56 protein-coding genes (2 of these 56 only partly in view) are annotated in these 56661 nt (G+C 67.6%); 24 read left to right on the plus strand and 32 right to left on the minus strand.

Going from position 1 to position 56661, the window contains the following annotated elements; translation table 11 throughout:
• Positions 1-78, plus strand: partial view of a M18 family aminopeptidase gene (locus KO481_RS06505; RefSeq protein ID WP_215916096.1) — the 3' end only. Its footprint begins 1212 nt before the window's first position; the window shows 78 of its 1290 coding nt (coding positions 1213-1290); its start codon lies beyond the left edge, outside the window; the stop codon is at positions 76-78.
• Here KO481_RS06505 and KO481_RS06510 read toward each other — a convergent pair.
• Complete coding sequence (locus tag KO481_RS06510) at positions 24-1373, minus strand: glycosyltransferase 87 family protein (protein WP_308166369.1); 1350 nt, start codon at positions 1371-1373, stop codon at positions 24-26. The genes KO481_RS06505 and KO481_RS06510 overlap by 55 nt on opposite strands.
• A 287-nt stretch (positions 1374-1660) precedes the next feature.
• Between KO481_RS06510 and purL the strand changes: the two genes are divergently transcribed.
• Positions 1661-3955 (plus strand): phosphoribosylformylglycinamidine synthase subunit PurL, encoded by a 2295-nt coding sequence (purL, locus tag KO481_RS06515; RefSeq protein ID WP_215916638.1) that lies wholly within the window; start codon positions 1661-1663, stop codon positions 3953-3955.
• 114 nt (positions 3956-4069) lie between these two features.
• Here purL and KO481_RS06520 read toward each other — a convergent pair whose 3' ends face one another.
• On the minus strand, positions 4070-4456 hold the full coding sequence (locus KO481_RS06520; protein ID WP_215916098.1) for a sterol carrier family protein: 387 nt from the start codon (positions 4454-4456) through the stop codon (positions 4070-4072).
• A 122-nt stretch (positions 4457-4578) separates the two neighbouring features.
• Here KO481_RS06520 and KO481_RS06525 point away from each other — a divergent pair, with 122 nt between their 5' ends.
• Positions 4579-6024 carry an MFS transporter gene (locus tag KO481_RS06525; RefSeq protein ID WP_215916099.1) on the plus strand — a complete coding sequence of 482 codons (1446 nt, stop codon included), beginning with the start codon at positions 4579-4581 and terminating at the stop codon, positions 6022-6024.
• 17 nt (positions 6025-6041) lie between these two features.
• Here the strand turns inward: KO481_RS06525 and KO481_RS06530 are convergent, their stop codons facing one another.
• From KO481_RS06530 to KO481_RS06545, 4 genes are all read right to left on the minus strand, one after another.
• Positions 6042-6584, minus strand: a complete 543-nt coding sequence (locus KO481_RS06530; RefSeq protein ID WP_215916100.1) for a carbonic anhydrase — start codon at positions 6582-6584, stop codon at positions 6042-6044.
• Between the two features lie 56 nt (positions 6585-6640).
• Positions 6641-7609 (minus strand): GlxA family transcriptional regulator, encoded by a 969-nt coding sequence (locus KO481_RS06535; protein WP_215916101.1) that lies wholly within the window; start codon positions 7607-7609, stop codon positions 6641-6643.
• Between the two features lie 146 nt (positions 7610-7755).
• Positions 7756-8430, minus strand: coding sequence for a CPBP family intramembrane glutamic endopeptidase (locus KO481_RS06540; protein ID WP_308166370.1), 675 nt, complete (start codon positions 8428-8430; stop codon positions 7756-7758).
• A gap of 14 nt (positions 8431-8444) precedes the next feature.
• Entirely contained in the window at positions 8445-10202 is a 1758-nt protein-coding gene (locus KO481_RS06545) for an alpha/beta hydrolase (protein ID WP_215916103.1), read from the minus strand.
• A gap of 215 nt (positions 10203-10417) precedes the next feature.
• On the opposite strand from KO481_RS06545, the gene KO481_RS06550 reads away from it, so the two are divergent.
• A complete protein-coding gene (locus KO481_RS06550; RefSeq protein WP_215916104.1) occupies positions 10418-10702 on the plus strand; it encodes a YiaA/YiaB family inner membrane protein in 285 nt (94 codons plus the stop codon).
• Positions 10703-10748: 46 nt separating this feature from the next.
• Here the strand turns inward: KO481_RS06550 and KO481_RS06555 are convergent, their stop codons facing one another.
• Positions 10749-12062: a YhgE/Pip domain-containing protein gene (locus KO481_RS06555; RefSeq protein ID WP_372451928.1), complete on the minus strand. Its 1314-nt coding sequence runs from the start codon at positions 12060-12062 to the stop codon at positions 10749-10751.
• Between the two features lie 112 nt (positions 12063-12174).
• Here KO481_RS06555 and purF point away from each other — a divergent pair, with 112 nt between their 5' ends.
• From purF to KO481_RS06580, 5 genes are all read left to right on the plus strand, one after another.
• Positions 12175-13752 carry an amidophosphoribosyltransferase gene (gene purF / locus KO481_RS06560; RefSeq protein ID WP_215916105.1) on the plus strand — a complete coding sequence of 526 codons (1578 nt, stop codon included), beginning with the start codon at positions 12175-12177 and terminating at the stop codon, positions 13750-13752.
• A 319-nt stretch (positions 13753-14071) separates the two neighbouring features.
• Entirely contained in the window at positions 14072-15628 is a 1557-nt protein-coding gene (locus KO481_RS06565; RefSeq protein ID WP_215916106.1) for an ABC transporter substrate-binding protein, read from the plus strand.
• Between the two features lie 86 nt (positions 15629-15714).
• Complete coding sequence (locus KO481_RS06570; protein WP_215916640.1) at positions 15715-16725, plus strand: ABC transporter permease; 1011 nt, start codon at positions 15715-15717, stop codon at positions 16723-16725.
• 17 nt (positions 16726-16742) lie between these two features.
• Entirely contained in the window at positions 16743-17723 is a 981-nt protein-coding gene (locus KO481_RS06575; protein ID WP_215916641.1) for an ABC transporter permease, read from the plus strand.
• The gene (locus tag KO481_RS06580) at positions 17716-19542 is read left to right on the plus strand and encodes an ABC transporter ATP-binding protein (RefSeq protein ID WP_215916107.1); all 1827 of its coding nucleotides are present in this window, start codon (positions 17716-17718) and stop codon (positions 19540-19542) included. The genes KO481_RS06575 and KO481_RS06580 overlap by 8 nt, the downstream gene beginning before the upstream one ends.
• A gap of 110 nt (positions 19543-19652) precedes the next feature.
• On the opposite strand, the gene KO481_RS06585 is transcribed toward KO481_RS06580, so the two are convergent.
• Complete coding sequence (locus KO481_RS06585; protein WP_215916108.1) at positions 19653-20204, minus strand: winged helix-turn-helix transcriptional regulator; 552 nt, start codon at positions 20202-20204, stop codon at positions 19653-19655.
• Between the two features lie 45 nt (positions 20205-20249).
• On the opposite strand from KO481_RS06585, the gene KO481_RS06590 reads away from it, so the two are divergent.
• The gene (locus KO481_RS06590) at positions 20250-20675 is read left to right on the plus strand and encodes a nuclear transport factor 2 family protein (protein ID WP_215916109.1); all 426 of its coding nucleotides are present in this window, start codon (positions 20250-20252) and stop codon (positions 20673-20675) included.
• 13 nt (positions 20676-20688) lie between these two features.
• Here the strand turns inward: KO481_RS06590 and KO481_RS06595 are convergent, their stop codons facing one another.
• The gene (locus KO481_RS06595) at positions 20689-21075 is read right to left on the minus strand and encodes a winged helix-turn-helix transcriptional regulator (RefSeq protein WP_215916110.1); all 387 of its coding nucleotides are present in this window, start codon (positions 21073-21075) and stop codon (positions 20689-20691) included.
• An 86-nt stretch (positions 21076-21161) separates the two neighbouring features.
• Between KO481_RS06595 and KO481_RS06600 the strand changes: the two genes are divergently transcribed.
• Both KO481_RS06600 and KO481_RS06605 read left to right on the plus strand, forming a co-directional pair.
• Positions 21162-22106 carry an NAD(P)-dependent oxidoreductase gene (locus KO481_RS06600; RefSeq protein WP_215916111.1) on the plus strand — a complete coding sequence of 315 codons (945 nt, stop codon included), beginning with the start codon at positions 21162-21164 and terminating at the stop codon, positions 22104-22106.
• A gap of 447 nt (positions 22107-22553) precedes the next feature.
• Positions 22554-23570 (plus strand): alpha/beta hydrolase, encoded by a 1017-nt coding sequence (locus KO481_RS06605; protein ID WP_215916112.1) that lies wholly within the window; start codon positions 22554-22556, stop codon positions 23568-23570.
• A gap of 25 nt (positions 23571-23595) precedes the next feature.
• On the opposite strand, the gene KO481_RS06610 is transcribed toward KO481_RS06605, so the two are convergent.
• From KO481_RS06610 to KO481_RS06655, 10 genes are all read right to left on the minus strand, one after another.
• Positions 23596-24327, minus strand: a complete 732-nt coding sequence (locus KO481_RS06610) for a hypothetical protein (RefSeq protein ID WP_215916113.1) — start codon at positions 24325-24327, stop codon at positions 23596-23598.
• A gap of 208 nt (positions 24328-24535) precedes the next feature.
• Positions 24536-25231: a cupin domain-containing protein gene (locus KO481_RS06615; RefSeq protein ID WP_215916114.1), complete on the minus strand. Its 696-nt coding sequence runs from the start codon at positions 25229-25231 to the stop codon at positions 24536-24538.
• A gap of 490 nt (positions 25232-25721) precedes the next feature.
• Positions 25722-26279: a riboflavin biosynthesis intermediates N-glycosidase gene (gene ybiA / locus KO481_RS06620; RefSeq protein WP_215916115.1), complete on the minus strand. Its 558-nt coding sequence runs from the start codon at positions 26277-26279 to the stop codon at positions 25722-25724.
• A gap of 23 nt (positions 26280-26302) precedes the next feature.
• Entirely contained in the window at positions 26303-26569 is a 267-nt protein-coding gene (locus KO481_RS06625) for a hypothetical protein (protein ID WP_215916116.1), read from the minus strand.
• Between the two features lie 141 nt (positions 26570-26710).
• Complete coding sequence (locus KO481_RS06630; protein WP_215916117.1) at positions 26711-26983, minus strand: DUF6959 family protein; 273 nt, start codon at positions 26981-26983, stop codon at positions 26711-26713.
• 11 nt (positions 26984-26994) lie between these two features.
• Complete coding sequence (locus KO481_RS06635; protein WP_215916118.1) at positions 26995-27645, minus strand: RHS repeat-associated core domain-containing protein; 651 nt, start codon at positions 27643-27645, stop codon at positions 26995-26997.
• Positions 27646-27716: 71 nt separating this feature from the next.
• On the minus strand, positions 27717-27938 hold the full coding sequence (locus tag KO481_RS06640; protein WP_215916119.1) for a hypothetical protein: 222 nt from the start codon (positions 27936-27938) through the stop codon (positions 27717-27719).
• A gap of 182 nt (positions 27939-28120) precedes the next feature.
• Complete coding sequence (locus tag KO481_RS06645) at positions 28121-28447, minus strand: type VII secretion target (protein ID WP_215916120.1); 327 nt, start codon at positions 28445-28447, stop codon at positions 28121-28123.
• 202 nt (positions 28448-28649) lie between these two features.
• Positions 28650-29264 carry a TetR/AcrR family transcriptional regulator gene (locus KO481_RS06650; RefSeq protein WP_215916121.1) on the minus strand — a complete coding sequence of 205 codons (615 nt, stop codon included), beginning with the start codon at positions 29262-29264 and terminating at the stop codon, positions 28650-28652.
• Positions 29251-30117 (minus strand): alpha/beta fold hydrolase, encoded by an 867-nt coding sequence (locus tag KO481_RS06655; protein ID WP_215916122.1) that lies wholly within the window; start codon positions 30115-30117, stop codon positions 29251-29253. Before KO481_RS06655 ends, KO481_RS06650 begins: the two co-directional genes overlap by 14 nt.
• 436 nt (positions 30118-30553) lie before the next feature.
• Between KO481_RS06655 and purM the strand changes: the two genes are divergently transcribed.
• Positions 30554-31651, plus strand: coding sequence for a phosphoribosylformylglycinamidine cyclo-ligase (gene purM, locus KO481_RS06660; protein ID WP_215916123.1), 1098 nt, complete (start codon positions 30554-30556; stop codon positions 31649-31651).
• A gap of 261 nt (positions 31652-31912) precedes the next feature.
• Here the strand turns inward: purM and KO481_RS06665 are convergent, their stop codons facing one another.
• The 4 genes from KO481_RS06665 to ygfZ form a co-directional block, all read right to left on the minus strand.
• Entirely contained in the window at positions 31913-32149 is a 237-nt protein-coding gene (locus KO481_RS06665) for a DUF3073 domain-containing protein (protein WP_215916642.1), read from the minus strand.
• Between the two features lie 173 nt (positions 32150-32322).
• Entirely contained in the window at positions 32323-33288 is a 966-nt protein-coding gene (locus tag KO481_RS06670; protein ID WP_215916124.1) for an asparaginase, read from the minus strand.
• 145 nt (positions 33289-33433) lie between these two features.
• Positions 33434-34102, minus strand: a complete 669-nt coding sequence (locus tag KO481_RS06675) for an MOSC domain-containing protein (RefSeq protein ID WP_215916125.1) — start codon at positions 34100-34102, stop codon at positions 33434-33436.
• Entirely contained in the window at positions 34099-35229 is a 1131-nt protein-coding gene (gene ygfZ / locus KO481_RS06680) for a CAF17-like 4Fe-4S cluster assembly/insertion protein YgfZ (RefSeq protein WP_215916643.1), read from the minus strand. Before ygfZ ends, KO481_RS06675 begins: the two co-directional genes overlap by 4 nt.
• A gap of 167 nt (positions 35230-35396) precedes the next feature.
• Here ygfZ and KO481_RS06685 point away from each other — a divergent pair, with 167 nt between their 5' ends.
• From KO481_RS06685 to cydC, 5 genes are all read left to right on the plus strand, one after another.
• Positions 35397-36305 carry an aminodeoxychorismate lyase gene (locus KO481_RS06685; protein ID WP_215916126.1) on the plus strand — a complete coding sequence of 303 codons (909 nt, stop codon included), beginning with the start codon at positions 35397-35399 and terminating at the stop codon, positions 36303-36305.
• Positions 36306-36418: 113 nt separating this feature from the next.
• Complete coding sequence (locus KO481_RS06690; protein ID WP_215916127.1) at positions 36419-37864, plus strand: cytochrome ubiquinol oxidase subunit I; 1446 nt, start codon at positions 36419-36421, stop codon at positions 37862-37864.
• Between the two features lie 11 nt (positions 37865-37875).
• Positions 37876-38937, plus strand: coding sequence for a cytochrome d ubiquinol oxidase subunit II (gene cydB / locus KO481_RS06695; RefSeq protein WP_215916128.1), 1062 nt, complete (start codon positions 37876-37878; stop codon positions 38935-38937).
• Positions 38938-38940: 3 nt separating this feature from the next.
• Entirely contained in the window at positions 38941-41244 is a 2304-nt protein-coding gene (locus KO481_RS06700; RefSeq protein ID WP_245400528.1) for an ABC transporter ATP-binding protein/permease, read from the plus strand.
• Entirely contained in the window at positions 41241-43034 is a 1794-nt protein-coding gene (gene cydC / locus KO481_RS06705; RefSeq protein ID WP_215916129.1) for a thiol reductant ABC exporter subunit CydC, read from the plus strand. The genes KO481_RS06700 and cydC overlap by 4 nt, the downstream gene beginning before the upstream one ends.
• A gap of 478 nt (positions 43035-43512) precedes the next feature.
• On the opposite strand, the gene KO481_RS06710 is transcribed toward cydC, so the two are convergent.
• The 6 genes from KO481_RS06710 to KO481_RS06735 form a co-directional block, all read right to left on the minus strand.
• Positions 43513-44232: a heme-binding beta-barrel domain-containing protein gene (locus KO481_RS06710; RefSeq protein WP_245400598.1), complete on the minus strand. Its 720-nt coding sequence runs from the start codon at positions 44230-44232 to the stop codon at positions 43513-43515.
• Positions 44233-44453: 221 nt separating this feature from the next.
• Complete coding sequence (locus tag KO481_RS06715; RefSeq protein ID WP_215916130.1) at positions 44454-44759, minus strand: DUF1416 domain-containing protein; 306 nt, start codon at positions 44757-44759, stop codon at positions 44454-44456.
• A gap of 5 nt (positions 44760-44764) precedes the next feature.
• Positions 44765-45598 carry a sulfurtransferase gene (locus KO481_RS06720; protein ID WP_215916131.1) on the minus strand — a complete coding sequence of 278 codons (834 nt, stop codon included), beginning with the start codon at positions 45596-45598 and terminating at the stop codon, positions 44765-44767.
• A gap of 47 nt (positions 45599-45645) precedes the next feature.
• Complete coding sequence (locus KO481_RS06725) at positions 45646-46128, minus strand: DUF4395 domain-containing protein (RefSeq protein ID WP_215916132.1); 483 nt, start codon at positions 46126-46128, stop codon at positions 45646-45648.
• A 268-nt stretch (positions 46129-46396) separates the two neighbouring features.
• Positions 46397-46855 carry a thioredoxin family protein gene (locus tag KO481_RS06730; RefSeq protein ID WP_215916133.1) on the minus strand — a complete coding sequence of 153 codons (459 nt, stop codon included), beginning with the start codon at positions 46853-46855 and terminating at the stop codon, positions 46397-46399.
• Complete coding sequence (locus KO481_RS06735; RefSeq protein ID WP_215916134.1) at positions 46852-47664, minus strand: LmeA family phospholipid-binding protein; 813 nt, start codon at positions 47662-47664, stop codon at positions 46852-46854. The genes KO481_RS06730 and KO481_RS06735 overlap by 4 nt, the downstream gene beginning before the upstream one ends.
• Before the next feature lie 213 nt (positions 47665-47877).
• Here KO481_RS06735 and KO481_RS06740 point away from each other — a divergent pair, with 213 nt between their 5' ends.
• From KO481_RS06740 to pstB, 6 genes are all read left to right on the plus strand, one after another.
• Complete coding sequence (locus KO481_RS06740; protein WP_215916135.1) at positions 47878-48654, plus strand: winged helix-turn-helix transcriptional regulator; 777 nt, start codon at positions 47878-47880, stop codon at positions 48652-48654.
• Positions 48651-49565, plus strand: a complete 915-nt coding sequence (gene mshD / locus KO481_RS06745) for a mycothiol synthase (protein ID WP_372451931.1) — start codon at positions 48651-48653, stop codon at positions 49563-49565. The genes KO481_RS06740 and mshD overlap by 4 nt, the downstream gene beginning before the upstream one ends.
• A 409-nt stretch (positions 49566-49974) precedes the next feature.
• Positions 49975-51102 (plus strand): phosphate ABC transporter substrate-binding protein PstS, encoded by a 1128-nt coding sequence (gene pstS / locus KO481_RS06750; protein WP_215916136.1) that lies wholly within the window; start codon positions 49975-49977, stop codon positions 51100-51102.
• 91 nt (positions 51103-51193) lie between these two features.
• Entirely contained in the window at positions 51194-52186 is a 993-nt protein-coding gene (gene pstC, locus KO481_RS06755) for a phosphate ABC transporter permease subunit PstC (protein WP_215916137.1), read from the plus strand.
• The gene (pstA, locus tag KO481_RS06760) at positions 52186-53088 is read left to right on the plus strand and encodes a phosphate ABC transporter permease PstA (RefSeq protein ID WP_215916138.1); all 903 of its coding nucleotides are present in this window, start codon (positions 52186-52188) and stop codon (positions 53086-53088) included. The genes pstC and pstA overlap by 1 nt, the downstream gene beginning before the upstream one ends.
• 19 nt (positions 53089-53107) lie before the next feature.
• Complete coding sequence (pstB, locus tag KO481_RS06765; protein WP_215916139.1) at positions 53108-53884, plus strand: phosphate ABC transporter ATP-binding protein PstB; 777 nt, start codon at positions 53108-53110, stop codon at positions 53882-53884.
• A gap of 218 nt (positions 53885-54102) precedes the next feature.
• Here pstB and phoU read toward each other — a convergent pair whose 3' ends face one another.
• The 3 genes from phoU to KO481_RS06780 all read right to left on the minus strand — a co-directional run.
• Entirely contained in the window at positions 54103-54771 is a 669-nt protein-coding gene (gene phoU / locus KO481_RS06770; protein ID WP_215916140.1) for a phosphate signaling complex protein PhoU, read from the minus strand.
• Positions 54772-54998: 227 nt separating this feature from the next.
• Positions 54999-56147, minus strand: coding sequence for a tRNA dihydrouridine synthase DusB (gene dusB, locus KO481_RS06775; RefSeq protein WP_215916141.1), 1149 nt, complete (start codon positions 56145-56147; stop codon positions 54999-55001).
• Between the two features lie 37 nt (positions 56148-56184).
• On the minus strand, positions 56185-56661 hold the 3' portion of the coding sequence (locus KO481_RS06780) for a helix-turn-helix domain-containing protein (protein WP_215916142.1). It continues 324 nt past the right edge of the window; 477 of the gene's 801 nt are visible here — the last part of the coding sequence; its start codon lies beyond the right edge, outside the window; the stop codon is at positions 56185-56187.

Here is a 56661-nt window from a genome sequence, read left to right on the forward strand (position 1 = left end):
ATGGGCGCGGCCGATGTGGTCGCCTATTCGGCCGCGCTGGCGGCCTTCCTCGCGCCGGTGGAGATCGCCGCGCGGTAGATCGGCCGGTAGGCCACCGTCGCGGCCACCAGCACCGTGAACGTCACCAGCACATAGCTGGAGCCGATCACCTGCTCCCACAGCGACCAGCGGTGCTCGCTGCCTTTGAGATGGGGCAGCAGCCAGTGCGGGCCGACCATGAACATCACGGCGATCGCGGCGGTGGCCAGCAGGTAGGTCCGGCTGCGGCGCCCGCGCTCGACGGCGTCGGCGGCCACGACCGCGGCCAGCGCGACCCACACCCAATGATGGGACCAGGAGATCGGCGATACCAGCAGCACCGCGGCGGCGTTGACGGTCAGCGCGGCGAGCTCGGCGGCGGGCGCCGCGGGCGCGTCGGAATCGGCGTCCGTTCCGGCGGCCCGCGCGGCGTCGGCATCGGCGAACAACCGCCGCATCAGCACCACCGCGAGCGCGATTGTGACGAGCGAGAGCACGATCCACATGATCGTCGCGCTGGATGCGGACAGACCCAGCCGGAAGGCGAAGCCCTTCAGGGACTGATTGCCCGGGAACGACGGCGGCCCGATCCGCCCGGTGTCGAACAGCGTGTGGAACCAGTACTGCGCCGAATCGTGCGGGAACAGTGCGAAACCCACCCCGATCGCGCCCAGCGCCGACAGCACCACGGTGGCCGCGGCCCGCCAGTCCCGGCGCATCAGGAAATACAGCAGGAAGCCGCCGGGAATCAGCTTGATCGACACCGCGATCCCGATCAGCAGGCCGCGCGGCCAGACGGGCTTGCGTACCAGCACATCCAGCACGATGGCCGTCATCAGAAACAGGTTGATCTGCCCGAAGTTGTAGGTCTGGCGAATCGGCTCGGACAGCCCCAGCAGCGCGACCGTCCCGATCACCAGGGCCACCCTGGTCGGGGAGTCCATGTGTGGTCGCAGCCGCTTCAGCACCAGCCACAGTGTCAGCGCCAGGCTGGCGATCGCGAGGGCCAGCACCACCCATTCCGCGCAGTACAGCGGCATCAGCACCAGCGGCGCGAAGAGCAGCGCGGCCAGCGGGGGATAGGTGAACGGCAGGCTCAGGCCCATCACCCTGGGCATCGGGCCGTAGAGGTTGCCGCCGTCGAGCCAGACGCGGGCGCCGGTGCGGTAGACCTGCAGATCGATGTAGCCCCGCCAGATCCCGGCAACGGCGCAGACTATTCCGGACACCGCGAACAGGGCGATCGCCAGCGTCAGTAGGCGTAGCTGCCGACGGGTCGGACCTGCTTCGGACGGCCCTGCTGGAGTGGCCGGGGGCAATTCGTCCGGATCCACCACCCTGGATCGCTCAGTCACGCGCCAAGGGTATCCGGTAAATCCGAAAGCCCTGGCAGCGGCGTTGCGCATGTCCGGGGGCGGCCGCAAAACAAGGCCCGCTGAACGAAGGCTGGGCGAACGTTTCGCCGGCGCGCGTTGTCCGCGGCGGGTACCTGACGATGGGCGTACGCGGCTCGTGATGACCGTGGCTCGGCCCGTGGTCAGCCGCTTCGGGCCAACACATTAGACTTCGAGCTTGTATCCGCTCTCCAGCATTTGGGCTCATTGGCATTCGCATGCCCGCCGAAAGGACCCTGGTACTCACCGTGACTGTCCACGTCGACACCGTCAGCGCCGCCGCGGCCACCCCGGATACCGCACAGCCCTATAAGGAGCTGGGGCTCAAGGACGACGAGTACGCCCGCATCCGGGAGATCCTGGGCCGGCGTCCCACCGATGCCGAGCTGGCGATGTATTCGGTGATGTGGAGCGAGCACTGCTCGTACAAGTCCTCGAAGGTGCACCTGCGGTACTTCGGGCAGACCACCACCGACGAGATGCGCAAGTCCATGCTCGCCGGAATCGGCGAGAACGCGGGCGTGGTCGACATCGGCGACGGCTGGGCGGTCACCTTCAAGGTGGAGTCGCACAACCACCCCTCGTACGTGGAGCCGTATCAGGGCGCGGCCACCGGCGTCGGCGGCATCGTGCGCGACATCATGGCCATGGGCGCGCGGCCGATCGCGGTGATGGACCAGCTGCGCTTCGGCGCGGCCGATCACCCCGACACCCGGCGCGTCGTAGACGGCGTGGTGCGCGGTGTCGGCGGCTACGGCAATTCGCTGGGCCTGCCCAACGTCGGCGGCGAGACCGTGTTCGATGCCTCGTATCAGGGCAATCCGCTGGTGAACGCGCTGTGCGCGGGCGTGATGCGGGTCGAGGACCTGCACCTGGCGTTCGCCTCGGGCACCGGCAACAAGATCATCCTGTTCGGCGCGCGCACCGGCCTCGACGGCATCGGCGGCGTGTCGGTGCTGGCCTCGGACACCTTCTCCGGCGACGAGTCCGGCACCGGCCGCAAGAAGCTGCCGAGCGTGCAGGTGGGCGACCCGTTCACCGAGAAGGTGCTCATCGAGTGCTGCCTCGAGCTGTACGCGGCCGGCCTGGTGGTCGGCATTCAGGATCTCGGCGGCGCCGGATTGTCCTGTGCCACCTCCGAACTCGCGGCCGCGGGCGACGGCGGAATGCATATCAACCTGGACAAGGTGCCGCTGCGCGCGGCGAACATGACACCAGCGGAGATCCTGTCCAGCGAGTCGCAGGAGCGCATGTGCGCGGTCGTGACCCCGGAGAACGTGGACGCGTTCATGGCGGTCTGCCACAGGTGGGACACCCTGGCCACCGTGATCGGTGAGGTCACCGACGGCGAGCGCCTGGTCATCACCTGGCACGGCGAGACCGTGGTGGACGTGCCGCCGCGCACCGTCGCGCACGAGGGCCCGGTCTACGAGCGTCCCGTTCAGCGCCCGGACGAGCAGGACGCGCTGATCGCCGACACCACCGCGGCGCTGGCCCGCCCGGCCTCGGGCGAGGAACTGCGCGCGACGCTGCTGAAGATGGTCTCCAGCGTGCAGCTGTGCAGCCGCCGCTGGATCACCGAGCAGTACGACCGCTACGTGCGCGGCAACACCGTGCTCGCCGAGCACGCCGACGCGGGTGTGATCCGCATCGATGAGACCTCGGGCCGCGGCATCGCGCTGGCCACCGACGCCTCGGGCCGCTACACCAAGCTCGATCCCTACACCGGCGCGCAGCTGGCGCTGGCCGAGGCGTTCCGCAACGTCGCCACCACCGGCGCCACCCCCAAGGCCGTCACCAACTGCCTCAACTTCGGCTCGCCGGAGGATCCGGGCGTGATGTGGCAGTTCCAGCAGGCCGTGCGCGGCCTGGCGGACGGCTGTGCGGCCCTGGGCATTCCGGTTACCGGCGGCAACGTCAGCTTCTACAACCAGACCGGCCAGACCGCGATCCTGCCCACGCCCGTCGTCGGCGTGCTCGGCGTCATCGACGACGTGCACCGTCGCATCCCGACGGGCCTGGGCCTCGAGCCCGGCGAGACGCTGATCCTGCTCGGCGACACCCGCGACGAGTTCGACGGCTCCATCTGGGCGCAGGTCGAGCACGACCACCTGGGCGGCGTCCCGCCGAAGGTCGACCTGGCCCGTGAGCAGCTGCTCGCCGAGGTGCTCACCGCCGGTTCCCGCGACGGAATGATCAGCGCCGCACACGATCTCAGCGAGGGCGGCCTGGCCCAGACCGTGGTCGAGGCCGCGCTGGCGGGCGAAACCGGCTGCCGCATCCTGCTTCCCGAGGGCGCCGACCCGTTCGTCTGGCTGTTCTCCGAATCCGCGGGCCGCGTCCTGGTGGCCGTCCCGCGCTCGGAGGAGACCCGCTTCACCAAGATGTGCTCCGCGCGCGAGCTGCCGTGGGTCCGCATCGGCGTGGTCGACCAGGGCTCGGATTCGGTCGAGGTGCAGGGGCAGTTCTCGGTCACCCTGAACGAGCTGCGCGAGAGTTTCGAGGGCACGCTGTCCAAGCTGTTCGGCGCGCACGAAAACTGATTCGCGACAACGATTTTCCGGATTCGATATCCGTATCGTGTGAGTTCCGGGCCGGAATATGTCAGTCTGCTGTGAAAGCTGTTGTAGACGAACATATTCCGGCCGGTTCGCGCATTACAGCGGGACCAGCGGCAGCCAGTGCGCGAGTTCGCCTGCGCGCGTGCCGGATACGCTCAACCCCCCGGACTTCACCGCTGCCTCGTACGAAAGCAGCCCGGTGGCCAGCAGCAGCCAGGTGCGCGCATCGGTCTCCACCACATTCGGCGGCGTACCCCGGGTATGCCGCGGCCCCTCGATGCACTGCACCGCCACGAACGGCGGCACTCGCACCTCCACTGAGCCACCGGGTGCACCGGCCGCCAACGTGCGCGCCGTGCCGCGCACCGCCGCCGCCAGCTCGGCGCGTGGGGGTGCGGGTCGGGTCTCGTCCCGCAGCCATTCCTGCACCGCCAGCACCGCGGCCCGCACCTCCGCCGGATTCACCGCTCCTCGTTGCACCACGCCTGCGAGGGTAACCGGCGTCGCCGACGGCGCTGAGCGCCCGAGGTGCGTGAGCGTTCGAGACATGGAAATGAGCAGAACAACCATTCTCCGGCTCACAAGATCTCCATAGCGTCGTAGCCATGGCAACAACGAACACGACCTCCCCACGCCTCGCGCTCGCCGTGCTCTCGGCATCGATGCTCATGACCATCCTCGACGGCAGCATCGTGACCGTCGCGCTGCCGGCGATCCAGCGCGATCTGGGCTTCAGTCCGGCCGGATCGAGCTGGATGGTCAATGCCTACCTCATCGCGTTCGGCGGCCTGTTGCTGCTGTCCGGGCGACTCGGCGATCTGATCGGCCGCAGGACCGTGTTCCTGGCCGGGAACGCCGTCTTCACCGCCGCCTCCGTCTTCGCGGGCGCGGCGACGGGCCCCGGCCAGCTGATCGTGGCCCGTTTCCTGCAGGGCGTAGGCAGCGCGCTCGCCGCGTCGGTGGTGCTGGGCATTCTGATCACTCTGTTCCCCGGTGAGGCTGAACGTGCCAGGGCCATCGGCGTTTTCAGCTTTACCGGCGCCGCGGGCGCGGCCGTCGGGCAGGTGCTCGGTGGAGTGCTCACCGATGTGCTGAGCTGGCACTGGATCTTCTTCATCAACGCGCCGATCGGGTTGGCCACGGTTGTCCTGGCGGCACGGGCGCTGCCGGCCGATCGCGGGCTCGGAATGGCAGCGGGCGCTGACGTTCTCGGCGCGCTGCTGGTCACCGCCGGGTTGATGCTCGGCATCTATACCGTCGTCGGAATCGGCGAATACGGCTGGCTGGCGGCTCGCACTCTCGGCCTCGGTGCGGTCTCGTCGATACTGCTCGCCGCATTCGTGGTCCGTCAGGCCACCGCCCGAACCCCGTTGCTGTCGCTTCGAATCTTCCGCTCCCGCAACGTTTCCAGCGCGAACCTCATTCAGATGCTGACGCTGTCGGCGATGTTCGCCTTCCAGGTCATCGTCGCGCTCTACATGCAGAAGGTGCTCGGGTACAGCACGCTCGAGACCGGGCTGGCGATGCTGCCCGCGGCGGTGGCTCTCGGCACGGTCTCACTCTTCGTGTCCGCGCCGCTGAGCACGCGTATCGGCGCCCGTAATTCGCTGATTGCCGGATTGACACTGCTACTGCTGGGCATGGGCTGGCTGACCCGGCTCCCCGTGCACGGCTCGTACGTGATCGACCTGCTGCCCATGATGGTGCTGATAGCCGGTGGTGGCCTGGTGCTTCCGGCCCTGACGGCCCTGGGCATGTCCGGCGCGAAGCCCGACGACGCGGGCCTGGCGTCCGGCCTGTTCAACACCACCCAGCAGATCGGCATGGCGCTCGGCGTCGCCGTCCTGTCCACCCTTGCCGCGTCCCGCACCGGAAACCGGCTCGCCACAGGCATTTCCGAGGCCGCGGCGTTGACCAGCGGCTACCGCCTCGCCTTCACCGTCGGCACCGGACTGCTGGCGCTGGCGCTCGCAGTGACCATCACGGTGCTGCGCTCCGCCGCCGCGGCCGAAGCCGATCCGGAGGCCGAACCCGCCGCGCTGACCCTCTGATTCCACGGCAGGATCGGTCACCGGTCTCGCGAGGTCGGTGGCGTGACCAGGGTGAGGTGGCCGGTGGCGGTGTTGTAGCTGTAGCCCGAGACTCGGATGCGGCCCGAGGCGGTGGGTGAGTTCAGGATCTTGGCTACGTCGACGGGGACCGTGGTGGCCGGGTCGGTGACCGCGGTGGCTCGGAGAGCGGCGTCGTCGAAGCCACGGGGGAGGAAGCCGTGGCGCAGCTTGTCGTCGGCCATGAGGGCCGAGCCGCAGTCGGTGTGGTGGATGACGGCGAGATCGAACCAGTCGGCGTCGGGCGTCACGGTCTCGTGCAGGTAGCTGATCCAGGCCAGGTCGTCGAGGAACGACTGATTGACGCGGCCGCCCACGGTGCGGGCGACGATCGCGTCGCCGAGCCTCAGGCCGAGCACGTCCGCGGGGTCGACGCGGGGATCGATGCAGGTGAGGATGTAGACCTGCTTGTTGGGTACGAACGGGATCTCCGGCAGTCGATCGCTGAAATCGGTTGCGGCGAAACGCTTGTTGTTCTCGAGTAGTTCGTCGAAGTTGTTCACACATACACGGTCGCAGCGCGGCGGGGTCGCAATCGTGCGGTTCGCGCCACCTGTCGTCAGAGTTGCGCCACCGGCATGCGGCGGTGGGTTCGGCGGTATTCGGTGGGCGTCGCGCCGAGCGAGCGCACCATGTGCAGGCGCAGGTTGCCGGCGGTGCCCAGCCCGCACCGCTCGGCGATGTGGTCCATCGGGAGATCGGTCGTCTCGAGGAGCCGTTGGGCCTCCAGCAGCCGTTGCGAGGACAGCCAGCGCATCGGAGTCATGCGGGTGCGTTCGCGGAAGCGGCGCGAGAAGGTGCGCGTGGTCATGCCCGCGTGGCGGGCCAGGTGGTTGAGCGACAGCGGGCGGTGCAGCTGCTCGACGGCCCATTCGAGCGTTCGGGCGAGGTCGTCGGCGTCCTCGCGCGCCCCGCGGCGGGGATCCTGGGCCTGCTCGCCGGACCGATGACCGGCCACGACCATCCGGCGGGCCACCGCATCGGCGACGCCCGCCCCGTAATCCGAGCGAACCAGATGGATATAGAAGTCGATGCTCGCGGATTGTCCCGCGCCCGTGAGGATTTGCCCGCCGTCGACGAACAAGACATCCGGATCGAGCCACACGCTCGGATACCGCCGCCGGAACTCCCCGGCCTCGCGCCAGTGCGTGGTGGCCCTGCGCCCATCGAGCAGACCCGCGCCCGCCAGTGCGAACGCACCCAAACACACCGAGGCCAGCCGCGCCCCCCGATCGTGCGCCGCCCGCAGCGCCTCGAGCACCGCCACATCCGGCGCATCGGTCGGGTAGTACCCGGGCACCACGACCGTATCGGCGCTCTCCAGGGCCTCCAGCCCCGCCGCCGCATCGATGGAGAACCCCGTCGAGGTCGCGACCGCCCCCGCCCGCACCCCGCAAACGCTGAACGAATACCGCTCGGCCTCATCCCGAAACCCGAAGATCTGCGCGGCAATCGCCAGATCGAATGCCACCACCCCTGGCAACGCCAGTGCGACGACGCAATGCGGACGCTGGTACGCCCAGGTCATCGGGCCACCCGGTCAGACAACATCACAACCCCTTCGGAGATGTTCACCTCCAGCATTACACGGCCGCACCCATGGACGGGATCGCGCCTCGGCCGTGAGTATGCCGACGGACTTCTGGAAATGCTGTCCGGCCCCGCAAAAGAGATTCAGGCTCTTTTTGCGGCGGTAACTTGCTTTCGCCTGGTCGGAGCGCCGCGCGGAGGTAGCCGACCGGCCAGGTGGGGAGCGATCGCGCCGCCTGCATTAAGGGCGAAGTGCACTAGCGCTGGTGCGAGTGTGCTGCCGGTGCGGCGGCGTAACGAGCTCAGGATCAGTCCGCCGAGTGCCGTGGCGGCCACGGTGGCGGGCACGCTGTCGCCCGCGGCGCGGGCGGGAATGATATGCCAGAGGCCGAAGGTTGAGGCGCCTAGCCAGATTCCGGACCGGCCGCAGGCACGGTCCAGGAGTGGGCCGAGGGTGGCCCGGAAGATCAGTTCTTCGGTGTAGACGGTGCCGAGTGGGATGTGGACCAGGATCCATTCGGCGAGACCGACTTCCGGTTCTCGGGACGCGAATTCGGCCAGACGAGCACGTGTGGACGGAATGGTCAGCAGGGCCGCATATCCAGCGAAGATGGATAGGGAAAGCGTTGCACCCCATGCTAATCCGTCACATCGCGCCCCATTGCGGGACGAACTGTCCGAAGGGGATTCGTCGGCACTGCCACTTCCGAACGCCGCCGCGTAGCCGGTGGCGAAGGCGGCATTGGCGGCGGTGCGCCCACGCAACCCCCACTGCAGGCGCGGCAGGATCACGGCGCTCCACAGCACCGGAATGCTCACGGCGGCAACAGTTCTCACTTGACCGCGCGCTCGTACGCTTCGGAGAGCTCGATCTCGGTGCGAATCCGCTGCTCCAGCTGCGGGTTCCAGTCCGGCGGCGGAAGGACCGCGGCCCAGCCGTCCAGTACCAGGGTGCCGTAGTTGTGGCCGTGGCCGTCGCTGACGCCCTGGGCGTTGGTGAGGTCGGCGGCGACCTGCCAGAAGGTGACGAACGGCCACCATCGCATCTGGGTGGACACGTCGGATCCGCGGCGTTCGGACAACCAATCCGGTTGGGAGAAGATCAGATCCGGCGACCACCACACGATCGGATCCGAGGCGTGCTGCAGGTAGGCGATGCGGGGACGGCGCCAATCGGGTGCGGGTTTCGTCAGATCGGCCGCGTCGGCAGCGAACCGGACCACCAGCCCGTCCGCATAGACCGGCTCGACTTCGCGCGAACCGGGGTCGCGGCGCGAGACGAACTGCTTCCACAGGCGGTTGGAATTCGGCGGCCCGACCCACAGCGCGCCGTCCACCCGCGCGCGCAGGTCCGCCAGCCCGCCGAAGGCCGACTCGGAACCCTGCGAACCCAGTGATTCCCCGTACACCAGCAGCTTCGGTCGCGCATCCGCGGGGTGTCGCGACCACGCCCGGTAGATCGCGTCGAACATCTTGCGCCCCGACTCGGCCACCTTCTGCCGGTCCGCCAGGAACGACAGCACACTGGGCAGATACGAATATTGCGAGGCCACGACCGCGGTGTCGCCGCCGTACATGTACTCGATCGCGTTGGCGGACATGGAATTCACCCAGCCGGTGCCCGTGGTGGTGACGATGACCAGCACCTTGCGATCGAACGCGTGTGTGCGCTCGAGCTCGGCGACCGCCAGATCCTCCTGGCTCTCACCGTTCTTCGTCGAATCCAGTCCGATGTACGTCCGAATCGGTTCCATCGCGGGCTGTCCCGTCACCGCACCGATCCGGAAGGCGTCGGGCCCGTGCGAGACGAACCAGCGCCCCTCCGAGCCCAGGGTGTTCCACTTCGCCAGCGACTGCGGGCTTCCCGAGCGTTCGGGCTGCTGCGGCTGCACCGCGTAGGAGGTCATCTTGTCGTTGCGCACGCTGAACGCCGAGTTGGCCACCGCGAAGAGCGCCTTCGTGGCAATGCCGTTGAACAGCGTCACGATCAGGATCACCAGCAGCACCGCACCGAGGGTCGGGGCGAACTTCGGTGGCACCCGGACCCACCGGCTCAGCAGCCGGGCCAGCAGCCGCACGATCTGCCGCAGCGTGCGGTACACCGACACCACCAGCGCGCCCACCAGCAGGCTCAGCCCGCCGGTGCGCAGATATCCCGAGGTGGTGGTGCCTGCCATGTCCATCAGTGCGAAGGTCTGGCGCTGCCAGTCGGCCGAGAGCACGAGCATGTACCCCGCGGTCAGGATGCACACCGCGAGCACGGTGAACTTGACCGAGTACTGCACCCGCAGCGACGGTGGCTGCCACGGCAGCTTCGGCCGCGCCCACCTCCGGAACATCCATTCGAACACGCACCCGACGCCGTATCCGATCACGGCGTTGAGACCGCTGATCAGGCCCTGGAACAACCAGTCTCGCGGCAGCAGCGACGGCGTGACGGACCAGGCGAAGAACACGGTCGCCACCACCAGCCCGACGTAGTTCAGGCCGATGATGTCCCGCTCGATGCGGCGCAGCGCCGTCGAGCCACGCCGGATGGCGACGACCCCGCGCGAACGCAGCGTCGTCAAGGCCTCGGCGGTGTCGAGCACCCATCAAGTATCCCCGCCCGTCCGCCGAAAATCGGGGATCTCCCGGTCGTGAGCACGCTCGCGCGGAAAATACGCGCCGGGCTCGAGTAGTTGTACGGAGGCCCGGCAGGCTTGCGCCCCGCACACTCGGTACTCATGAGCGAGCGCAGCGAGCGAACAATAGACACAGCCACACGAGTGCTCGTGACGGCACCGAGCGCTAGCGAGGTGGCGTCATGAGCACTTCCGAAACACCGGGGAAGAGCACCCCGGCATTCCTCGCCCAGGCGGCCATCGCGTTCGGCGTCAGCTTCGTCGCGACCGGCTGCGGCATCCTGTATCTGCCGCTGAACATCTGGCAGCGCGGCTTCCTGCTGATGACCGTGCTGTTCCTGGTGAGCAGCACCTTCACCCTCGCCAAGGTGGTGCGCGACCAGCACGAGTCCGCCCGTGTCCATCACCGCATCGACGAGGCCCGCCTGGAGCGGCTGATGGCCGAGCACGATCCGTTCAAGGCCTGACCGGTGGGCCCGGCGGAGGGGATCGGGCCCACCATCAGGCGAGTGACTAGGCCGCGGGCTGCGGCGTGTTGACCGGTTTGCGCTCGAGTCCCTTGTGGTCGTAGAAGCGCGTGATCACCAGGCCCAGGACCAGGCCGATGGCCAGGCCCAGCGCCGACATCCAGAAGCCGCGCGACAGGCCCGCCGGGCCGCCGGCGTCGAAGTACAGGATGGCGCGGGTGCCGACGAACACCTGGTGCATCGGCTCGAACGAGGCCAGCCAGCCGAAGTATTTCGGGGTCGCCTCGATCGGGACGGATCCGCCGGAGGACGGCAGGCCCAGGATGATGAACACGATCATGTTGACGATCAGCCCGGAGCTACCGATCGCGGCGAGCACCGAGGTGCAGGTGACCCCCACGGCGATGATCACGAACGCGCCGAAGAGGTACAGCGCTAGCGGCCGGTCGATCGGCATGCCGAGCCCGTCGCCGATGCCGATCATGACGATCGAGACGATCGCCCCCATCACCACCACCGCCGCCCATTTGAGCAGCAGGGTGTGGAACCGGGAGATCGGCGTGCGGGGATAGTGCAGATACCACGGCCCCCACTCGGTCGGCAGGAATCCCAGCGCCGAGTCGATCAGCTGGTGCACGACCATCGCCCCGACCATGCCGGCCAGCAGCAGGAGCAGGGCGTAGAAGAAGGCCGTCAGGCCCTGACCGGAACCCTCCGGCAGCGGCCGGAACTGGTCGACGACGATATTGATCGGACTGGCCAGGGTGATCCGGGCGGCGCCCGACATCGGGGTCGCCGGACCGAGCTGCGCGCTGACCTGCTCGGTCAGCTGCTTGCCGACGGTGGCGTTGACCTGGGGCAGGGCCTGCTGGCCGAACCGCTGCACGACCTGGGTGGCGAAGGCGCCGATCCGCGGATTGGTCTGCAGCGTGATGATCGGGCGTTCGATATCGCCCGGGACGACGCTGCCGACACCCAGGATGCCCAGGCGCTTGGTGAAATCGCCGGGAATGATGATCGTGCCGTACACCTGTGCCGACTGCATCTGCAGCTGAGCCTCGTTGAGGCCCAGGACACGCACGTCGAATTCGTTGGCCGGGATGGCCTTGCGCAGGCCGTCCGCGACCTGGTCGCCGAAGTTGACCCGCTGGGTCTGGCCGGGCAGCGTATCGCCGACATCCTGATTGACCAGCGCGATCGGGAAGTCGTGCAGATTCTTCTCCGGATTCACGACGTAATCCAGGTACATCAGCGTCAGCAGCGCGGCCAGCGCCGTCATCACGATGATCGGAAGGCTCCACCTCAGCGGGCTCAGGCGCCGGGGGGTAGCAGGTACTTCCGCGATGTCGGTCGTCGCCACGACCGAACCGTAGCAGCAAACGGTCTGCCAACCGGGTGATCCCGCCGGAGGTTTCGCGCGGGTGACCCGTAGAATGATCGTTGCCACCAGCCCGCCGAACAGGGAGCAAACGGTGACCAACACCGATTTGTCGGTCGAGAGCCCGAAACAGCCAGATGTGTCCGCCTCGGATCAGCCCGAAAACGAGCCCCGGGAGGAGTGCGGCGTCTTCGGCGTCTGGGCTCCCGGCGAGGATGTGGCCAAACTCACCTACTACGGCCTGTATGCGCTGCAACACCGCGGGCAGGAGGCGGCCGGCATCGCCGTCGCCGACGGCTCGCAGGTGCTGGTGTTCAAGGATCTGGGCCTGGTGAGTCAGGTATTCGACGAGCAGACCCTCGCCGCCATGCCCGGGCACGTCGCGATCGGCCACTGCCGCTACTCCACCACCGGCGCGGTGACCTGGGAGAATGCCCAGCCGATCTTCCGTACCACCGCGGTGGGCACCGGACTTGCGCTGGGCCACAACGGAAATCTCGTCAACACTGCCGAATTGGCCTCGCGTGCACGGGAATTCGGTCTGATCAACCGGATGCCGGGATCGGTTGCGGCCACCTCGGACTCGGACGTGATGACCGCGCTGCTGGCCCACGCGGCGGCAGACAAGAGCATCGAGCAGGCGGCCATGGAGCTGCTGCCCACCCTGCGCGGCGCGTTCTGCCTGACTTTCATGGACGAGCACACCCTCTACGCCGCGCGCGATCCGCACGGGGTGCGCCCGCTGTGCCTGGGCCGCCTGGATCGCGGCTGGGTGGTTGCCAGCGAGACCGCGGCCCTGGACATCGTCGGCGCGGCCTTCGTGCGTGAGATCGAGCCCGGTGAACTGCTGGCGATCGATGCCGACGGGGTGCGCTCCTCGCGGTTCGCGAACCCCGAGCCCAAGGGTTGCGTCTTCGAATACGTCTATCTGGCCCGGCCCGACAGCACCATCTCGGGCCGCTCGGTGCACGCCACCCGCGTGGACATCGGCCGCCGCCTGGCCAAGGAGCACTCGGTCGAGGCCGATCTGGTCATCCCGGTGCCCGAGTCGGGCACCCCGGCCGCCGTCGGCTACGCGCAGGGCTCGGGCATTCCCTACGGTCAGGGCCTGATGAAGAACGCCTACGTCGGGCGCACCTTCATTCAGCCCAGCCAGACCATCCGCCAGCTCGGTATCCGGCTCAAGCTCAACCCGCTGCGCGAGGTGATCCGCGGCAAACGGCTGGTCGTGGTGGACGATTCGATTGTTCGCGGCAACACCCAGCGCGCGCTGATCCGCATGCTGCGCGAGGCCGGCGCGCTCGAGATCCACGTCCGCATCGCTTCGCCCCCGGTGAAGTGGCCCTGCTTCTACGGCATCGACTTCGCCTCGCGCGCGGAGCTGATCGCGAACGGGGCTGATTCCGAGGGCACGCTCGAGGAGATGGTGGAGAACGTGCGGCGCTCCATCGGCGCCGACAGCCTGGGCTACGTCTCCCTCGACGGCATGGTCGCGGCCACCGAGCAGCCGCGCTCGCGGCTGTGCTGCGCCTGTTTCGACGGGAACTACCCGATTCCGCTGCCGACCGAGGCCGCGATCGGGAAAAATGTGCTCGAGGGGATCCTCGGCAACAAGTCGGAATCGGAGCTGCTCGGCGCGAACGCGAACGCGAGCGCGCTGAGCCGCCCCTGAGTTCACCCACCCCGCCCCCGAAGGCGGCATCCGCTCGCACGAGTCACATTCGGCCGGGATCCTGTTAGGGATTCCGGCCGTCTGCTTGTCGGAGTGACTACCAGTCGCACCGCTTGGACTACCAATTGTTGCGAAACGCAACATATCGGCAACGTGGTGGCGGTACTGTCCCGCCATATCGAAGTTCACCGCGGCCGCACCGCCCTGTGATCCAGGGTGGCGCGTGCCGCGTTGCGAGGTGAGGACAGTCATGCGACGAGCGGCGACACAGGCGTCGACGACCCGGTCGGGTCGAGTAAAAACAATTACGGCGGTTGGGATGGCGGGTCTTGCGCTGTTCGCGGTCGCCGGATGCGGGTCCGGGCGCACCAACGGCGGGGGCGGCGGCGCCGGCCTGGTCATCGGGACCACCGACAAGATCTACTCCCTGGATCCGGCCGCGGCCTACGATCAGGGCTCCTACGTGCCGGAGACCCAGCTCTACCAGCACCTGCTGAACTTCGCTCCGGGCGCGACGACCGCGACTCCCGACGCCGCGCAGCAGTGCGCTTTCGCCACACCCACCACGTTTTCCTGCACGCTGAAGCCGGGCCTGAAGTTCGCCAATGGTGATCCGCTGACCGCGACCAGCGTGAAGTTCTCCTTCGACCGCATGCTCAAGATCAACGATCCGAACGGTCCGGCCTCGCTGCTGGGCAACCTGGATCACACGGATGTCCTCAACGCCGACACCGTGGTGTTCACTCTCAAGAACGCCAACGATCAGACCTTCGCGCCGGTGCTGGCCACGCAGGCCGGGCCGATCGTCGACGAGAAGGTGTTCCCGGCCGACAAGGTGCTGGAGGACGACGCGGTCGTCAAGGGCAAGGGATACTCCGGCCCGTACACCATCACCAGCTACGACAAGAACAAGCTCGTTCAGTACCAGGCGAATCCGGGCTACAGCGGCATCCTCGGCAAGCCGAAGACCGCGACGGTGTCCGAGAAGTACTACGCCTCCAGCGACAACCTCAAGCTGGACATCCAGAACGGCAACATCGATGTCGCGTATCGCAGCCTGAGCCCGACCGACCTGGATTCTCTGGGTAAGGACGGCAAGGTGGCCGTGCACTCGGGTCCCGGCGGTGAGCTGCGCTACATCGTGTTCAACATGAATACGATGCCGGGCGGTACTCCCGACCAGAAGCTGGCGGTCCGCAAGGCGGTGGCCTCCAGCATCGACCGCGACGCGCTGTCCACCGGCGTGTACAAGGGCACCTATCAGCCCGCGTATTCGCCTGTGCCGTCGGCCTATCCGGGCGCGATCGAGCCATACAAGACCATCTACGGCGACAAGCCCAACAAGGACCAGGCGGCCAAGTTCCTGTCCGACGCCGGCGTGCAGACCCCGGTGACGCTGAACCTGCAGTACAACCCGGATCACTACGGCTCCAGCAGCTCCGAGGAGTACGCCGCGATCAAGAATCAGCTCGAGGCCACCGGACTGTTCAAGGTCAACCTGCAGTCCACCGAATGGGTGACCTACAACAAGGAGCGGGTGAAGGACGGCTACCCGGTCTTCCAGATGGGCTGGTTCCCGGACTACCCGGACGCGGACGACTACCTGACCCCGTTCTTCGCGCCGAACAACTTCCTGCAGAACCACTTCGAGGATCCGGGCCTGACCGCGCAGATGACCGCCGAGGCCACCGAGCCGGACAAGGACAAGCGCGCCGCGATCATCCAGCAGATCCAGACGGACATGGCGCAAAAGTTCCTGTCGATCATTCCGCTGCTCTCGGGTAAGCAGATCGCGGTCGCGACCAAGAGCGTGCAGGGTGTGGACACCACGCTCGACCCGTCGACCAAGTTCCGCTTCAGCGTGCTGAGCAAGTGACGACCGTAACCACCGAGCAGGAGTCGGCCGCCCCGGCTCCTGCTCGCTCGAAGGCGCCGCGCCGCAGCGGATCTCGTTACGGCGCGCTGCTGCGCTACCTGGGCGTGCGGCTGCTGCTGATCATCCCGACGGCCTGGATTCTGGTCACGGTGGTGTTCTTCCTGATGCGGGTCGTGGGCGATCCGATCAGTGCCGCGCTGGGCGGGCGGCTGCCACCGGACCAGATCGCCGCGCGCAAGCACGCGGCCGGCTACGACCGGCCCATCCTGACCCAGTACTGGCAGTACATCTCCGGGATCGTGCGCGGGAATTTCGGTCGTACTCAGGACAATCAGGCCATCGGTCACGTCGTCGTCAGCTACGGCGCGGCGACGCTGGAGCTGGTGTTCTGGGCGTTGATCGTGGCGTTCCTGGTCGGCGTGCCGCTGGGGCGGGTGGCCGCCAAGCGGCGGGACAAGCCGGCCGATGTGGGGCTGCGGCTGTTCGCGATCCTGGTCTACGCCGCGCCGGTGTTCTTCGTCGGCCTGCTGCTCAAGCTGGTGTTCGCGGTGAAACTGGGCTGGCTGCCTGTGGCCGGGCGGGCCAGCACCAATGTCGAACTCGCGCTGCAGAACGTCTCGCCGAAGACGAACATCCTGTTCATCGACGCGATCCTGTACGGCGACAACGGATATCTGCTCGACGTGGTGAAGCACGCCATCCTGCCCGCGATCACGCTCGGGCTGCTGACCGCGGGCATATTCCTGCGGCTCGTGCGGATCAACCTGATCCAGACGCTGCGCAGCGATTTCGTCGACGCCGCACGTGCCCGCGGGCTCTCGGACCGGGTGGTGACGGGCCGACATGCGTTCCGCAACGCGATGATTCCGATCGTCACGGTGATGGGCATGCAGATCGCGATGATGCTCGGCGGCGCCGTGCTCACCGAGATCACGTTCGAATGGAAGGGCCTGGGGTATCAGCTGGCGCAGTATCTGCAGGCGCGGGACTTCGTCGCGGTGCAGGGCATCGTCGCGTTCCTCGCGCTGATCGTCGCTGTGGTGAGCTTCCTGGTGGATGTTGTTGTGGCTCTTATTGATCCGAGGGTGAGGTTCTAGTGACCGCTCCTGAATTGATGGCCGAACCGGTCGTCATCCCGGCCGCGCCGCGCCGCGGGATCCCGGGGCTGAAGCTGTTCTCGCTCACCTCGGGGCTGCAGCGGGTGACGCTGATCTGCGGGCTCGCGCTGATCGGGCTGTTCGTGATCGTCGCGCTGTTCGCGCCGCTGATCGCGCCCTACGGATTCGCCCAGATCTCCGATCACGGTGTGGATTTCGTGCGCCAGCAGGCGCCCTCGGCGCAGCACTGGTTCGGCACCTCGGTGCGCGGGGAGGACGTGTTCTCCCGCGTGGTCTACGGCGCGCGCACGGCGCTGATCGTCATCGCGATCTCGCTGGTGCTCTCGCTGATCGTCGGCGTGCCGCTGGGTTTGGTGTCCGGCTATGTCGGGCGCTGGGTGGACCGGGTGCTGGTGCTGTTCATGGACGCGATCTACGCGTTCCCGACGCTGCTGCTGGCGATCGTGGTGTCGATCGTGGTGGCGGGCGGCAACTCGTCGAGCTTCGGCGGCGTGCTGTCCGCGGCCGTGGCGATCACGGTGATCTATGTGCCGCAATACTTCCGGGTGGTGCGCAATGCGACGGTGGCGGTGAAGACCGAACCCTACGTCGATGCCGCCCGGGTCACCGGCGCGCCCATCGGGCGAATCCTGTTCCGGCACATCTTCCCCAACGTCACCCAGTCGCTGCCGGTGATCATCACCCTCAACGGCTCCGAGGCGATCCTGACGCTGGCCGCGCTGGGATTCCTGGGTTACGGCATCGAGCCGACCCAGGCCGCCGAATGGGGCTACGACCTGAACAAGGCGCTGGCCGATGTGTCCGACGGGATCTGGTGGACCGGCATATTTCCCGGTGTCGCGATCGTGCTGATCGTGCTCGGAATGACGATGGTGGGCGAGAGCCTCAACGAGGTACTCAACCCGCTGCTGCGCACCCGGCGGAACGTCGATGCGGCCCCCGCCGACGGAGTGGCTCAGGAGGGCAAGGATGACTGAATCGAACGGCGAACCCGCTGTGATGGCGCAGGAGGGTACCTCGGGTCGCCCGACGGCCCTGGCGATTCGGTCGCTGTCGGTCACCTTCGCGACCGATGCGGGCGCGGTCAACGCGGTCGACGACGTGTCGTACGAGGTCTATCCGGGCGAGGTACTGGCCATCGTCGGCGAGTCCGGATCCGGTAAATCGGTGAGTTCGCGCACCGCGATCGGCCTGCTGCCCAAGACCGCTCGCGTCAAGGGATTGGTCACCGTTGGTGCCGACACGATCACCGCGATGTCGGAGAAGCAGCTGACCGCGATCCGCGGCGGCGATATCTCGATGGTGTTTCAGGAGCCCGGCGCGGCCCTGGATCCGCTGTTCACCGTCGGGTACCAGATCTGCGAGGCCCTGCGCGCGCACACCGGCCTGAAACGCAAGGCCGCGAAAGCCCGTGCGGTGGAGCTACTTCGGATGGTCGGCCTGCCGGATCCGGAACACCGGGTCGACTTCTACCCGCATCAGCTCTCGGGCGGGCAGAAGCAGCGCGTGATGATCGCGATCGCCATCGCCTGCGAGCCCAAGGTGATCATTGCCGACGAGCCGACTACGGCGCTGGACGTCACCGTGCAGGCCGAAATCCTGGAGCTGCTACGCGATCTGCGTGATCGCATCGGCAGCGCCATCGTGCTGATCACCCACAATATGGGTGTGGTCGCCGATCTGGCCGACCGCGTCGTGGTGATGCGCTCGGGCAAGGTCGTGGAGACCGCGCCGGTGGACGAGCTGTTTTCCGCGCCGAAGGCGCAGTACACCCGCGATCTGCTTGCCGCCGTACCGCACCTGGGTGCGGGGCTGGCGCCGAGCGAGGAGGCGGTGTCGCCCATTGCGCCGCAGTCGGATTCGGTGCTCGGTGCCGATCGGGCGGCCGAAGATAGTGCGGCAGCGGATATACCAGCTGCTCAGGTGGCGGGGAAAGGTAAGGATCCGGCCGATGCGGCGGTGGAGACCGTCCTCGAGGTTCGCGATCTGACCGTGGAATTCCCCGGGGTGCTGGGCCGTTCGGCCTTCCGCGCGGTCGATGCGGTGAGCCTGACCATTGGCCGCGGCGAAACGCTCGGTTTGGTAGGGGAATCCGGGTCCGGCAAGACCACGATCGGTCGCTGCGTCGCGGCCTTGCAGCGGCCGTCCGCCGGCGTCATCCGGATTCAGGGCAAGGAGCTGACCGGGCTGTCGGAGCGCAAGCTGCGCCCGGTGCGCAAGCGGCTCGGCTTCGTATTCCAGGATCCGGCAACGTCATTGAATCCGCGCCTGACGGTCGGGCAGTGCATCGCCGAGCCACTGGTGGTCCACCGCGCGGCCACTGGCGAGGCGTTGCGCACCCGGGTACGCACCATCCTGGACGCGGTGCAACTGCCCACGGGCACCGAAAAGCGCTATCCGCACGAACTGTCGGGCGGGCAGCGGCAGCGCGCGAGCCTGGCGCGGGCCCTGGTGCTTAATCCGGATCTGCTGATCGCCGACGAGCCGACCAGCGCGTTGGATGTCTCCGTGCAGGCCACCGTGCTCGAGCTGTTCGCCGATCTGCAGCGGGAATTCGGCTGGGCGTGCCTGTTCATCAGTCACGACCTGGCCGTGGTGGATCAGCTCGCTGCCCGGATCATGGTGCTGCGCAACGGCGCCGTGGTCGAGCAAGGTACCCGCGACGAGATCCTGCGCCACCCGGCCCAGGAGTACACCCAGCGCCTGGTCGCGGCCGTCCCGGTGCCCGACCCGGTCGAACAGCGCCGCCGCCGCGCCGCCTCCGCGGCCCTGTTCGCGACCGACCACGGAGGCTGACCCGAATCAGCTGTGGCACCCACGAATTCCGCCCGGAAGACACCAGGCGGTGCCAGGGTCGGCGGCCGGTGCCGGACGGTCGTCGACCCTCAGGGGTGTTTCACCATCGGTTATTCCGATAGCTCGCCATGGTCCGCTGACGGCTGGCCGCGGCCTGTATCCGCCGTTCGCCGGCTCAACACCGTCGCGACCAACGCCGTGCCATCGGCGGTCCGACCACCCGGACCCGGTTGATATGCAACGGATTCGGCAGTGAGTGCGGTGCCGCAGCGATCGCATGTCACCGCCGCATTGGCCTGCTCGCCGCAGGTATGGTGCCGCAGCAGTAACGGCGGCCCCTGCTGCCCGGACTCCCACCGGTCACCCCATGCCATGAGCGCGAACAGCGCCGGAATCAGATCGCGCCCCTTGTCGGTCAGGTGATACTCGTAGCGGTCGGGCCGCTGCTCGTACAAATGACGTTGCAGCACACCACCATCCACCAGCCGTTGCAGCCGCTGGCTCAGCACATTGGTGGCCACCCCGAGATCCCGCTGCAACTCTTCGAAGCGCCGCAGACCCAGGGCGGCGTCGCGAAGTATCAACAGCGCCCACGGATCGCCCACGATCGACGCCGACCGCGCGATCGAGCACGCGATCTCGTGAAAGTCTGTCCTCGCCACACCCAGTCCCTTGCTTTTAGCAACCTAGCTGTTTACAGTCCTATTATGTACCACGCCATCGTACGATTCCTGGTCCGCAGAACCTGGCGCCGCACCGGCAGCGGCGACCACGACGCCGCGGTGTCGATGGCCGCCCCGGATGTCCACTTCCGATTCCTCGGTGATACGCCGCTCGGCGCCGACGTCCGCGGCCGGGAGGCCTTCCGCGACTGGTTCACCCGATTCGACCGCCTCCTGCCCGGCGTCCGCCTCGAATTGGTGGACGTGGTAGCCGGCGGCTGGCCGTGGAATACCACGGTGGCGGTCCACTTGTGCGCGAGCGCCACGCTCGCCGACGGCACCCCTTACCGCAACACCGCGATGCAGTGGATCACCCTGCGCTGGGGCCGCCTGGTGGACGACCTCGTCCTGGAAGACACCCTGACACTCCAACGCGCCCTGGACGCACAACAACTCGCCCAGCGCCCATAACGCCACAGCGGGCTCAGGACGTTGTTGACGTCACGGTCTGCGGGGTGTCGGTATCGGTGACCTCGAGACGTGCTCGGCGGAGTCGTTCCCGACCCCATTGGCCGAGCGGGCGGAGCGCCTCGTTGAGGGAGGCACCTGCCTCGGTGAGGGAGTATTCGACCTTTGGTGGCACTTCCGCGTAGACCTCGCGGTGGACGAGACCGTCTTCCTCCATCTGGCGGAGATGCTGGGTGAGCATCTTCTCGCTGACCCCCGGCAGCGCGCGGCGCAGTTCGGCGAAGCGCCGGGTGCCGTGAGCGTGGAGCTCCCACAGGACCAGGCCCTTCCACTTGCCGCTCACGACGTCCAGTGCGGCGTCGATTCCGCAGATGTACGGTCCCGACCTCGGTCCCTTCGCCACGGCTGCCTCCTCACTAACCAAACAGTAAGTACCGAAGAAAATAGTGGGTACTTTCCAGTACCGGTGCCGCTGTCCAGCATGGACGGATGACTTCACCGACCACAACCCCGATATCCACAGGCGTGACGATGCTCGGGCTCGGGGCGATGGGCAGCGCCCTCGCCGCCCGGCTCCTTGCAGCCGGCCACCCGGTGACCGTATGGAACCGGAGCGTAGGTCGCGACGCTGATCTGGTCGAGCGCGGCGCCCGGCGCGCCGAGACCGTTGCCGACGCCGTCACCGCGCAGCCGCTGATCGTTGCCTGCTTGCTCCGGCACCCTTCGGTGCACCACACCCTCGACCCCGTCGTCGCTCAGCTGCGCGGCAAGACGCTGGTCAACCTCACCACAACCACTCCGAACGAGGCGCGCGAGCTGGCTGCGTGGGCCGCCGAGCACGGGATCGACTATCTCGACGGCGCCATCCTGGCCGTGCCCGCCATGATCGGATCACCCGGCGCGCAGGTCTTCTACGGCGGCTCGCAGGCCGCCTTCGACCAGCACCGCAAAGTCCTCGACACGTGGGCAACCAGCATCTTCGACGGTTCGGATGCGGGCAGGGCGTCGCTGATCGACCTTGCCATGCTGTCCGCGATGTACCAGATGTTCGCCGGCTTCATTCACGGCGCTGCGATGGTCGGCTCGGAAGGCATGACCGCCACGGAGTTCGCCGCTCGCACGACTCCGTTCATCAGTGCCATGACCGCCAGTTTCGCTGGCTTCGCGCGGATTATCGACGGCGGCGACTACGCCGTTGCCGGCCAGCAGAGCCTGGACTTCTCCGATCTGTCGTACATCGTGCGCGCCAGCGACGAGCAGGGGGTGAACCCGGCGACGCTCGCCGCGGTGCAGGCGCTGATCGGCCGGCAGGTCGCCGCCGGACACGGTTCCGAAGGATTCTCGCGAATCTACGAGAGCTTCCGCGCGGCCGAGGTGACAGTCGGTGGTGGCCGGGAAACGGTCGGTGGCAGTCACGATGAACGGTATATGTAACGACTCGGGGCTCCTCGGTGGCCGCGCTACCAGCGAGTACGGGAATACCGAGCATTGACTGTCACGCCGGAGTCGCATTACAATAACGACTTGATAACAAGTTCTGCTGACGATCACCTTGCCTAGCGCAACGAGTCGAGAGCTTACCTGCCACAGCAATTCGGCAACCCAATAATGCGACGGCCGCACTCGGCAGCATGCCGGGTCCGGCTGCACGCGGGCGCGCACGCGCCGCCCTGCGATTACATCCACACCACAACTTGTCCGGCCGGCGGGGAGAGCTTCGCGCGGCCGCGTGACCAGAACACGGATCCTGCTGATGACTGCACTCTCACTCCTTGCCTGCCGATATGTGCGTTCCGACGACACGCCATTGCCGCCGGGGGCACTCGGCTCCGCGCTGGGCCGTGGACGGCTCGGCTGTGCTGATAGTGACGTAGGTGCGCGATGGTGACTGTTCCGGCCGTGGAACCTGCGCCCGAGCCGGGCCGCGAATCCGGCACGGTCGTCAACCCGGGTCGAACCAGCCTGTATTCACAGGCACTGCGGCTTGCCTGTCGTGGCGTGGTTGCCCCGGTCGTACGGCATTACCCGATCCACCCGGTAACGATGCCGGTCGCTCGCACCGTCCTGGACGGCCTGGCGAGGGTGCGCCCGGCGCCGCGCGGGGTGGAGCGCGAGCAGATACGCCTGAAGGGGTTCCGAATGGAGATCCTGCATCCGGCGGGTCGACGGCGGTCGTTGCGTGACGGCGCGGTGATGTACATGCACGGTGGTGCCTTCTTCATGTGCGGGCTGGATTCGCACCGGCCGATCGCCGCCAGTTTGGCCCGGCGCACCGGACTGCCCGTGGTGAACGTGGAATACCGGCAGCTACCGGGCACGACCATCACCGGTTCGATCCAGGACTGCCTGACCGCATATCGATGGTTGTTGCGGCACGGTGCCGATCCGGCCCGGACCGTGTTCGCCGGCGATTCGGCCGGTGGGTTCCTGAGTTTCGCGACAGCCCTGCAGGCGAACCTCCACGGATTGCCCGTTCCGGCCGGGCTGATCGGCCTGTCACCGCTGTTGGACCTGGACCACCACGCCAAGCAGGATTACTGCAATGTCGGCCGCGACGCCTACATTCCGATCTCGGCGGTGCGGCGCATGGTGCACTACGGCGCCAAGGTGGACGGGCAGGTCGATCCGGCACTGTCGCCGGTGAACGGGTCGCTGGCGGGCTTGCCGCCGGTGCTGCTGATGGTCGGTGAGGACGAACTGCTGCGGTATGACTGCGAGCTGATGGCGCAGCGACTGACCGCGGCCGGTGTGCCGAATTCGCTGGAATTGTGGCGTGGGCAGGTGCACGCGTTCATGAGCATCCTGCCCGACCTGCCCGAGAGCCGCGCCGCGCTGGCACGGGCGGCGCGTTTCACCCGCTCCCGGGTCGAGGTCGGAGCGAGCGCCCGCAGGGCGTGAACGCTCCCTAGCGCTGGACGGTTTCTCAGCTCTGCTGACCGTTACCGTTCCCGGTGGCTGCGCCGAGCGCATAGCCTGCGGCTCCGGCGACGATGGCGGTGGGAACAGCGGCCACTACTGCGCCGACTACGGCGCCTACCGCTGCGCCGGCGCCGGCGCCCGCGAGGGCGCCGCCCATCATTCCCAAGGGTGCGCCCACACCCAGAGTCGGAATGCCCATGGCCACACCGCCCACGGTCCCGCCGGCAATTGCACCGACCGTAGCGCCGATAATCGCTCCCGGTATGGCCCCGAACACCGCGGCCGGTATGGCTCCCGCGGCCGCGCCGATGATGAGGCCGGCGGTGCCGCCATCCCTCGTCATCCGGGTGACCCTGTCCGAATAGTCGCCGTTGACCGTCGGGTGCAGCCCGGCGCGGATCGACGCCCTGGTAGCGGCTGCGGCGTTCTCTGCCTGAGAGCCGCGACCGGGCACGCCGCCCGGTGCGAGTACGGGTGCGGGCGCCGCCGTGCCGTAGTGCACCCGACCAGGTCCCCACACGGCTGAAGTTCCGATCGCACGCTGGGTGGCGATGTGCTGCACGGTGCTGCTCCGGAGCTGCTCGAGGGGCGGGGGAGCCGCAACGCTGGGCTGCGCCGCGGCGGCGCCCGTGGCGCTCGAGTAGGTCACCGCGACGGCTAGCGGTATCGCGCCGACGATCGACAGCAGGGCGCGTCGCGACGCGCTGGTCGTGGATTCTCTATACCGACGAGTCATGCGACTACCCTCTCGCTGGATTCGACTGGGAATAGCTCTCCTGGCCCACTGGTTATCGGACACATGCAGCAGAGATGATAGCTGCAGAGTAACTCCGGCATGTGATGTACGGCGCGATTACTTCGGTGAATGCAGCTGAGCGCAGCCGGCATCGGCTCATGCCCGCCCTCTCGGCCGCCACTCGCTCGATGGGATACGCCTGCGCCTGTCAGCGCCGAGTGGTGATCACGATCGGTTTGACGTCGGTGGGGATGGCGTTCAAGGTCGAGACGGGAACGCCGAGCACGGTGGCGGCGACATCCCGGGGGATCGAGTTCAGCGCGCCGAGCAGGCCGATGTCGTCACTGTTCTCGGGGGCGCTGGAGTTGAAGACGATGAGCAGTTCGAGCGGGGCGTCGGTGCGGGCGTTTTCGAAATAGTGGAAGAACCCTTGCGGGGCGAAGACGAGATCACCGGCGTGTGCCTCGAACACGTCGGTGTGATAGCTGCCGTCCGGATGAGTGCCCAGCAGAGTCCATTTCGCGGTACCGGAAATGTGGTAGTTGAGTTCCCATGCGGTGGGATGCCAGTGGGGTTCGCGGATTCCGCCGGGCTGTAGCCGGACGAAGTAGGCCGCGCCGTTTTGTCCGGCGAGCACCGGGAAGTTCTGTTCGTGCGCGCCTTGCAGGGTGCCGCCGCTGTAGCGGTCCGGATCGGCGGCGGTGAGGTGAAACAGATGCGGTGAGTTGTTGAGATTGGCGTCGACATCGCTCGCGCTCGGCAGTGCGCTCGGGGTGGTCTCGGCGCATGCTGCGGCCGCGGTCAAACCTGCTCCGAGCGCCGCCCCGCCCAGCGCCGCCGCACCCGTCCCGAGGGCGGTCCGCCGATTCACCGCCGGCGGTTCCTGAGGTTGCTCATCGGACATGTCGCTCCGTTCTGCCGCAGAAGGGCTTTCGTCGGTGCATCCGAGCCGGAGTGGATCGGGCAAAGCCTATCGTCGGCATCACGGGTCCGGATCGAGCGACTCGCATGCCCGCCATGGGGGCGGCGATTCGAGAACGCGGGCAGTTGCACTAGCCGACCTCGAACAGGCGTGATGTATCTCGAGGTTGGTAGCGAGGGCCCTCGTAACGTCGCTCTGCTGTCAGATGGCCTGCCATGCCTCGATAAGGGCGAGCGGCATGGAAACCTCTGGCCGACCATTTCCCGCATCGCCCTGCCGGAACTCTAACTCCCAGGAGCTTTTCCGGCAGGTCAGCCAACGATGCAACCGCAACGCCGACCACCTGCGTATAAGCTCCGGCCCGGCAACAAGTTCAAGGAAGAGTTTCCTTGAACTTCCAGGACCTCGGACTGGTACGCGCCATGCTTGCGCTCCATGATATGGGTAGAAGGAGGGTTTGTTAACGGCTGGCTCAGGCCGTGTCTTCGCGTAGTATGTGGCGAACATTCATCAGCGCGAAACCTAACAAATTGGTCCCCAACCATTGTTTGGGGTTCTCGGATCGAGGGTCGTCTGCGGCTAGCCCGATCCCCCAAATTCTGTCCAGTGGGCTGGCTTCGACAAGTACTCGATCACCGGTACCGAGGAGAAAGCTCTTCAAATCAGGGTTTTGCCCGAACTTCGCGGCATTGCCGTCGACCACAATTTCGGACCGACGCTCTTCCCATATCGACGCATCGAAGTTGCCGACTCGGCGTCCAAGGGCCTTTGCGTGGCCGGGGTGTTCACTTGCAAGGATCTCTGTAGCCAGCTCGAAGTCGCCAAATAGGCGCGTCTTCTGCCACATCATATAATGCTCAGCCGTCGGGAAAATCAGATCATCGACCGTAAACCGGCTGGGCCACCACTGGCTCAAGCAACTTTGGTCGATCCGGCCATCTCGGCTCGGCTGGTGTCCCCAGAAATGCAGGTACTTGAAGCGCTCGCCTTGCTCGATCGCCGTGATCAGATCCGATGTCGTATGTATCAATTGACTTTCCGTCCTAGGGCTGTTCAATCGGGTCGGCCCATGTCGCTTCTACCATCGTTTTTGGAGATCTTGTTTACGCGCTCTCCGATAGATTCCGGATCGAACGCCGAGGAATTAAAGGCGATAATGTATTCAGTGCTATCGAGTATCTCGATCTCAGCCATGATATCGTGATCGGAATTGGTCGCAATGATTTCGCCTTCATAAACCTGATCCGGGTCTCCGGCGAACTCGAGCATCTCCGGCCAATCGAATACCGCTTCTCCAGCGCCCATCGACTCTTGCTCCACATAGGTATTGATATCGTAATCATTTCGGATACCTCAGGGTGGTTGGAGGGCCATGCGGTGGTGTTCAACCTGGTGGGTTTTGCGCCAATCGTGTTTCATGTGGATTCTCTCCGTCACCGAAACTTCCCTTCTGAGTTGGATTCAATCGTTGAAGTACGGGAGTTGAATTCCGGCGGAACTCATCATGTCCTCGTATGCTCGGAGCATATCAGTTGCCTTCTCGAGAACTTCTCGAACCGAGTAGAGCGCATCTTCCGCTCGCCCGTCATTTAAGTCGCCCTCAGCTTCTTTCAGGGAGTCCACGAAGTTGAACAGGCTATCGCCCTGGACTGTAAACCCTGGGAACTGTCTGCCCTGCAATAAAACTAGAGAATGGTTCCCTCGAGTTTCTACAATCTTGGCTTCGTATGTCATATCCTCACTCCTCAGTTTGGATAGAATGTGATGTGTGGCTCGGTTTCATTCAGTTTTCCCCGGAAAATATCGATTCGTCTGCCGTAACCCAACTCTTGTGAACCCATGGGCAATGAACTCTGTATTCTACTCCGCATTCTAGAGTTGATCCCAGCGATCACGTAGTCCCAGTCTGACTCTGCGTGTGCCGTGCCCTTTGCTCGACTGCCCACAACGTGAATTACTACACCTCGCGAATTTGCGGCATTCTGGATTCGGCGAGCGTCAGAAGGCGAAATATTTTCCAGGCTTGCGCCAGCAGAGGCGGTCGGTTCTTTACAAGGGGTCAGTCCAAGCGGGTCGCTCCATATCGTAGAGTTGTGAGGGTAGGTGAACGGGTTCGATGACGGTGCTAGCCCGAGCGGGTCGGTTGTTGTAAAACGCCCGGTATCGGGGTCATAGTAACGGTGGTGGTTATAGTGAATTTCGGTCTCAGGGTCATAGATCTGACCTGGGAAGCGAAGAGTTGTGCTCGCGTATCCGCGCCAGCTTGTCTTTCCCCATAGATTACTGACGGCTGCGGCGACGGTCTGCCCAGTAGAGGAAGTGATGAGTTCGGTCGGTGTACCAGCCAGGTCCGTCACGATGGCGTAGAAACTGCGATCGATCGAAGATTGATCCATCGCTTGAGTGACGGGCGTATTCGTGCCCGGCTGATAAATCCACCGGGTGGTTGCTTGCCCGCTGCGTTGTTCTATGAGAACCCGACACCGTAGGAGGCCAGGGTGCCGATCGGGTCGATGGCCATCTGGGCGATGTCTATGCCCACCCCGAGGACCGACAGCCCACCCTCGATCCAGGAGCCCGAGGAGATCGACTGCTGCAGCCCGACAACGTCTTCGGCGATACCCACGCCCGAATACCACCGCGTGGAATCCTGTCGCGACGCGATCAACGGATTCGAATCACCACTCACCGGATGCCCCCACACATCGGCCGTAACACACCGATCATCCAGTGGCGCAATAGATCCATTACCGCCCAGGCCGAGGTTGCGCCGCCGAAAGTGGAATTCATCCTGATGCCGAGTCCGCTACCTCAATCGAGGCCGCGGCTTCGGGGCAATAGTGCACCTGCCGGACGCCGACTGTCCGAACCTCACGAGATTGCCTTGGAGACGCTGACCGCGTTCAGTCGGGCGGCGTTGCTGGTGTCTTGGGTTTCGAGGCCGTCGGCGGCCTTGTTGAGGGTGGTGACGTCGTTGTCCAGGGAGTCCTGGGCCGACTTGATGGCGTTGATTCCGTCTTCCTCGACGGTGTCCACGAACAGCGGGGGCAGGAATGCGCAGATCTTGCCGAAGGCATTCGACGGCGCCGTAGTGGATTTCGCGGCGTTCAATGCTTGGGTGAGGGAATCACCTACGGTGAGAACGTTTTTGGCGTGCGCGCGGATCTTGTCCGGCTCGGCGTCGATGTTTCCGCTCATGCCGGACCACTCCTACCTGCGGCGGAGTGGGATGCCGGCTTTTCGTGCGATGGCTTTCGATGGCTCACGACGTCCCGCCCCTCCCGTGCATGTGCTCGTACCCCGAATATAGCCAATCCCCGCACTTTTGGTCGTTCGCCGATGGGCCGGTGGTCGGGTCACGGGCCGAGTCGAGCGAGCAGCCGCCCGTGCCGCACCGCGATCAGCCCACCCCGGGCACCCGGATCAGTCCGGCCAGCATCAGCAGCAGGCACTGCTCGGCCTCGGCACGGGTGGTTTCGGGATCCTCGGCGTTGGCGACGAGCATGCCCGCCTCCGTCACCGCCGACAGGATCAGATGCGACAGCACCCGCACCGGGGCCGCCACCGCCACGCCGGCGGCGACGCCCCGTTCGAGCAGGTCGGTGATCAGGCCCAGACCGTGGCGGCTTTCCATCTCGCGCCAGCCCTCCCAGCCCAGCACGGTCGGGCCGTCGGACATGGCGATGCGCACGCTCTCGGCGCGGCTGCTGAGGTTCAGGAAGACGCGCAGGCCGGCGGCCATCGCGGCCATGAGGTCGTTCGGATCGGGCAGTTCCTCGATGGCGCGGGTGATCTCGGCGGTGTTGTCCGCCTCCAGTTGTTCGAGCACGACCAGGAACAGCCCCCGCTTGTCGCCGTAGTGGTGGTGCAGCGCGCCCCGCGTGACCCCGGCCTCGGTGACGATCTCCTCGGCCGAGACGCCCGCGTACCCGCGTTCGGCAAACAGCCGGCGACCGGCCTGTTCGAGTGCGGTCCGGGTGGTGCGGGAGCGATCCTCCTGACTACGGCGTGGCATGCAGCCGAGTGAACTCCACGATCAACTCGGTGAGCAACTCGGGACGGTCCTCAGAGATGAAGGTGTACGAATCGTCGATCATCCGCAGCGTCGCATTGGGCAGGTCCTGTGCCAGGCGCCGCGCGAAGGACGGCTTGAAGGCCTTGTCCTCGCTCGCCCAGGCCAGCAGCACCGGCAGATCCAGCTCCGGGAAGCGTTCCGCCGCGGCCAGGGTGTAGCGCTTGTGCACCCCGCGCAGGAACCGGCGCAGGTCGGCGCGCACCTCGGCGGACTTGCGGCTGGGCAGCAGATACGAGTCGGTGATCTCGGCGGGCGGCAGCCGCTTGGTCACCAGGCCGAAAGCGATCGGCAGCCGCAGGGCGGGCTTGAAGCGCATCGACGCCAGCATCGCACGCAGTAGCCCCGGGATCGCCACCAGGCGGGGCAGCGGGGTGAACGGCTGCGGGAAGAACTTGTCGTAGGCGTCGCAGTCGGTCAGCACGACGCGGGCGATCCGGGACCGGTTGCGGGTCAACAGGATCTGGGTGATCGCGCCGCCGGTGTCGTTGGCCACCAGGGTGACATCGCGCAGGTCCAGGCGCTCGAGGAAGGCGGCGATCAGGTCCGCCGCGCCGGTGGGCGAAAGGTCCGCGCCGGGCACGGGAATCGTGTGCGCGCCGAAGGGCCAGTCCGGTGCGAGGCAGCGGTGCCCGGCCGCCGCGACGCCCGGCACGACCTTGCGCCATAGATCGGCGTTGACCAGGAGCCCGTGCACGAAGACGACCGGGTCGCCGGAACCGGTGTCGTGATAGGCGATCCGCCCGCCGGGCAGATCTACGTGATCGATAGGGCCGAGTGCGCTGCTGGTTGCCATATGAGCCTCCGGTAGTCGGGTCGATACCGTCAGATTCACATACATACAGTATGTATGTCAATGGATGGGAGGAGCGCGCCCACGATGGCGTGTTCGAGTCGCCGTGGCGCGCCTCCGCCACCCCTGTCCCGAGCTTGGCGTGCTGGGGATGTCACCGGGTGCGTTCGGCCCGGTCGAGCGGGCAGGGCTCGGCCGAGAACCCGCCGTAACGACGCGAGACGGCCGGTCGGCGCGGCGGAATCAACTGGCGGGCCGCCGGATTCGACCGAACCCGCGCGTTGCCGGTGCTAGTTCGCAAGACCCCTGGACGACGGCGTCACCGGATTGCCGAGCTTTTGTCAATACTCCAAGCCAATACCGGTGCGGTCCCGTTACCCGGCTCCGGTAGCGTGATCAGGCATCTATCCGCCGATTCGGTTTGGAGCTTTCCCCGAAAATGACTGAGCAGACCCCGAGTGGTGCCGGTGTGGACGGCCTGGGTGGCGCCTCGTACGCCGCCGCAGGCGTGGATATCGAGGCGGGTGACCGCGCGGTCGAGCTGTTCGCCCCCCTGGCCCGCAAGGCCAGTCGGCCCGAGGTGCAGGGCGGGCTCGGCGGTTTCGCCGGGCTGTTCGCACTCAAGGGTGGTTATCGCGAGCCGCTGCTGGCCTCCTCCACCGACGGCGTCGGCACCAAACTCGCGGTAGCGCAGGCGATGGACAAGCACGACACCGTCGGCCTCGACCTCGTCGCGATGGTCGTGGACGACCTGGTCGTGTGCGGCGCCGAACCACTGTTCCTGCAGGACTACATCGCCGTGGGAAAGGTGGTGCCCGAGCGGGTCGCCCAGATCGTGTCCGGCATCGCGGAGGGCTGCATTCAGGCCGGCTGTGCGTTGCTGGGCGGCGAGACCGCCGAACACCCCGGGCTGATGGGGGACGACCACTACGACATCTCGGCCACCGGGGTCGGCGTCGTGGAGGCCGAGGCCGTGCTGGGCCCCGAGCGGGTGCGTCCCGGTGACGTGGTGATCGCCATGGGCTCCTCGGGCCTGCACTCCAACGGCTACAGCCTCGCGCGCAAGGTGCTGCTGGATATCGACCGGATGTCGCTGAGCGGGCACGTCGAGGAGTTCGGCCGCACGCTGGGCGAGGAGCTGCTCGAGCCCACCAAGATTTACGCCAAGGACTGCCTGGCCCTGATCGCCGAGACCGATGTGCGCACGTTCGCGCATGTCACCGGCGGCGGGCTGGCCGGCAACCTGGCCCGGGTCGTGCCCGCCGGACTGGTCGCCGAACTCGACCGCGGCACCTGGAATCCCGCGCCGATCTTCAAGCTGATCGCCCAGCGCGGCCGCGTGGAGCGCGTCGAGATGGAGAAGACGTTCAACATGGGCGTCGGCATGGTCGCCGTCGTCGCCCCGGAGGACGCCGAGCGCGCGCTGGCCGTGCTCACCGCCCGCCACATCGCCTGCTGGACGCTCGGCACGGTCAAGAAGGCCAAGGACGCCGACGCCGACCGCGTGGTTCTCCTGGGCGAACACCCGCGCTTCTGAGCGACGCGCCGCATTGACGAAACGGCGCCCGCACCCTGGAAACGGGTGCGGGCGCCGTTCGGCGTATCAGGGTGCTGTGCGTGAATCAGGTATCGAACCTACGGACAGCACAAACACATCGAGGTCCCGTCCGAGGAGAGGCGGGACGTCGATGCGGCAAGCCTTCAGCTGGTGATGCGAACCATCGACCGGTCCTGACTTTCTTCACCGACGTGGGTAGGGGGGGGCCGCGCCGGCCGCCCCCGGCACACGGCCAGCGGGTCAGTGGGGCCCGGGGTCGTAGTCGTCGTCCTTGTCGTCCCAGCGCGACAGCGAATCGTCGCCGTCGTGCTCGTCGGACAGCACGTCACCGCGCTGCGAGTTGTGGGACGGTCCCGACAGACTGTGGGACGGCCCTGACAGCTCGCGCTGAAGGCTCGTGAAGTCGGTTGACGGCGAACTGTACTTCAGCTCGCGTGCAACCTTGGTCTGCTTTGCCTTAGCCCGGCCACGGCCCATGGCTGACCCCCTCACGTCACTGCGGAGCGGCCTGGGGTGGTTTGGCGGCCCCGTTCGAATTAATACTCTTCCTGACAGACACTTTAGCGTGTGTCAGGCGGTCGCGCTTCCAGGAGTGGGCGAAGACTGGCGAAGTAGTGACGTTTGCCGGGTTGTCGCCTTCCGACCGGCGGTTATCCGAGTAAACCGGGGATAGCGCGGATGACGCCGACCCGGGCTCCGCCACCCAGTACCGCGGGGGTACCGAGATCCGCGTGCGCGTCGGTCCACTCGACGCCCATGCGCCGCAGAATTGCCTGCGTCAGGGGCATGCGGGCGCGGTCGTGACCGTCATCGATCTTGTACGCGAAGGCGCGTCCGTCGGGCAGCGCGCCCGCGTGCACGCCGTCCGCGCCGATCTTGCAGACCAGTCCGGGGGTCGCCCGCATGGTCAGCAGGTCGGGACCGTCCGTGCCGGAAATCACTCGCGGATGGGCGCGAATGGCGTCGGCCACGCGCCGCTCCGGGGTGCCCGGGTCGCCGGTCGCCATCGCCGCGTACGCGCGGGCCAGATTCACCAGCGAGACGGGCACGATCGGCAGGCCGCAGCCGTCGATGCCCAGGTCTGTCTCGGGCTCCCCGGTGATGTCGGCGATCGTCGCGGACACCGCGCGCTGCAGCGGGTGCGCCGCATCCAGGTAGCCGACGGTGGGCCAGTCGTTGATCGCGCAGGTGGCGAGCATGGCGGCGTGTTTGCCCGAGCAGTTCATGTAGATGCGGCGGGCGGCCTCGGCGCGGGTCTTCCCGGCCAGCACGTCGGCCCGGGCCCGCTCGTCCGAGGGCAGGTCGGGCGGGCATCCGAGCTGCGTCTCGTCGAATCCCGTGCGGTCCAGCAGCCGCTGGACCAGCGCGATGTGGTCCGGTTCGCCGAAGTGCGAGGCGGTCGCGATGGCCAGCTCGGTGTCGTCGATCGGTTCGAAACCGTTGCGTAGCAGGGTGATCGCCTGCATCGGCTTGTTGGTCGAGCGCGGGAAGATCGGCAGATGCACCTCGCCGAGGGTGACCTCCGGATCGCCGTTGCTATCCAGGATCACCACCGATCCGCGATGCACGCACTCGCGAAATCCCGAGCGCACCACCTCGACCAGATCCACACTCATGCTGCGCCCCTTTCCATTCGGTCTGTGTGCACAATTACCGGATCGGCCGTCGTGTACCCCGTGTCGCGCCCGTCACGCCGGGCCTCTCGACCCTGTGGGTAGCCCACGCCGTCCGTCGACGGCCGCAGACCGCGCATCGGAGCCATCACGACCGGACACCCTTCGTCCGCCGCGCATGGCGATCGACCTGCATGCGGACGTCGTCGGAGACGGTCGGCTCGTGAGCCAGCAGCAGCGCCAGCCGGTCCGGGGCCGCCCCGGTGAACAGCTCGCGCACCGTCACGCCGTGCGCGGGCACGTGGTCGACGTGCACCTCGTCGCCGGCGCCGATCGTTCCCTCGGACAGTACTCGCAGGTAGGCGCCGGTATCGGACTGCTGGGTGAATCGCTTGACCCAGTGCGGTTCGCCGCTGTGGTGCTGAAATGTCGCGCACGGCACCCGGGGTGCGGACACCTCGAGCACGGTGTTGCCGATCCGCCAGCGCTCGCCGATGACCGCGTCGCTCACGGGCAGTCCCGCGATGCGCAGATTCTCCCCGAACCAGCCCGCATCGAGGGTGCGCCCCAGTTCGTCGCCCCAGCGCGCCGCATCCTCCTGCGCATACGCGTAGACCGCCTGATGGACGCCGCCGTGATTGACGGTGTCGCAGACGTGGTCGCCGTCGAATCCGAGCGCGCCCACCGCGATCCGGCCCGCCACCGGCCGCTTGTCGATGGCCGTGCGGCCGGCTCGGCCGATCTTCGGCGGCAGGTCGATCTCCGCGTGCACGATGCAGACCGCGAGCACCCGTCCGGTCCGGACAGATGTTTTCATCGGCCGCGCAGCCGGTCCACGGCCAGGCGGCCGGCTTGCGGTGCGTCGTCGGCGGGGAAGGTGTCCGGGTCGATGGCCGCGGCCATCGGACCCGCCTCGAGCTGCGTATCGACCGGGATGCTGCGTTTGACCAGCGCGAGTGCGATCGGCCCCAGCTCGTAGTGGTCGACGACGGTGCCGAGGCGTCCGACGGCGCGGCCGCCCGCGGTCACCGGATCGCCGACGGCGGGGCGGGCGTCGGCGGAACCGTCCAGGTGCAGCAGGACCAGGTGTCGCGGGGGCTTGCCGAGGTTGTGCACGCGGGCAATGGTTTCCTGGCCGCGGTAGCACCCCTTGTCCAGGTGGACCGCGCCGTGTTCGGTGATGCCGCCGATCCACCGGGCCTCATGCGGAATGGTGCGATCGTCGGTGTCCATGCCGATGCGCGGCCGCAGCGCCGCCACCCGCAGCGCCTCGAATGCCCAGAGCCCGGCCGGACTCGCTCCCGCCGAGGTCAATCGCGACCAATAGGCGGACAGCTCGGTGCGGGGCACGAGCAGGTCGAAACTGTCGGCCGTGGGCCAGGGCATCCGGCGCAGGAATCCGCCGCCGGGCAGCGCCACCGCGGCGTATGTCTCGCGCGGCAGCTCCTCGATGCCCAGTGCCGCGGTCAGCTCGGCGACACGCGGGCCGAGCAGCGTCAGCAGCGCGTGATCCGGCGCGGCCTCGGGCTTGGCGTCGGCCCAGAAGACCATCTTCGCCAGATAGTCCAGCAGCGCCTGCCCGCGCTCGCCCTCGGTGTCGATCCACAGCGTGCCGTCCAGATCGGTGAGCACGAAATGGTGCTGGACGCGACCGTTGAGGTCCAGGTCGAGATTCTCCGCGGATTCGCCGTCGCGTAGCTCGGCGATGTGCTGGCTGGAGATGGTATGCAGCCAGGTCAGCCGCTCGGCGCCGGTGATGGACAGCACGAACCGATGAGAGCGATCGATCACCGTCGCGCCCTGCATCGCGGCGCGCTGCTCGCCGAACGGATCGCCGTAATGCCAGGCCACGGCGGCATCGGGGGTCCCCGGCGGGCCCGCGACGGCACCCGGGAAGGTCAACAGCGGACTGAGCGGGAGATCCACGGACACGTTATCCAGGATAGGCGAACGAAATCTCCGCCTCCGGCCGCGCGGCCATCGGGGATTTGACGAGCATATTTGCTGGATTGTTCCGATTGACTATCCACGGGTCGGGAATGAGGGGCCGGTACCGGACGGCAGGTTCGGTCTCCCCCCGGAGAACGGTCTGGTCGCTTAGGCTTCTGCGCATGGTGGATCGAGTTCTGGTGACACTCGACGGCACGGTCCGGGACCCGGACGCGCCGTTGCTCTCTGCGGACGACATCGGCGCCTTACGCGGCGACGGCGTCTTCGAAACGATTCTGGTGCGCGAGGGCAAGGCCTGCGCGCTCGAATTGCATCTCGCACGGCTGCGGCGCTCGGCGCAGGCGCTGGATCTACCCGAACCCAATCTGGCGCGGTGGCGCAGCGCGATCGAGATCGCGGCCAAGGAGTGGGGCACCGAGCGCGAGGGTCAGCTGCGCACGGTGCTGACCCGCGGCCGCGAGGGCGCCACCACCTCCCGCGTCACCTCGGGTCCGCTGTCCGATGCCCCCGAATCCACCGCGTACGTGCTCGTCTCGGCCGTGGCCGAGCGGGTGAACAAGGCTCGCGCCGAGGGCATTTCGGTGATCACCCTGCCGCGCGGGATCTCCGTAGAGCTGGCCCAGAACGCGCCCTGGCTGCTGCTGGGCGCCAAGACGCTGTCCTACGCGACGAACATGTCGGCGCTGCGTTTCGCCGCGCGGCAGAACGCCGACGACGTGATCTTCACCAGCACCGAGCATCGAGTACTGGAGGGGCCGCGCTCGACGGTGGTCATTCAGCGCGACAAGCAACTGCTCACCCCGCCCGCGCGCAACGGCGTGCTGCCGGGCATCACCCAGCGCGCCCTGTTCGCCGAGGCCGAGCGCGCCGGCTGGGAGTGTCAGTACAAGTCGTTCTTCACCGCGGATCTCATCACCGCGGACAGCGTCTGGCTGCTGTCGAGCATCACGCTCGCGGCGCGGGTGTCCTCCCTGGACGGGCTGCGGTGCTCGGCGCCGGACTGCGCGCCGGAGATCGTCGAGCTGGTCAACCGGGGTATCGCGCGGCCGTGGAGTCAGTCGGACTGGTGAGGTAGCTAGCGTCCGGCAATTTGCGCCGGAGTGTCGTGACGTAGGACTCGTTGTCCACGAGGGTATCCGGCGTAGCCTTTACTACGACATGTCGTAGTAGGGCAGGAGGTCGGATGAACGTTGTCGACATATCGCGATGGCAGTTCGGTATCACCACGGTGTACCACTTCGTCTTCGTGCCGCTCACGATCGGCCTCGCCCCGCTGGTGGCCATCATGCAGACGACGTGGGTGGTGACGGGGAAGGACCACTGGTATCGGCTGACGAAGTTCTTCGGCAAACTGTTCATGATCAACTTCGCGCTCGGTGTCGCGACGGGCATCGTGCAGGAATTCCAGTTCGGCATGAACTGGAGCGAATACTCCCGCTTCGTCGGGGACGTCTTCGGCGCACCGCTGGCTATGGAGGGCCTGGTCGCCTTCTTCATGGAGTCGACGTTCCTGGGGCTGTGGATCTTCGGCTGGACCCGGCTGCCCAAGCTGGTGCACCTGGCCACCATCTGGCTGGTCGCGATCGGGGTGAATGCCTCCGCGTTCTTCATCATCGCCGCCAACTCGTTCATGCAGCATCCGACCGGCGCGGTCTACAACCCCGTGACCAAACGCGCCGAGCTGCACAGCATCTGGCAGCTGCTCACCAATAACACCGCGCTGGCGGCATTTCCGCACGTGGTCGCAGGATCTTTCCTGACCGCCGCGACCTTCGTGGCCGGGATCGGCGGCTGGTGGATGGTGCGCGAATCCCACAGGGGCAACATCGATATCGCGCGCGAGATGTGGCGTCCCGTGGCGCGCCTGGGCATGTGGGTGATCATCATCTCGGGCATCGTGCTGGTGATCACCGGCGACACGCAGGGCAAGCTGATGTTCAAGCAGCAGCCGATGAAGATGGCGTCGGCGGAATCGCTGTGCCACACCCAGACCGATCCGGACTTCTCGATCCTGACCACCGGAACGCACAACAACTGCGACAGCGTCACACACGTGCTCGAGGTGCCGTACGTGCTTCCGATCCTGGCCGAGGACAAGATCAGCGGCGTGACGCTGCAGGGTGTCCAGGATCTGCAGGTCAGCGACAACCAGAAGTATGGGCCCGGCGACTACCGGCCGAATCTGTTCGTCACCTACTGGACCTTCCGCGCCATGATCACCTGGGCGGCCGGATCGGCGGCGATCGCACTGATCGGGCTGTGGATGACCCGGCGCGGGCGGGTGCCCGCGCAGAACTGGTTCAAGTGGCTGAGCCTGCTCTGCATTCCGACGCCGTTCCTGGGCAACAGCGCCGGGTGGGTGTTCACCGAGATGGGACGCCAGCCCTGGGTCGTGGCGCCCAACCCGACCGGTGACCCGAACATCCGGATGACGGTGCAGCAGGCGGTATCCGGGAACACCGCGGGCACCGTCCTCACCTCCCTGATCGTCTTCACGCTGCTGTACGGCGCGCTCGCGGTGGTGTGGTTCTACCTGCAGCGGCGTTATGTGATCGCGGGACCGGAGGAGGCCCCGTCGGCCGCCGGTGCGCAAGACGTTGCCGTCGAGAAGCTTTCGTTCGCCTACTAGAGGAGACCGGCATGAGTCTGCCCGAATTCTGGTTCCTGCTCATCGCGGTGTTGTTCATCGGCTATTTCGTGCTGGAGGGCTTCGACTTCGGCGTCGGCATGCTCATGCCGATCATCGGCAAGGGGTCCGAAGTCCGAAAGCGGGTGGTGCTCAACACCATCGGACCCGTCTGGGACGGCAACGAGGTGTGGGTGATCACCGCGGGCGGCGCGCTGTTCGCGGCGTTCCCCGAGTGGTATGCCAGCCTGTTCTCCGGCTTCTATCTGGCATTGCTGCTGATCCTGGTTGCCCTGATCGTGCGGATCGTGGGCATCGAATACCGCAGCAAGATCGACGATCCGCGCTGGCGCCGCGCCTGCGATATCGCGATCGGCTTCGGATCCTGGGTGCCCGCCCTCGCCTGGGGGCTGGCCTTCGCCAACATCGTGCACGGCGTGAAACTCAACGCGCACAAGCAGATCGCCGGCAACCTGCTGGATCTGCTCGGTCCGTACGCGCTGCTCGGGGCGCTGACGACCGCGCTGCTGTTCCTGCTGCACGGTGCGCTGTTCATCGGGCTCAAGGCCGGTGGCGAGGTGCGCGAGGCCGCGCATCGGATCGCGCGGGTGGTGTTCGCGCCGACGGTGATCGTGGTGGCCGCCTTCGGAATCTGGACCCAGCTCGCGCACGGAAAGGGCTGGACCTGGATTCTGCTGGCGCTCGCGGTGCTCGGGCTGGTGCTGGCGGGCGCGTCGGTGTTCGCCGGCCGGGACGGGTGGGCCTTCACCGGAACCGCGCTCACCGTCGTGGCGGCCGTGGCGCTGCTGTTCGGGTCGCTGTTCCCGTACGTGCTGCCCTCCTCGATCGACCCGGCCCTCGGGCTGAGTGTGGACGGCCGCATCGTCGACGGCCACGCCACCGTCGCCGCGTCCTCGACGCATTACACGCTCATGGTGATGAGCTGGTGTGCGGTCATCGTGACCCCGGTCGTGCTGCTCTACCAGGGCTGGACCTACTGGGTGTTCCGCAAGCGGCTGACCGTCGAGCAGATCCCGCCGGCCATCGGGCTGCCGCTACAGAGCACAGCGAACTGAGCCATGGCCGGACCCGTCGACCCGCGCCTGTGGCGCCACGCTCGCTCCGCGCGCCGGTATCTCGTTGTCAGCGTGGGACTCTCGCTGGTGACGACGGGATGCATCGTGGTGGCGGCACTGGCGCTGGCGCGGGTGGTGGCGGGGGTGATCACCGATCCGGGCCGCCGCACCGTCGGGTCCTGGACCGCCGAGCTGGTGATTTTCGCGGTGGCGGTGGGATGCCGGGGGGTGGCGACGTGGTGGCAGTCGCGGCTGGCGCATCGGGCGGGTGCGCAGGTCGTGGCCGAGCTCGAGGAATCGGTGCTGATCGCCGGCGCCGAGCTCGCGCCCCGCGAACTGGATTCGCGCCGCACGGAATTGGCGGTGGTGGTCGGCAATGCCCTGAGCGGGCTGCGGGCGTACCTCACGGGATACCTTCCGGCGCTGCTGCTCGCGGCCCTGACACCGCCTATCGTGCTGGCGGTCATCGCGATTCACGACCTGACATCCGGGGTCATCATTCTGGTGACCCTGCCGCTGATCCCGGTGTTCATGATCCTGATCGGACGCATGACCCAGGGCCGTGCGGACGCGGCTCTGGAGGCCACCACCCGCCTGTCGGATCAGCTCCTGGATCTCTTCGCCGGGATGCCCACATTGCGTGCCCTCGGCCGGGAAACCGCCGGTGCCGCATCGGGTTCGGTCCGGCCCAGGGGCGCCCTCGGGCACGCTGACGGCGATTCGACCGTGGGCGAGAGTGAATCGGCCCGGTCTTCCTCTGCCCTCAGCGCGGCATGCGTGGGCGTCGCAGAGAACTCGGTCGAGAGCGATTCTGCCGAGCGGGCCGCGGCGTGTGCGGCAGGCCCCGAGGACGAATCGGCCGGGGCCGGTACGGATCCGGACGGGATCGGCAGGTCCGTGGCCGGTCGGGGGAACCGGGGCAGCGCTGGGCCGACGATGGGGCATCGGGTCAGGGAGTTGGGGGAGGCGCTGCACTGGCGGACGATGGCGACGCTGCGGGTGGCCTTCCTGTCGTCGATGGTGCTGGAATTGCTGGCGACGTTGTGTGTGGCGCTGGTCGCTGTATCCATCGGGATGCGACTCGTGTTCGGGCACATGGGCTTGTATGCGGGCCTGCTCGGACTGATCCTGGCGCCGGAGGTATATCTGCCGCTGCGTGCGGTGGGGGAGCGGTTCCATGCGGCACAGGACGGCATGGCGGCCGCCGAAAAGGCCTTTGCGGTACTCGAATCCGATGGGCCGTCCGGTGTTCGCGCCCCGGGTACCCGTGAAATGGCTGATCTACGTGGTGTTGTCGAGATGCGCGGGCTGAGCGTGCGAGCCCGGGATGGTTATGCGCCCTCGGATCTGTCGGCGGTCCTGCGGCCCGGCGCGGTGACCGTGCTGGCAGGTCCGAACGGGTGCGGTAAATCTACTGCTCTGCAGGCGATCCTGGGGCTCATGACCCCCGACGAGGGTGTCGTCACGGTGGACGGGAACCCGGTTCCCGCACTGGATCCCGAACGTTGGTGGGCCCACGTCGCATGGTTGCCCCAGCGGCCCGTGCTGCTGCCCGGAACACTGCGCGAGAACCTCGAACTGTTCGGCGTGCGCGTGGAATCGGCCGTTTCCGGACCGGCCGCTCTGGACGCCGCGTGTGCCGCAACCGGATTCGATATCGTCCTGAACGGGCTCCCCGAACGATGGGACACCGTCGTCGGCACGGGCGGCATCGGCCTGTCCCTCGGCCAGCGCCAGCGCCTGGCCCTGACCCGCCTCCTGGCTGCGGACCGCAAGATCCTCCTAGCGGACGAACCCACCGCCCACCTCGACGACGCCAGCGCCGCCACGGTTCTCGAGGCCCTGACCGCCCGAGCGCGAGCGGGAGCCACCGTCGTGGTCGTAGCCCACCGCCCCGACATCCTGGCCATCGCCGACCACATCGTCGAGGTTCGTGCCTCGAAGGAGGAGTCGGTCGACGGACGGCCCGTCGGCGGACCTCCGACTCCGGCTGCCGTATCGGACATCGTCGGGGAAAGCGGTGAAGTCGTTGGTGCCGAGGCGAGTCCCGACGAGTGTGAACTCGCCACCGCCGCTGCGGACTCGAATGAGGCAGAGCCGGGGCGCCGTGGTGTTCTCGACTCCGACACTGCGGGTGATGGTCGATCGGAACTGAGGCGTACCCCCGAGGAGCGAGGCGCCCCGGCGGCGAGATTCGACCTGAGCCCCAAGGGATTCGGTGACGAAGACGGCGGTGATTCCGTAGGCGAGCGTGCGGTGGATTCCGGGCAACGGGCCGGCATCGAGACAGGTGCGGTGCTGCGATGAGCGTGTGGACCGATTTCCGGCGGATGCGGGAGTTGCTGGGGCTGTCGCGGTGGCGGGTGACGGTGTCGATCGGGTGGGGGACGCTGGCGTTGGGAAGCGGGCTCGCGCTGGCGGGGCTGGCGGCGTGGCTGATTGCGCGGGCGTGGCAGATGCCGCCGGTGCTGGATCTCAGCGTCGCCGTGGTTGCCGTTCGGGCGCTGGGGATTTCGCGGGGGTTGTGCCGGTATCTGGAGCGGTTGGCCACCCATGATGTGGCGCTGCGGGCTATGACCACCGCGCGCACCGAGGTGTACACGAGGCTGGCGTGGGCCGATATCTGGACCACGCGCCGCGATACCGGGGCCGAATACGGTGCCGCACAGGATGATCCGACGCGGTTGCGGCGCGGCGAGCTACTGACCCGAATCGGTACCGATATCGACGATCTCGGCGCTGTCGTCGTCCGGGCGCTGGTTCCGATCGCGGTCGCGGTGATCCTGTCCGTCGCGGCGGTCGCGGTGCTGGCGACCATATCCCTCGGCGCCGCAGCGGTTCTCGCTGTCGCCCTGGCCGTTGCCGGAGTTCTCGCGCCCTGGCTGTCCGCGCGTGCGGCGCGCGAGGCCGAGCTGGCGGTGCGCGCCGACCGCGCCGAATTCACCGCCGCCGCGGTGACCGTGCTCGATCATGCCCCCGAACTCCGCGTCGCCGGGCGCCTGGACGACGCGCTCGCGGCCGCGTCGGCTGCGAGCCGCCGCGCGGTCGCCGCCGAGGACCGGGCCGCCTCCCACAGCGCCTGGGCGGCCGCGGCGACCCCTCTCTCCATCGGCGCCAGCGTCCTGGGCGCGCTCCTCATCGGAATCCTGCTGTACGGCGGCCCCGGCCCGGCCGCATTCGCCCCCGCCGGATCGCTCCAGACCGTACCGCCCGGCGCCCTGACGCCCATGGCCCTGGCCGTGCTGGTGCTCCTGCCCCTATCGGCATTCGAGGCGGTGGCGGTGCTTCCCGCCGCCGCCCAGGCCCTCACCAAGGGCCGTGCCGCCCTGCACCGCATCGCTCTCGCCGAGGGCGGCGAGGAGCCGGATCAGCCTACGGCGCGGTCGGCTCGGGCGCGCGTGCCGGCTCGGGCGCTGCCGGAGCATCGGCCGGCGGAGCCGGATCGGCCGAGACGACGCTCGGCCGGGGCGGACAGGGCGGCGCGTGATTTTTCCGAACAGGTTGTCGCACAGGATAATCGGCGCACACTGCCCGGCCTGCCGTCCGGGCGGCGCATCGCCGTCGTCGGTCCGAGCGGCGCGGGCAAAACCACCCTGCTCATGTCCTGGGCGGGCCTGTTCGACACCCCGCGCCCGGGGATCACCTTCTTCGCCGAGGACGCCCATCTGTTCGGCACCACGGTGCTGGAAAACCTGCGGGTGGCCCGCGGCGATCTGACCGTGGCGGAGGCCGGCGAGGCCCTGCGCGCGGTGGGTGCGGGCGACTGGCTGGACTCGCTTCCCGAGGGCCTGGATACCGACCTGGTCGGCGGCGCGGCGGCGGTATCGGGCGGCCAGCGCCGCCGCCTCCTGCTCGCCCGCGCCCTGATCTCCCCGGCGCGCGTGCTCCTGCTGGACGAGCCCACCGAGCACATGGAGGCCGCCGCCGGCGCGGACCTCCTGCGCGCCCTCCTCGACGAGCGCAGCGGCCTCGTCGCCCCCGACCGCACGGTCGTCGTCGTCACCCATCAGCTGCCCCCGGATCACCACGCCGACACCGTCGTTCGCGTCGGCGCGGACGGCCGGGTCCAGATGCAACGTTCGGCCATCGCCCGATAGCCGTGGGCGCGCGCCCCGCGGCCGGGTGCGGTTCGCACCAGCATGCCCGCACCACCAGGACCTGCCGAGTGCACGAGTCGCCGGCGGCCCGCGCCACGGTCGGCACCGGCCGCGCGCGCGGACCGACCGTGACCTGCAATTTCGCCCCACGCGAAAATACGTTGCCGACCGGCCGTAACCCCCGTTAAGTTGGACGTACACGGGAAGGAGGTGGTTCAAGAATATGAGTATTCAAAGGACACGTGAGGTGGCTGTCAGCTAAGCGCCACCGCTGCGACGGGTAACCCGTCCGCGCGAGCGCGCGGCGAATCCCAGGCAGCCACCCGGCCCCCGAGTCCCCGGCCTGTCCGACCGGGATCGCGAGATTGTTGCAGTCCGCGATACGACTCGGGGGTCGTTCCTTTTGTCGGTGAGCCGTTTTCGCGGAGGGGTGACGCACGGACTTCCGTCCGGCTAGCCGAGACTCGGCCTGCGCCGCTCAGCCGATGTAGCGCTGGAGGCGGGCAGACAGGCGCGGTTCGAGGCTGCCGTCGGCGACGACACGCTCCTCGACGTAGCCGAGATCTCCGCCCTCGACAATCCCGTACAGGCGCTTCGCCCCGCCGACGACCGCGCCGGATTGGCTGCGGATGACCACATCGGTGGCCAGTTCCCAGGAGGACTGGGTCAGCGCCTGGCCGTAGAAGAGTTCGACGATGCCGGAGCTGTGGGTGAGTAGGAGCTCGATGATCTCGTCGTCGCCCTCGATGCCGACGCGCCAGAAGCCGCTCTCGCGTAGGTCCGGGCCGGTGTAGGCGCCCTCGGTGTCGAGCTTCCAGGAGCGCGACTCCCAGGCCAGATAGTCGCCGCCGTCGTGGGAGACGATGATCTGCTGGCCGAAGTGATAATCCCCGTGCTCGGGGTCGTTGCCCTCGCCCTCGCCGCGCCACACGCCGACCAGCGGCAGCAGCGCGAGCATCGAGGAACTCAGGTCCGGGCCCCGGCGCAGATTCGCGGTGTCCTGCGGCAGCGGCAGATCGGGGAGCTGGGGAATGTTGCGGATGCCGGTGGACTTCGCCGTCTCGGCGGCCTCGGCGACGGCCGCGTCTCCGCTGCGGCGCACCGCATCGTCGGCCTCGTGACGAACCGCGTCGGCGGCATCCCCGGCGGGGGTGCCGTTATCGGTGGCGGACGCCGTCTCGGGCGCGGAGCCGTTCAGTGTTGAGTTCTCGACGTTCTCGGATCCACTCACGACTCGGTGAAGAGCCGGTAGAGGACGTACAGACCGAACCAAGCGATCAGTACGGCGACGAGAACCAGCAATACCTCGAATGCAACGACCACGCCTGCGAGTCTATCCACCCGGGCCCGGGACGCGAAAACGGCCCCGGAGATTCCGGGGCCGTTCGCGGCAAACCACCAATGAGGTTGGCTGTCAGGCTATTTCGCGACGGTGACGTCCACGTTGTGGATGCCCGCGCCCTCCGGGCTGACCTTCGCGGTGCCGTTGCCCGAGGAGGACAGCGCGCGGATGGTCCAGTCGCCGGGGGCGGCGAAGAACCGGAAGTCACCGGTGCCCGAGGCGACGACCTCGGCGGTGAACTCGTCGCCGGAGTCCAGCAGGCGGACGAACGCACCACCGACGGGGTTGCCATCGGCGTCCAGGACACGGCCGGTCAGGATCGTCTCCTTCTCGGTGTCGACATTCGCGGGCAGGGTCTGACCCTGGGTAGGTGCTGCGCACATAGGAATTAGGCTCCCAACTCGATCGGTACTCCCACGAGGGAGCCGTACTCGGTCCAGCTACCGTCGTAGTTCTTGACGTTCTTGTGGCCCAGCAGCTCCTGCAGCACGAACCAGGTGTGCGAGGAACGCTCGCCGATGCGGCAGTAGGCGATGGTCTCCTTCTCGCCGTCCAGGCCCGCATCCTTGTACAGCTCCGCCAGCTCGGCGTCGGTGCGGAAGGTGCCGTCCTCGTTCGCGGCCTTGCTCCACGGCACGTTGATCGCGCCAGGAATGTGGCCGGGACGCTGGCTCTGCTCCTGCGGCAGGTGCGCGGGCGCCAGGATCTTGCCGGAGAACTCGTCGGGCGAACGCACGTCGACCAGGTTCTTCACGCCGATCGCGTTGATCGCATCGTCGCGGAAGGCGCGGATGGACAGGTCCTGCTCGCCGGCCTTGTAGCTGGTGGCGGGGCGGCTGACCGCGTCGCGCGAGAGCGGGCGGCCATCGAGCTCCCACTTCTTGCGGCCGCCGTCGAGCAGCTGCACGTCCTGGTGGCCGTACAGCTTGAAGTACCAGTACGCGTACGCGGCGAACCAGTTGTTGTTGCCGCCGTACAGGACGACGGTGTCGTCATTGGAGATACCGCGCGCCGACAGCAGGTCGGAGAACTGCTCACGGTTGACGAAGTCACGCCGAACCGGATCCTGCAGATCCTGCTTCCAGTCGATCTTGACGGCACCCTCGATGTGGCCCGTGTCGTAGGCGGAGGTGTCCTCGTCTACCTCGACGATGACGACGCCGGGGGCGTTGAGGTTCTCTTCGACCCAGTCTGCGGAGACCAGGACATCGGAGCGAGCCATGTTGTTCCTTTCGATGTGACTTGCCGGGCTAGGCGGGTAGTAGGTGGTTATCGGGCGGATTGGGTGGCGGCGGGCCGAAGCCGCAGCGCGAGGGGATAGATCTTGCAGCCCAGGCAGATGCCGAAGGCCGCGTTGAGGAACGCTGCGAACAGTGCGAATGCGGCGAAGATCACGCCCGTGACGGCGCTTCCGGCGACGAATCCGAGCAGGCTGAGCACCGCGAAGATCAGGCCGACGAGCTGGGCGAACCGCAGCGGCGCGACGGGTTCGACCTCCGACGCCGGGCCGATGCGCGGGGCGGCGAATCGCGCGTACAGGAATCCGTACGGGCTGCGCCGCGGACCGGCCGCGGCGCCGATGGCGAAGACCACCGCCTGCGCGGCGACGAGCACCGCGGCCAGCGGGACCGAGAGTGCGGAGACGATCAGGACCAGGGCCAGCACACCCGTGGTGATCCAGGCCGCGAAACGCGGACCGCGGACATCGACCTGACCGGGGGCGGGCGTGTGTGTTTCAAGGGATTGGGACATGGGCGGAACTCCTGCGCTGCATGCGTCCAGCTGTCGGATATGTCAGATCACCGGGGATCTACGAGATCAATCACGCGGTAAGACAACCGGTCGGCGACAGAGGTGTGCTAAGGGCCGACCGGCTACATGCACAGGCAGCAACAGCCGCCGAGGCGGCACAGATCAACTGTGCGGCGACGGGTGAGCATCAGCTCTCGGCGGGTTTGCACGTAGAGCAGTTTACCCGGTTCGGAGCGGAAAAAGGACCCGGGGTCCGAAACCGGGTCGGTTAGGCAGCATCCTGCAGGGTCAGCGGGGCTACGGCGCTGCGCAGGTCCGAGCTCTTGGGCACCCCGGAGATCCGGAATCGCTCGCGGCCGCGGGCATCGAAGACGAACGTCGTCGGCAGCGAGAGCACGTTCAGTTCGCGGGCCAGGGTGGGCTCGGCGTCGATGTCGATCTCGATGTCCAGCGGCGGCGTCTGCGCCTGCGCGAGATCGGTGACCACGCCCTGCACGACGCGGCGCACCGCCTCGCACGGACCACACCATTCGGCGGAGAAGTGCAGCACCGCCGGTGCGTCCGCACCGACGCCGACCGCGGCCAGCAGGGCGGTGCGCGCCGCATCCCCCGACGCGGACGCCGTGTCGGCCCCGGTCGTGCGGACCCGGCCCTCGCGGCGGCGCACGAGCACCCCGACGACGGCGGCCGCGGCCAGTACCGCCACGAGAATCAAGATTTGTGTCATTGCTGCATCACCGGCTGAGCGAACTTGTCCATATCGATCGTCATGTTGTCGCCCTCCCCCTCGACGATGATATTGCCGCCCAGCGCCTTGACGCTGGTCGGGTGTACGCCGAACGGCAGATCCCGGGTGTCGATGGTGCGGGTGAAGCGGGCCAGTACCGCGGCCTTGTCCAGGTCCGGGCTCCACGGCGCGGGCACCGAGGCGGGCGAGGTCTCGTCGCCCCGGTACAGATCGGTCGCGACGATGCGGATCTGATCGCCCTCGAGCCGCAGGTCAGCCTTCACGCTGACCCGCTGGGTGCTGCGCGGTTCGGGACCGAGCGGGATCGTCCCGGACAGGATCAGCGCGCCCTGCGTGGTCACGCCCGAGCCGCCGGAGCCGCCGGTGCCGTCGGACTTGTCCGCGGGCGGACCGCGCATGTCCAGGTCGGGAATGCCGAACAACCGGCCCAGCTCGACCGGTTCGATGCTCATCCGTCCGGAGACCCGGTCGACCGACACCGAGCCGGTTTCCCCGTCGATCAGTGCGTGCGCGGGCAGATGGACGCCGTTGAGGGTCGCGGTGACGAGGATCTCGCCCGGGATGTCGGGCCGGTTCGCGCGCGCGGTGATCTCGACGTTGCGGAAGTCGCCGTGCCAGGCCTGCAGCGCGAACGGGAATCCGTGGATGGTCACGCTCGGATCGGCGCTGAGCTCGCCGCCGGCCCGCAGTGACCGCGAGACCCGGTACTCCGAGTACGCCGCGGCCGTGAAGTCGGCGACCACCGCCACCGCCACCAGCAGCAGCAGTCCGACTACGACCTTTCGCATGTAGGCACGATATCTGTTCCGTGGCCCCGGCAATCCCGGGTGTGCGGTCACGGCGGGCATTGCGCCGGACCGCGACGCGAGCGGCGGACGCCCGGAATACGTGGTCACATCGCCGGACGCGCTAATGTAGGCACGAATTACCAGTGCGAACCAGCATGTACTCGCGAGAAACACCGGGGTTGCCGCGGACATGCCAGATTAGGAGGAGGGCCGGTGGAGCTACTCCTGCTGACCTCCGACTCGAATCCGGAGTCGGTCCTGCCCTCGCTGGCGCTGCTTCCCCATCATGTCCGCCCGGCGCCCACCGAGGTCGCCTCCCTGCTCGAAGCGGGCTCGGCGGATGTGGCGTTGGTGGACGCGCGTACCGATCTGGCCGCCGCGCGCGGACTGTGCCGGCTGCTGGGCAGCACGGGATCCTCGGTGCCGGTCGTCGCGGTGCTGACCGAGGGCGGTCTGGTCGCCGTCAACGCCGATTGGGGCCTGGACGACATCCTGCTGCCCGGAACCGGCCCCGCCGAGCTCGATGCCCGGCTGCGGCTGCTGGTGGCCCGCAGGGGCGGTGCGGCCAGTCCCGAGACCACCGGCAAGATCACCCTCGGTGAGCTGGTGATCGACGAGGGCACCTATACCGCGCGGCTGCGCGGGCGTCCGCTCGACCTCACCTACAAGGAGTTCGAGCTGCTCAAATATCTCGCGCAGCATGCGGGCCGGGTGTTCACCCGCGCCCAGCTGCTGCAGGAGGTCTGGGGGTACGACTTCTTCGGCGGCACCCGCACGGTCGACGTGCACGTGCGGCGGCTGCGCGCCAAGCTCGGCAGCGAGTACGAATCGCTGATCGGCACCGTCCGTAATGTCGGCTACAAGGCGGTGCGCCCGGCGCGGTCCAGCGGTAAGGGCGAGCCCGCCCCGGCCGTCCCGGACGACGGCTCCGATGGCTCCGAAGGTTCGGACGACTCGCAGCTGGCACCCGTCAACGGGTCGCAGTCGTGACCGGGGATCGTCCGGAGCTGTCCGGATGGACCGGCGAACTGCCGGCAGACGCCGCGCGGCAGGTGCGCGAGTTGCTCGAGCGCGCCACCGAAACCGACGGCGTGGCACCGGTTTCCGAGCAGGCCGTGTTGTCCCTGGACGCGCCCGGCGCGGCCCGGCATCGGCTGGCGATGCGCGAGGGCGCCGTGGCCGGGTATGCGAATCTCGTTGCCGCGCATGCCGAACACCCGGCCATGGCCGAGGTTGCGGTGGATCCGCGGCATCGCGGCCGCGGCATCGGCGCGGCGCTGGTCGCCGCGGCGCTGGCCGAGGGCGGCCCCGCGGCCCGGGTGTGGGCGCACGGCAATCTGCCCGCCGCCCGCGCGGTCGCCGGACGTCTGGGCCTGGGCGTCGCGCGCGAGTTGTGGCAGATGAGACGCCCGCTCGCGAATACCGAGTTACCCGAGCTCGTGGTGCCCGAGGGGTTGTGGCTGCGCACCTATGCCGGGCCCGCGGACGACGCGGAGCTGTTGCGGGTCAACAACGCTGCCTTCGACTGGCATCCCGAACAGGGTGGCTGGGGCGAGGCCGAGATCGCGGTGCGGCGGGAGTCCTCCTGGTTCGATCCGAAGGGACTGTTCATCGCGGTCGACCCGGCCGATCCGGCGCGCATGCTCGGATTCCACTGGACGAAGGTGCACGACGACGAGGATCCGGTCGTCGGCGAGGTCTACGTGGTCGCCATCGATCCGGCCGCCCAGGGCCGGGGGCTGGGCCGCCTGCTGACCCTTGCGGGCCTGCATTACCTGCGCGATCGCGGCCTGGGCGAGGTACTGCTGTACACCGAGGCGGACAACACCGCCGCCGTGCACACGTACACCCGGCTCGGCTTCGGCACCTCGCACGTCGACGCGGCCTACTCCGCTCGCTGACGCCGTTCCGCCGCTGCGACGGCCGGTAACGACGGGCGAGCGACGCCCGCGTTGTGAGACGAATTACATTCGGGGTGACGGGTTTACGCCCGATCCGGGGTGGGAATCAGCTCTGTGGATTTCCGAACGACCGTCGGCCCGGGAGTAATGAGGACGGGCACCGGATCGCCGCCGCGATTCGACACACATGAGCCTGGTTACACTGCGGCAAATGTCACACTTGAATGACGTGATCGCGCCGGGTTGTTCACCCTGCGTTCACGTCGCAAGGTCCAACTGTCCACCGACCGACCTTACGTTACTTATGGGCGGCATGCGCCGCCTGGTGCGCAGGTTCTGTGAACGGCCACCACAGTGACCCGTCCGGTCGTTGAGGGATCGGGCGTGTACCGACGTTCCGGAGGAATAGGTGAATCTCAAGCGCACCAGCGCTCTCATCGGCGTGCTCGCCGCGGCGGGCGCCCTGACCCTGACGGCCTGTGGCAGTGACAACAACGCCGCGCAGACCGGAAACGCCGCCCCGACCAAGGTCAACGTGGACTGCGGCGGCAAGAAGGCGCTGAAGTCCAGCGGTTCCACCGCCCAGCTGAACGCGATGACCCACTTCGTCGCCGCGTACCAGGAGAACTGCCCCGGCTACAAGCTCGACTACACCGGCAGCGGTTCCGGCGCCGGTGTCAACGACTTCCTCGGTGGCCAGACCGATTTCGCGGGTTCGGACTCCCCGCTGGACCCGAAGAAGGGTGAGCCGGACAAGGCCGCCCAGCACTGCGGTTCGCCCGCCTGGGATCTGCCGACCGTCTTCGGCCCGATCGCCATCACCTACAACATCACCGGCGTCGACAAGCTGGTGCTCGACGGCCCGACCGCGGCGAAGCTGTTCAGCGGCCAGATCACCAAGTGGAACGACCCGGCGATCAAGGCGCTCAACACCGGCATCGCCGACAAGCTGCCCGACCTGGCGGTCAACGTGGTCTTCCGTAGCGACCAGTCCGGCACCAGCGACAACTTCCAGCAGTACCTCGCCGCCGCCTCCAAGGGCGCCTGGGGTACCCGCGGCGCCGGCAAGGTCTTCAACGGCGGTGTCGGTGAGGGCGCCCAGGGCAACCAGGGCACCTCCGCGGCCATCAACCGCACCCCCGGTTCGATCACCTACAACGAGTGGTCGTTCGCCAAGACCCAGAACCTGCATATGGCGAGCATCCTGACCGATGCCTCGGTGAAGCCGGTCGACCTGACCGTCGACTCGGCCGGCAAGGCCGTCGCGGGCGTCAAGGTCAAGGGCGAGGGCAACGACCTGGTGCTGGACACCACCTCGTTCTACAACCCGACCGATCCCGCCGCGTACCCGATCATGCTGGGCACCTACGAGATCGTGTGCTCGAAGTACAGCGACGCCGACCAGGCCAAGGCCGTCAAGGCGTTCCTGACCTCGGCGATCAACAACGGCCAGACCGGCCTGGACACCACCGGCTACATCCCGCTGCCGGATTCGTTCAAGGCCAAGCTGACCACCGCCGTCAACGCCATCTCCTGATAACGCCACCCCAATGACCGTGCACGACGATGTCGCCGCCGCCGGACAGTCGGACTCGACTGACCGGCGGCTCGGCGGAGATACTGCTCAGATGCCGAGTGAATCATCCAGCGATTCGGCTGTATCAGCCGCCGAGTCGGCGAAACCCATCAGCCAGAAGGTGAGCAAGAGACCGGAGGTCATCTTCCGGTCGCTGGCCACCGCGGCGGGCGCGACGATCGTCGCTGCCATCGCGCTCATCGCGTTGTTCCTGTTGATCAAGGCCGTGCCCTCGATCGGCGCGAACCACGCGAACTTCTTCACCAGTCCCGAATTCAGCACCAGCGATGCCAACAACCTACGGTTCGGCATCCGTGACCTGTTCATGGTCACGGTGATGAGTTCGGCGCTCGCGCTGGTGATAGCCGTGCCGGTGGGCGTGGGTATCGCGCTGTTCCTGACGCAGTACGCGCCCAAGACGCTGGCCCGCCCGTTCTCGATGCTGGTGGACCTGCTGGCGGCGGTGCCATCGATCGTGTTCGGTCTCTGGGGTTTTCTGGTGCTGGCCGAGAAGCTGGTGCCCTTCGAACAGTTCCTCAACAACCATCTGAGCTGGCTGTTCCTGTTCAAGTCCGGAAACGTCTCGGTCGACGGCGGCGGCACCATCTTCACCGCCGGCGTGGTGCTGGCCGTGATGATCCTGCCGATCATCACCTCGGTCAGCCGCGAGGTCTTCCACCTCACCCCGCGCGCGCACATCGAGGCCGCGCAGGCGCTCGGTGCGACCAAGTGGGAGGTGGTGCGGATGACCGTGCTGCCCTACGGCCGCAGCGGCGTGATCGCCGGGTCGATGCTCGGCCTGGGCCGCGCGCTCGGTGAGACGATCGCGGTGCTGATCGTGCTGCGCACCGCCCAGAAGCCGGGGAACTGGTCGCTGTTCGACGGCGGATACACCTTCGCCTCCAAGATCGCTTCGGCCGCTTCGGAATTCAGTCAGGCGCTGCCCACCGGCGCCTACATCGCGGCCGGTTTCGTGCTGTTCGCGCTGACCTTCGTGGTCAACGCGCTGGCCCGGATCGCCGCCGGCGGGAAGGTGAACGGGTGATGACCGCGACCACTCTCGACCAGCCGATCAAGGCGCCCGCCTTCCGGCAGATCTCGCTGGGCCGCAAGATCCGCAACAGCCTCGCGACGCTGGTGATGTGGCTGTGCTTCGCGATCGCCCTGGTGCCGCTGGCCTGGGTGCTGATCGTCGTGGTGAGCAAGGGGTACCGCGCCGTCATCAGCCAGGGCTGGTGGACCAACTCCCAGTTCGGCGTGCTGCCCGAGCAGTTCGCGGGCGGTGTGTACCACGCCATCTTCGGCACCATCGTGCAGGCGGGGGTGGCCGCGATCATCGCCATCCCGCTGGGCGTGATGGCCGCCATCTACCTGGTCGAATACGGCCGCGGACGGCTGGCCCGGGTCACCACCTTCATGGTGGACATCCTCGCCGGTGTGCCCTCGATCGTGGCCGCGCTGTTCGTCTTCGCGCTGTGGATCGCGAGCCTGAAGTTCGAGCAGAGCGCGCTGGCCGTCTCGTTCGCCCTGGTGCTGCTGATGCTTCCGGTGGTCGTGCGCAGCACCGAGGAGATGCTCAAGCTGGTGCCCGACGAACTGCGTGAGGCCTCCTACGCGCTGGGCGTCGCGAAGTGGAAGACGATCGTGCGGATCGTGGTGCCCACGGCGCTGCCCGGCATGATCAGCGGCATGCTGCTGGCCATCGCCCGAGTCATGGGTGAGACCGCGCCCGTGCTGGTCCTGGTCGGCTACTCGGCCTCGATCAACTTCAACATCTTCCAGGGCAACATGGCCTCGCTGCCGCTGCTGATCTACCAGCAGCTGTCCAACCCACAGGCCGCGGGCGTGGAGCGGGTCTGGGGTGCGTCCCTGACCCTGATCCTGATCATCGCCCTGCTGTATGTGGGCGCGGCGGTCGTCAACAAGCTGCTCACGCGGAACCGATAAGAAGCGGACGGAACTCTTCATGGCCAAGCGGATCGACGTCAAAGATCTGAACATCTACTACGGCAAATTCCATGCCGTGTCCGATGTGTCGCTGACCGTGCTCCCGCGCAGCGTCACCGCCTTCATCGGTCCCTCGGGTTGCGGTAAGTCCACCGTGCTGCGCTCGCTCAACCGGATGCACGAGGTGACCCCGGGCGCCCGCGTCGAGGGCGGGGTGCTGCTGGACGGCGAGGACATCTACGGCGCGCAGATCGACGCGGTCGGCGTGCGGCGCACCATCGGCATGGTGTTCCAGCGCCCGAACCCGTTCCCCACCATGTCGATTCGCGACAACGTGGTGGCCGGGCTGAAGCTCCAGGGCGTGCGCAACAAGAAGGAGCTGGGCGAGGTCGCCGAGCGCTCGCTGCGCGGCGCGAACCTCTGGAACGAGGTCAAGGACCGGCTCGACAAGCCGGGCGGCGGCCTGTCCGGCGGTCAGCAGCAGCGTCTGTGCATTGCCCGCGCGATCGCGGTCTCCCCGGACGTGCTGCTGATGGACGAGCCGTGTTCGGCCCTGGATCCGATCTCCACCCTGGCGATCGAGGACCTGATCTCGGAGCTGAAGAAGCAGTACACGATCGTCATCGTCACCCACAACATGCAGCAGGCCGCGCGCGTGAGTGACCAGACGGCCTTCTTCAACCTCAAGGAGCAGGGCAAGCCCGGCAACCTGGTCGAGATCGACGAGACGGAGAAGATCTTCTCCAACCCGTCCCAGAAGGCGACCGAGGACTACATCTCCGGCCGATTCGGCTAGAGCTCCCCCGCCTCTCCCCGCCTTCAGCGTGCCGTTGCTTGCCGTGAGGCCTGCTCGTCGGGCCGGCGGATGGCGGCCTGCTGGAGGTGGGCCCGTCCCCGCTGGCCACGGCCCCTTCCAGGGGCACGGTGCTGCTCGGTGAGGAGCTTGGAATATCGACAGGGCCCGAGTGTGACTCGGGCCCTCTGTGTGTCTGTCGTGCTGAGTGTCGTTGACCCTCAGATCTTCTCGGCCTCGGTCTCCTCGGCGGGCAGCACGCCGGTGACCAGGAACACCACGCGCCGGCCGATCTCGACCGCGTGGTCGGCGAAGCGCTCGTAGTAGCGGCCCAGCAGGGTGACGTCGACCGCGGCGGCCACGCCGAACTTCCACTCGCGGTCCATCAGCAGCGAGAACAGGTGACGGTGCAGATCGTCCATCGCCTCGTCGTCCTCGTTGAGCTGCGCGGCGCGCTCGGGATCGCGGGTCTCGAGCACCTCCTTGGCGGCGGCGCCCATGTTCACCGCGATCCGGCCCATCTCGGCGAAGTAGCCGTTGACCGCCTCGGGCAGCGCGTGGTTGGGGTGGCGGCGACGCGCGACCTTGGCCACGTGCAGCGCCAGGGCGCCCATCCGGTTCACGTCGGCGACGATCTGGATGGCGCTGACCACCTGGCGCAGATCGCCGGCGACCGGCGCCTGCAGGGCCAGCAGGGCGAAGGCCTTCTCCTCGGCCTGCGTGATCATCTCGGAGATGCGGTCGTACTCCGTGATCACCTGTTCGGCGAGGGCCAGGTCGGCCTGCAGCAGCGACTGGGTCGCCTGCTCCATCGCGGAACCGGCCGTACCGGCCATTTCGCCCAGCATGGAGGCGAGATCTGCCATTTGCTCGTTGTAGATGACACGCATGATTCAGAACACTAGTTCCCGGCGCTGACCGTGTCACGAACGGTGGGTGAACCGCGGGTGTTGCCCCCGACCAGCGGTCTTCCGGTTGCCGGGAGACCGTCAGCGGCAGGGTACCAACAGTGTCGTCGGATTGACCACCGCCGCCTGCCGCCGTCGGCTCGATGCGTCCGATCCATCGACGGCATAGAGGAGGCTGCAGTTATGGCGAGTGCACGCCGCGCCGGGGGCTAACCGCCCGAGTGCATGACGTCGGCGGCGCTGGGGACGGTGGCGTCCTCGGGGTCGTCGAGCCAGCCGTCGGGGAGGGCGACCTTGGTTTGGGGGGAGCCCTGGCGGCCGCGTGGGCCGGTGGCGGCCTCGGTGGGGAAGGGGGCCTCGGGGTTCAGTTGGGCGGTCAGGTCTTCGATCTGGGTGAGGCTGGAGACCGTGGCGAACTTGCGGCGGAGTTCGGAGCCGACCGGGAAGCCCATGAGGTACCAGGCCATGTGTTTGCGGATGTCGCGCATGGCCTTGTCCTCGCCGTCGTGTTCGACCAGGAGCTGGGCGTGGCGCAGCAGGATCTCGCCGACGCGGCCCAGCGTGGGGCCCGCGGGGACAGGCTCGCCGCGCAGCGCGGCCGACAGCTCGGCGAACAGCCACGGGCGGCCGAGGCAGCCGCGGCCGACGACGACTCCGTCGCAGCCGGTTTCGGCGATCATGCGCAACGCGTCGTCGGCGGTGAAGATGTCGCCGTTGCCGAGCACCGGGATGGTGGTGACGACTTCCTTGAGGCGCGCGATGGCGGACCAGTCGGCCTGCCCGGAGTACAGCTGGGCGGCGGTGCGGGCGTGCAGGGAGACCGCGGCGGCGCCCTCGGCCTCGGCGATGCGGCCGGTGTCGAGGTAGGTGTGGTGCTCGTCGTCGATGCCGATGCGGAATTTGAAGGTGACCGGCACGTCACCGGCGGCGGCGACCATCTCCCGGACGATGTTCGCGAAAAGTCGCCGCTTGTAGGGCAGCGCCGATCCGCCGCCCAGGCGGGTCACCTTGCGCACCGGGCAACCGAGGTTCATGTCGATGTGGTCGGCCCAGCCCTCGCCAACGACGATCCGCACGGCCTCGCCGAGGGTCTTGGGGTCCACGCCGTAGAGCTGCATCGAGCGGGGGCTCTCGTCGGGGCCGAACGCCATCATGTGCAGCGTCTTCTCGTTGCGCTCGACCACGGCCCGCGCGGTGATCATCTCGCACACGTAGATGGCGGTGGAGCTGCCGAATTCCCGGCACAGCGTCCGGAACGCGACGTTGGTGATCCCCGCCATCGGGGCCAGCACCACCGCCGGATCGACCGGGTAGGGGCCGATCCGCAGTCCGGGCCTGGCCTCTATTACCGCAGTCATGGCTCCCATTCTCGCAAACCCCCGGCAGTGGCCGGGATCACCCGGCCAGCTGGTGCAGGACACGGTCCGTCGCCGCATCGGCGGGGAAGAACATTTCGATGGTCAGTTCCTGCAGGGTGATGTCCAGGGGCGTGCCGAGGGTCGTCATGATGCTGAACAGCGACAGGTCCTGGCCGTGCACCCGGACGTGCCAGGCCAGCACCGGGGATCGGTCCGCCGTAAGGACCGGACCGGCCCAGTGGTCGCGCGGGGGAATGCGGGGCCAGGTAGCGATCTCCTCGGCGAGCCGGGCGAGATCGGGGTCTGCGGTCCGCCGCAGCACCAGGTCGAGGTTGCGGAGCAGATACGGCGACCACGCGGCGACATTGTCGCTGCTGCCGGCGAATCCGTCGGGATGCAGTGCGATCCGGAACAGATTCGAGGTCGGGTCCGTGACGTGTGGCGGGAGCCCCTCGCTCAGTCGCGCGGCGGCGCGGTTGGCCATTCGGATGTTCCACCCCGCATCCAGGCCGAT

This window comes from Nocardia albiluteola (genome assembly GCF_018860155.1).
GTDB lineage: Bacteria > Actinomycetota > Actinomycetes > Mycobacteriales > Mycobacteriaceae > Nocardia > Nocardia albiluteola.

What these genes read in the sequence shown, in the direction of transcription:
- KO481_RS06525 (WP_215916099.1), top strand. Translation starts at nt 4,579, where the DNA reads ATGGCAACAACGAACACGACCTCCCCACGCCTCGCGCTCGCCGTGCTC.
- KO481_RS06535 (WP_215916101.1), bottom strand. Translation starts at nt 7,609, where the DNA reads ATGACCTGGGCGTACCAGCGTCCGCATTGCGTCGTCGCACTGGCGTTG.
- KO481_RS06550 (WP_215916104.1), top strand. Translation starts at nt 10,418, where the DNA reads ATGAGCACTTCCGAAACACCGGGGAAGAGCACCCCGGCATTCCTCGCC.
- KO481_RS06565 (WP_215916106.1), top strand. Translation starts at nt 14,072, where the DNA reads ATGGCGGGTCTTGCGCTGTTCGCGGTCGCCGGATGCGGGTCCGGGCGC.
- KO481_RS06575 (WP_215916641.1), top strand. Translation starts at nt 16,743, where the DNA reads ATGGCCGAACCGGTCGTCATCCCGGCCGCGCCGCGCCGCGGGATCCCG.
- KO481_RS06580 (WP_215916107.1), top strand. Translation starts at nt 17,716, where the DNA reads ATGACTGAATCGAACGGCGAACCCGCTGTGATGGCGCAGGAGGGTACC.
- KO481_RS06590 (WP_215916109.1), top strand. Translation starts at nt 20,250, where the DNA reads ATGTACCACGCCATCGTACGATTCCTGGTCCGCAGAACCTGGCGCCGC.
- KO481_RS06600 (WP_215916111.1), top strand. Translation starts at nt 21,162, where the DNA reads ATGACTTCACCGACCACAACCCCGATATCCACAGGCGTGACGATGCTC.
- KO481_RS06605 (WP_215916112.1), top strand. Translation starts at nt 22,554, where the DNA reads ATGGTGACTGTTCCGGCCGTGGAACCTGCGCCCGAGCCGGGCCGCGAA.
- KO481_RS06610 (WP_215916113.1), bottom strand. Translation starts at nt 24,327, where the DNA reads ATGACTCGTCGGTATAGAGAATCCACGACCAGCGCGTCGCGACGCGCC.
- KO481_RS06615 (WP_215916114.1), bottom strand. Translation starts at nt 25,231, where the DNA reads ATGTCCGATGAGCAACCTCAGGAACCGCCGGCGGTGAATCGGCGGACC.
- KO481_RS06630 (WP_215916117.1), bottom strand. Translation starts at nt 26,983, where the DNA reads ATGACATACGAAGCCAAGATTGTAGAAACTCGAGGGAACCATTCTCTA.
- KO481_RS06635 (WP_215916118.1), bottom strand. Translation starts at nt 27,645, where the DNA reads ATGGATCAATCTTCGATCGATCGCAGTTTCTACGCCATCGTGACGGAC.
- KO481_RS06645 (WP_215916120.1), bottom strand. Translation starts at nt 28,447, where the DNA reads ATGAGCGGAAACATCGACGCCGAGCCGGACAAGATCCGCGCGCACGCC.
- KO481_RS06650 (WP_215916121.1), bottom strand. Translation starts at nt 29,264, where the DNA reads ATGCCACGCCGTAGTCAGGAGGATCGCTCCCGCACCACCCGGACCGCA.
- KO481_RS06655 (WP_215916122.1), bottom strand. Translation starts at nt 30,117, where the DNA reads ATGGCAACCAGCAGCGCACTCGGCCCTATCGATCACGTAGATCTGCCC.
- purM (WP_215916123.1), top strand. Translation starts at nt 30,554, where the DNA reads ATGACTGAGCAGACCCCGAGTGGTGCCGGTGTGGACGGCCTGGGTGGC.
- KO481_RS06665 (WP_215916642.1), bottom strand. Translation starts at nt 32,149, where the DNA reads ATGGGCCGTGGCCGGGCTAAGGCAAAGCAGACCAAGGTTGCACGCGAG.
- KO481_RS06670 (WP_215916124.1), bottom strand. Translation starts at nt 33,288, where the DNA reads ATGAGTGTGGATCTGGTCGAGGTGGTGCGCTCGGGATTTCGCGAGTGC.
- KO481_RS06675 (WP_215916125.1), bottom strand. Translation starts at nt 34,102, where the DNA reads ATGAAAACATCTGTCCGGACCGGACGGGTGCTCGCGGTCTGCATCGTG.
- KO481_RS06685 (WP_215916126.1), top strand. Translation starts at nt 35,397, where the DNA reads ATGGTGGATCGAGTTCTGGTGACACTCGACGGCACGGTCCGGGACCCG.
- KO481_RS06690 (WP_215916127.1), top strand. Translation starts at nt 36,419, where the DNA reads ATGAACGTTGTCGACATATCGCGATGGCAGTTCGGTATCACCACGGTG.
- cydB (WP_215916128.1), top strand. Translation starts at nt 37,876, where the DNA reads ATGAGTCTGCCCGAATTCTGGTTCCTGCTCATCGCGGTGTTGTTCATC.
- KO481_RS06700 (WP_245400528.1), top strand. Translation starts at nt 38,941, where the DNA reads ATGGCCGGACCCGTCGACCCGCGCCTGTGGCGCCACGCTCGCTCCGCG.
- cydC (WP_215916129.1), top strand. Translation starts at nt 41,241, where the DNA reads ATGAGCGTGTGGACCGATTTCCGGCGGATGCGGGAGTTGCTGGGGCTG.
- KO481_RS06715 (WP_215916130.1), bottom strand. Translation starts at nt 44,759, where the DNA reads ATGTGCGCAGCACCTACCCAGGGTCAGACCCTGCCCGCGAATGTCGAC.
- KO481_RS06720 (WP_215916131.1), bottom strand. Translation starts at nt 45,598, where the DNA reads ATGGCTCGCTCCGATGTCCTGGTCTCCGCAGACTGGGTCGAAGAGAAC.
- KO481_RS06725 (WP_215916132.1), bottom strand. Translation starts at nt 46,128, where the DNA reads ATGTCCCAATCCCTTGAAACACACACGCCCGCCCCCGGTCAGGTCGAT.
- KO481_RS06730 (WP_215916133.1), bottom strand. Translation starts at nt 46,855, where the DNA reads ATGACACAAATCTTGATTCTCGTGGCGGTACTGGCCGCGGCCGCCGTC.
- KO481_RS06735 (WP_215916134.1), bottom strand. Translation starts at nt 47,664, where the DNA reads ATGCGAAAGGTCGTAGTCGGACTGCTGCTGCTGGTGGCGGTGGCGGTG.
- pstC (WP_215916137.1), top strand. Translation starts at nt 51,194, where the DNA reads ATGCCGAGTGAATCATCCAGCGATTCGGCTGTATCAGCCGCCGAGTCG.
- pstA (WP_215916138.1), top strand. Translation starts at nt 52,186, where the DNA reads ATGACCGCGACCACTCTCGACCAGCCGATCAAGGCGCCCGCCTTCCGG.
- pstB (WP_215916139.1), top strand. Translation starts at nt 53,108, where the DNA reads ATGGCCAAGCGGATCGACGTCAAAGATCTGAACATCTACTACGGCAAA.
- phoU (WP_215916140.1), bottom strand. Translation starts at nt 54,771, where the DNA reads ATGCGTGTCATCTACAACGAGCAAATGGCAGATCTCGCCTCCATGCTG.
- dusB (WP_215916141.1), bottom strand. Translation starts at nt 56,147, where the DNA reads ATGACTGCGGTAATAGAGGCCAGGCCCGGACTGCGGATCGGCCCCTAC.